This is a genomic window from Cryobacterium aureum (assembly GCF_002954245.1).
Taxonomy (GTDB): Bacteria; Actinomycetota; Actinomycetes; order Actinomycetales; family Microbacteriaceae; genus Cryobacterium; species Cryobacterium aureum.
Window position 1 is genome coordinate 56320 of record NZ_PPTG01000029.1, and the last position, 55873, is coordinate 112192.

Sequence of the window (55873 nt, forward strand, 5' to 3'; positions counted from 1 at the left end):
GCATCTATGAGCACGCCTCCGGCTTCGAGCTTGATCTAACCCTTTAACCAGCGGATGCCCGCCCACACAGTGTGGCCGAGCATCCGCTTGAACGGGGTTACGCGGTGGGGATGACCAGGCCGCCCCAGGTGTCGGTCATGTACTGCTGGGTCTCGGCCGAGAGCAGCAGCTCGAGCAGCTTCAGCACGCGCGGGTCGTTCTCCAGCTCCGGCGTTGTGGCGAGCACGTTCGAGTAGGGGCTGTCGGTGCCCTCGATCAGAATCGCGTCGTCGGCGCTGAGCCCGGCCGGCAGAGCGAAGGAGATCGTGACGAAGGCGGCATCCACATCGGCGACGGCCTGCGGCAGGGTGGCATTCTCGATTTCGACGAAGTCGAAGTCGCGCGGGTTGGCGGTCACGTCAGCGAGCGTGGTCGGCTTCTCGGCGACCTCGATCAGTCCCTCGGCGGCGAGCATCTCGAGCGCGCGCCCTTCGTTCGACGGGTCGTTCGGAATGGCTATGCGAGCACCGTCTTCGAGGTCGTCGACGCTCGTCACCTTGTCGCTGTAGAACGCGGCGCTCGGCAGGTAGATCGCACCGAGGCTCACCAGGTCGCCGCCGGTGGAGGTATTGAAGGTGTCGAGGAACGTGGCGTGCTGAAACAGGTTCGCATCGATCGAGCCGTCGGTCAGGGCGATATTGGGCGTGGTGTAGTCGGTGAAGTCCTTGTAGACGATCTCGAGTCCGGCTTCGGCGGCGAGGTTGTCCTGCACGAACTTGATGATGTCACCGGCCGGCGTCGCGAGCGCGCCGACGTTGATCGTGCCGAGGCTCGCGGTATCGGTGTCGGTGGCGGCTGGCACGTCGGCGGCGCAGGCCGACAGGCTTAGCAGAGCGGATGCTGCGAGGGCGACGCTGGCGAGACGGCCGGCGCGGGTGGTGAATTTCAAGGTGTCTCTTTTCGTGTCGGGACGAACTAGATGGCTGTGGGGACGGTGGCGCGGCTGCGGGTCGGCCTGCCCCGGTGGGAGAAACGACGGGCCAGCCACGTTGCGAGCCCCTGCAGAATCATGACGATGATGAAGATGAGAATGATGACGGCGACCATGTGAATGGTGCTGTAACGCTGGTAGCCGTACTGGATGGCGACCTGGCCGAGCCCGCCGCCGGCGACCGTTCCGACCATGGCCGAGAAGTTGATGATCGAGGTCACCGTGGTGGACAGACCGAGGATCAGCGTGGAGAGCGACTCCGGCACGAGCACCTTGGCGACGATCTGCCAGCGCGTCGCACCGAGGGACTCAGCGGCTTCAACGAGGCCGGAATCGACCTCCTTGATGGCTATCTCGACCATGCGGGCGAAGAAGGGGATAGCCACGACGGCGAGCGGCACGATCGCGGCGGTCGATCCGATGAAGGTTCCGACGACCAGCCTGGTGAACGGGATCAGCGCAACCATCAGGATGATGAACGGCACCGACCGGCCGAGGTTGACGACGAATTCGAGTACCCGGTTGATGACCCGGCCGAGCGGCCTATATCCGAACGGGGCCTCGAACAGTCCGCCGCGTTCGGTGCCGACCAGCAGGATGCCGAGCGGCAGTCCCACCAGAACGGTGAACAGCACGGCGACACCGACCATATAGAGGGTCTCGCCGGTGCCGACGAGGAGCACCTGAAACAGTCCGGACCAGAAGCCGGGAGCGGTGGGGTCGATCATGCGCGCGCTCCTTCCATGGCTGCGCCGTCGCCGACGATCTCGACGAGCAGTCCCTGCCCGCGTAGGTCGGCGATCGGGGCGGCGTTGGCGAGCGGTGTGCCTGGCAGCTCGAGGCGGGTGCGCCCGGCCTGGTTGCCGCCGATGGTCTCGACGACGGCGCCGAGGATGCTCACGTCGAGGCCGTAGCTGCGAGCCAGTTGGGCGATCACCGGCCGGTCGGCCGAGCCGCCACTGAAGGTGATCTCGATCACGGTGTTGCCAGGGTGCGGCGCAATTTCGCCGAGCGGAAACAGTTCGTGAGCCAGCCGGGAGCCGGGGGTAGAGATGAGCGACACGATCGATCCCTGCTCGAGGATGCGACCATGTTCGAGCATGGCGGCCGAGTCGCAGACCCGCTTGACGACATCCATTTCATGCGTGATCAGCAGCACGGTCAGACCGACCTGAACGTTGATCGTTTTCACGAGGTCGAGGATGGACCGCGTGGTCTCGGGGTCGAGGGCACTCGTGGCCTCGTCGGAGAGTAGAATCTTGGGATTGCCGGCTAGCGAGCGAGCAATGCCGACGCGTTGTTTCTGCCCGCCGGAGAGTTCTGCCGGGTAGGCGCCGGCCTTGTCGGCGAGCCCGACCAGGTCGAGGATCTCGAGCGAGCGCCTTCGGCGCTCGGTGCCGCCGACGCCGGCGATTTCCAGGCCCAACTCGACGTTGCCCTGCGCCGTGCGCCCGGCGAGCAGGTTGAAGTGTTGAAAAACCATGCCGATCTTGCGGCGGGCCAGGCGTAGCTGGTCGGGCGAGAGTCGCGTGAGCTCCTCACCGTCGACGGTGACCGTGCCGCTGCTCGGACGTTCTAGCAGGTTGATCGCGCGAATGAGGGTGCTTTTACCTGCACCGCTCTGGCCGATCACGCCGAAGATCTCGCCGCGGGCCACCTCAAGGCTGACATCATCGAGGGCGGTCGTGGCGGCCGCGGCCGCCCCAAAGGTTTTGAAGACATGTTTGACGGAGATCACTGGGCACCCGGGCCTGGTCGAGGCGCGGTACCCATTTACCGCAACGGTTCCAGTCTGTCGACCGGCCGACGGCCCACCAAATCCCCGGCAGCTCTGTTGCGCCCTATTACCCGCCCGAGATCACGGTCTGCGACCCGTTTCGATGGCTCCGGCGCCTGCGGGGAGGTAGCGTTAGAGGGCTATGCAAAACAAATTGATTCCGCACCCCGACCTTCCGATCGACCTGCCGACCGAGGAACGCATTCGCGCCGCCGTCGCGCACTACGGCGAGAACGTCGTCATCGACAATGCCGTGGCCCTGCTGCGTGCCAAGAACGCCGGCAAAGACTTTCTGCTCTATGCCGGCGGACGCCACGCGCTGGGCATTCTCGAGGGTGCTCCCGCGCTGTACTGGCCCGAGCTGTGGGGCGCCCGCGCTCTGCTGCACGTCTGGGGCGAGCAGGCCGCTCCGTACATCGTCGTCGGCCTGAACAACCAGGCCTGGCGCGTACGCGAAATGTGCGCCAAGGTCGTGCTGTTGCGCGGTCTGCAGGTCGTGCCAAAGCTCGTGCGCCTCACCACTGACGAGCACCCGCGCGTGCGTTCCGCCGCACTGCACGCCCTCGCCGATCAGGGCACCGAAGCCAATATCGCCACGATCGAGGTGCGCCTGCGCGACTCCGACAAGGAGGTGCGCCGCGCGGCCCAGCAGGCTCGCGACGCCATCCGTTCGCGCCTGAAGCTGACCGACGCGGCAGCCGAGCCCGAGGCCTGACCCGCCGCGCGCATCCGCTCGCTACGGTCGGCGGAGCAGCGCACCCTCGTGCCGGCAGGTGGCGGCGGCGGTCAGCATGGCGTCGGCCAGCAGGGTCTGCCAGGCGGCAGTATCCAGGGGCAACCCGCCGTTCACAATCGTGCACACGGATGCCGCGAGCGTCGCGTCCCCGGCACCCATCGTGTCGATGACCGGGCTGTCGAGCTCGGCGATGGGCACGCGGATCAGCCCATTGTTCGCGGATGAGACCGAGGCACCTAGTCGTCCGGCTGTCGCCAACACGGTGCGGGCCCCGGCCTCGACGAGCCGTTCCCGCAGCTCATCGAGCGTGCTGTCGTAGAGCAGATCGGCGTCTTCATCGCCGACCTTGACGAGCAGGCTGCGCACGGCGAGCGCTTCGAAGTTGCGCACGAACCGCGGCCCGTCATGCAACATGCCGGCCCGGGGGTTCGGGTCGATCACGAGGCGGTGCTCCGGGTCGGAGACGCCGGCGGCGAAGGCTTCGGTCTGCGCGGTGTCGTCGAACGGAAAACAGCTCACGACGACGAGCTCGGCCGCCTCGAGCGCGGCGCGCTCGGAAGCACCGAACTCGATGCGGCGCGCTTTCGCAGCGTCGTTGAAGAAGTAGCGGGGCTCGCCGTCGGTACGGTCGGACACCGCCCGCGACGACCCGAGCGGGCCGGAGGTCGCGATGAGCTGCACGCCGTACTGGTCGAGGAATGCCCGAAGCACCGCGCCGTCGGCGTCGTCGCCGACCATCGCGATCAGGGCCGTCGGCACCCCGAGCACGGCCAGTCCGACCGCCACATTCAGGGCGGCGCCACCGGGGAATTCCCGGCTCGTCTCCGAGTCACGCAGTACGTCGATCAGGGCGTCGCCGACGACGACGACACGGGCGGGGGTATTGAGTTCCGGCATGGTCCACTCTCTTCGAAGCCGCGAGGCGGTCGGCACTCACAAGGCTAGACCCGGCTCGTGGCCGGTGCGGCGACAACCGCGCCCGACCAGAACAGAAAGCAGCCGGCCCGAGGAATCCATTCTCCTCGTGCCGGCTGTTCTGGAGCCATGGCGCGCTAGACGCTCTTTCGTCCTGACATCGACCGCATCAGGAACATGATCACCGCGATGATCGCGAGCACGATGCCGACCCAGATCAGGAATTGAAGCGACTGCACCAGACCTCCGGTAATGAGCAGCACCACCGCAACAATGGCCACAATGATGAGTAACGGGTTCATAGTCCGACCTTTCATTTCATGCGCGGGGAGATCCCGATTGCAGCGATACTACCCCCTTGTGGGGGCCGGAAGTAGATGCCGCGTGCGGCATCTACTTCCGTGTCATCACTGCGCGGTTTAGTACGTCGAAAGCGTGGGCTCGATCTCCTTCACCCACGCCAGAATGCCGCCCGCCACCTGATGCACGTGCTCGTAACCGCGACGTTGCAGCTCGGCGAGCACGGCCGCCGAGCGCGGGCCCGCCTTACAGTGCACGACAATGTCACGGTCGCAGGCGAGAACGACCTCCCCCGAGAGGATGCCGCCTTGCGGCACGAGCTGCGCGCCATTGATGTGCACGATGTCGTACTCCTCGGGTTCGCGAACATCGACGAGGTCGAAATCGAGCTCGCCCCGCGCCCGCGCCTCGAGCAGGGCGGCTAGCTGTTGCACGGAAATCGCATCCGTGATCGATGTGCCGCAAAACAGGTCGTAGTCGATCAGCTCGGTGACCGCTGGTGCGGCGGGGTCGCGCGCGATGCTGAATTCGCGCCAGGTCGCGTCGAGCGCGTTGAACAGCACGACCCGGCCGAGCAACGTGCGGCCCACCCCGGTGATCAGTTTCACGGCTTCGGCCACCATCGTGGCGCCGATCGTTCCGCACAACATTCCGAACACGCCACCCTCGTTGCAGCTCGGCACCGAGCCGGCCGGCGGGGCCTCCGGATACAGGTCGCGGTAGGTGGGACCGTGCCGGTTCCAGAACACGCTGACCTGACCGTCGAAGCGCAGAATGGATCCCCAGACACACGGTTTGCCCAGCAGCGCGGCGGCATCACTCACCAGATAGCGTGTGGCAAAGGTATCGGCGCCGTCAACGATCAGGTCATACTGCGCGAACAGGTCGAGAGCATTCTCGGCCGACAGCCAGACATCGTGTTGGTGCACCGAGACGAGCGGATTCAGCTCGACGACCGCCGCCGCCGCGGATTCCAGTTTTGATCGTCCGATTCCCGAGGTTCCATGGATGATTTGGCGCTGCAGGTTGCTGAGATCCACCGTGTCGTGGTCGACGATGCCGAGCGTGCCCACCCCGGCGGCCGCGAGGTAGAGCAGCACCGGCGAGCCGAGACCGCCGGCGCCGATCACGAGCACGCGTGCATTTTTCAGCCTGCGCTGGTTGAGCGCGCCGATTTCAGGAAGGAGAATGTGCCGCGAGTACCGTTCGCGTTCGGCCGCAGTGAGCTCCGCGCCGGGTTGGACGAGCGGCGCGAGCATCCGCTTCACAGGTCGGGCCGCCCGGCCATAGTCGATGACGCCAGAGCGAGCTCACGCCGCGGGATGCGGCCGGCCTGGGCGGCACGGCGGCCCGCGATCACGGCGTGCTTGAAGGCGTCGGCCATGAGTACCGGGTTCTGTGCGCGCGTCACCGCGGTGGCCAGCAGCACGGCATCGCAGCCCAGCTCCATCGCGAGGGCGGCATCAGAGGCGGTGCCGATTCCGGCGTCCAGCACCACAGGAACCCCGGCCCGGGCCACGATCAGCTCGATATTGTGCGGATTGAGAATGCCGAGACCCGTGCCGATCGGTGCCCCGAGCGGCATCACGACCGCAGCGCCCAGGTGTTCGAGCCGCAGTGCAAGCACGGGGTCGTCATTCGTATACGCGAATACCGTGAAGCCCCGCGCGACGAGCTGTTCGGTGGCCTCGACCAGTTCGACCGCGTCGGGCAGCAGGGTCTGCTCGTCGGCGATGACCTCGAGCTTGATCCAGTCGGTTTCGAGGGCCTCCCGAGCGAGCTCGGCGGTCAGTACGGCGTCACGAGCGGTGAAACAGCCGGCCGTGTTCGGCAGCACGCGGATGGAATTCTGCAGCAGCAGCTCGAAGAGCGAGCCGGTGGTCGCCACGCTGTGGCGCCGCATCGCGACGGTGGTCAGCTCGGTTCCGGAGGCACGCAGGGCAGCCCAGAGGCCATCGAGGCTCGGGGCTCCCCCGGTGCCCATGATCAGGCGGGAGGTTAGTTCGACGCCGTCGATCACGAGGCTATCCGGGGTCGTAGGCACGGTCATCCTCCCTGCACGGCGGTCACAATTTCAATCTCATCGCCCGGCGCCAGCCCGGTCGACCACCACAGGCTGCGGGGAACGACCGCGGCGTTGCGGGCCACGGCTACTCCGACGCGGCTTCCGTCGGCTGCACGGCCATCGGTCGCGATCGCCCGGCCGGTGATCTCGGCTACGAGGTCGGTCACAGTGCTGCCCGGTTGAACAGGTCGTTCCTGGCCGTTCACGGCGATGGTTACGGTCACGAGTGACCTCCTTTCAACAAAGCGGATGCGGGAGCGCGGCTGGAAAATCGGTCCGGCCGAAAGGCCCTCCACCGATCGTCGGCGATTCCCTCGATGAGCTGGAGACAGTGCTCGGCGGCGACCGGGGTGAGCAGTACGCCGTGGCGAAAGAATCCGGTGGCGATGATGAGGCCTGGAATGTCGCCGTCCGTGCCCGAATCGACGCGACCGAGGAGCGGCGCGTTGTCGGGAGTTCCCGGCCTGGCGCGGGCGGTCGTTTCGATCAGTTCGAGCTCGCTCACCGCCGGCACCAGCACCTGGGCGTCCCGCAAGAGCTGATAAACGCCGCCGGCCGACACCACGCCCGAGCCGTCTTCGCGCTGCGTGGCTCCGATCACGAGCGTTCCGTCGGTGCGCGGAACCAGATACACCGGCACACCGTGCACCAGTCCGCGAACCGTGCAGGTGAGCAGTGGCTGCAGGGGCTCGGGCACCCGCAGCCGCAGAATATCCCCGTAAACCGGGCGAAGCGGAAGCTTCAGATGCTCTGGCAACCCGTCCAGCGCGGCCGCTCCGAGCCCATTGGCCACGACCACGTCGGTGGCTGTGACCGTGGAACCATCGAAAAGGGCGACGCCAGTGACGCGGGAGGAGGCATCCGCTGAATGCAGCAACCCGCTGGCCTGCACGCGAATGACGGCGTCGTGGCCGTGGTGCGCGAGCTCCAACAGGATGCGCGCGGTGAGCCGGCGCGGGTCGACCTGGTGGTCTTGCTCCACCACAAAGGCGCTCGAGATCTGGGGGCTGAGCAGCGGTTCGAGCACCCGGGCTTCGCGAATGGTGATTGGCTCGACGGCCAGTCCGTTGGCTAGCTGCACGCCGCGCAGGTCGGCGAGCGCCTGCCGGTCGGCCTCGTCGGCACCGACGTTCAGGGTTCTCGTGCGCTGGTATCCGGTCGCGTCGCTATCGGGTCCGAGCGAGTCGATGAAGGCGGGGTACAGCGTCGAGGAGGCGAGCATGAGCTCGAGCAGCGCCTCTTCCTGGTAGTGCAGTTCGCTGACCGCGGCGAGCATTCCGGCCGCAGCAAAGGTGGCACCACCAGCCGGATCCGGGTCGATGACGACCACCGTGCGTCCGGACTGCGCTACCGCCCAGGCGATGCCGAGCCCGATCACGCCGCCGCCGATGACGGCTACGTCGACCGACCGGTGTGAGCGCCGCTCACTCATCGCGTGCACCGAGGCTGGGCCGAAGCCCTTTAGGGTTGGTCGCATGGACCCGATCACCGCCCGGCTGTATCTCTGCACCGATGCCCGCAAGAGCCGCGGCGATTTCGCCGACTTCGTGACGGCGGCGTACTCCGGCGGTGTCGACATCATCCAACTGCGCGACAAGAGCATCGATGCCGCCGAGGAGCTCGACTATCTCAAGATTCTGCGTTCGGTCGCCGACAAGCAAGCACGGCTCTGGGCGGTCAACGACCGCGCGGATATCGCCGTTCTCGCTGGCGCGCCGGTTTTTCACGTCGGCCAGACGGATCTGCCGTTGCCCGCAGCACGCAGTCTGCTCGGCGACGCCGCCCGCATCGGGTTGTCCACCCACACCACCGAACAAGTGGATGCCGCCCTCGTCGCCGACCGTCTCGACTATTTTTGCGTCGGCCCGGTCTGGGCAACGCCCACGAAACCCGGTCGGGCAGCGGTTGGAACCGGCCTGCTGCGCTATGCGGCCGAGCAGAGCGCAGCAGCTGGCAGCGTGCGCCCGTGGTTTGCGATCGGAGGCATCGACCTTCACACCATCGATCAGGTGGTCGACGCCGGAGCTACCCGGGTAGTGGTGGTGCGCGCGATCACCGACGCCGACGACCCGACGGATGCCGCGAGGCGGCTGCTCGCCAGCCTCCCGCCGCTCGGCTAGTCGCACCCAGGTGGTCACCGCGTTCATCTCACGCCCGCACTAACTGCCGAGGGGCATCGAAGAAGTCGAGTTCAAACCGAGCCGAGGTCGCAAACGCCTGACGCATCGCCGCGCGTTCCGCGTTCGACGCCGTCGCTGCCACGTCGTCGGTGAGGGCGATAGCTTGCTTCGTGGCCGCGGCGAATTCCTCATCGGAATACGTCTCCAGCCAAGCGGCATAGGGATGCGCAGTCGTTTCGGTGCGCGACAAATACTCGGCATGCAGGCGGTCACCGACGTCGGCATACAGCCAGAAACAGGGCAACAGGGCGGCGAGAAGCACCGCATAGTTTCCGGCCGCGCCGGCTGCGAGCAGGTGCTCCAGATAGCCTGTCGTCACCGGGCCGGCTTCGCTGGGCTCCGGTTGCTGCCCAAGCCAACTTCGATGCAATTCCAGCTCGACATCGCGGCATCGCGCTGCCGAATCGGCGAGAAAACATTGCGCGCTTGGGGTCGGCGCGAGCTCACTGGCCCGCGCAAGCACGCTCGCGTAGGTGCCGAGATAGAGCGCATCCTGGGCCAGGTAATAGGAGAAATCTTCCTCGGCGAGTGTGCCGCTACCGAGGTCGGTGATGAACGGGAGGTCGAAGATTTGCAGGCGAGTCAGCTCGACGTCTCGCCACAGTGTCGAGCTGAAGGTCGGTGTCGAGCTGAACGCCGCCGAACCGGCGGGAATCGGTGACGCGCCTGCCGAACCGGCGAACAGTCGATGAAAGTGGTGGATCGGGCCGTTTCCCTGGCCGACCTCAAGCTCATCGGCGTGTGCCAGGGCATCGTGTAGCCAGTCTTTCACTTCGGCCAGGGACTGCGCCCAATCACCAGTTCTAGCCAGCACCGTGGCCATCGCCGAGGAGAGGGAGCATCCGGTGCCGTGGGTGTTTGTGGTGCGGATACGTGGCAAGGCGACCTCGACCACGCTCTGCGCAAGCCGCCCGTGGGTGTTGACCAGGGCATCCGGGCAGCTGGTTTCGTTGAGATGGCCGCCCTTGACCAGAACGGTAGCGCCGGTGCTGTCCGACAATCTTTTGCCCTGCTCGAGGGCCTCCGCCCAGTTGGCCGCCGGCGGCTCACCGAGCAAAACGGCCAGCTCGGGAACGTTGGGCGTGACCAGGTCGACCTGCAAAATCAGGTCACGCAGCGCCTGCTCGGCTGCCGGGTCGAGCAGGCGGTCGCCGCTCGTGGCCACCATGACCGGGTCGAGTACGACCAGCGGCGGACGGCACCGGGAGAGCCAGTCGCGCACCTCGGTGATCACATCGAGCTGCGCCAGCATACCGATCTTGACGGCGTCGATGGTCACATCGTCACTCACGGCGTTCAATTGCTCGCGCAGAAAAGCGATCGGCGGGATGTGAACCGAGCGCACCCCGCGCGTATTCTGCGCCACCAACGCACTCACCACAGCCATGCCGTACCCGCCGTTGGCCGCAATGCTCTTGAGGTCGGCCTGAATGCCGGCACCGCCGGTCGGATCCGTCCCCGCGATACTGAGGATTCGGGGAATCTGCCGCAGGGCAAGCTGGGTTCGATCGATCATCCGTGACATTCCTTCGCTAGTACTAACTAGACAGGTTCAACGGGTAGTGATCTCAGCACGCACAGTATGTGCGGCACCCCGTGTCAAGACTCCAGCCTATACGCGGACACGGATCCAGCACGCGACACCGCGGGCGGCCGCGACCGAATCGCGCCCGTCGCGCCCGCCCGCCATTTGCGTGCTGGCTCTAGTCCACCGACTTGCGCTCGCAGAGCGCCCGCGACCAGACGTAACTGGCGGCCACGACGACAATGCACCACTCGACAGCGAACACGGGATTCCACCCGAGCGGGTACCGAGCAGTAGCCCGCGAATTGTCTCGATGTACGGAGTGAAGGGCTGGTACTCCGCGAACCCTTGCAGCCAACCCGACACTGAGTCCGTCGGCACGAAGCCGCTGCCGAGGAGCGGCAGCACCGTGAGCACGAGTGGCATATTGCTCGCGGTCTCGACGTTCTTCGCCTGGATGGCGTTGCCAAGCACATGACCGGTCAGTACCGCAGTGCGGCGACGACGTGCGATGCCGGCGGATGCCCGGGGTCGGCTGGCGCGGCATCGCGGTGGTGGTCATGATGTCATTACGCGTCCCCTCCATTTTCGCGCAATTTGCAGCCTGCGTGCCGGCCATCGCAGGTTCTCCCCCCAAAGCAGGGCCCCGGGAGGCCGTGTCGCGATCGCTCCGGGGGTCAGTCTGATTCTCCCGACAGCTCGCGGAGCGCGGCCAGATGGCCGTCGATGGCAGCGCGGCCGCGCCGGGTGAGGGCCACACTGGTGGTGCGGCGCGCATCCGCCCGTGCGGGCGATGCCTCCTTCACGGTCGCCACGTACTCAAGCTCGATCAAATTGCGAATGGTCTTCGACAGCGTTGCCTCGCTCAGCTCCAATGTGGCGGCGATGGTGGTGAATTCCGCGGTTCCGGTCGCCCGAAGCAGCGCGCACAGCCGCAGTCGGGTTGGCGCATGGATTGCCTCATCGAATCGGGGGTCAGCAGCCACGGAGCAGTTCCCGGGCGTTCGCGAGGTCATAGAGCGCCGAACTGATGAGGGCCACGACGAAGACGACCGCCGTAGTCAGGACAATCCATGCTCGCTGGTCAGTGACCTCGAACACGATCGAGAGCACGAACGCTCCGAGCATCACGACGCACAGCACGATGATTATCATCAGGCTCACCGGGCCGGCCGGGCCCGGGAGCTTCAGGAGCCGCATCTGCTTGCGCACGAGGTGATCAATGCCGAACAGCGCCAGGGAAGCGGCGCCCGCCACCATTGTCATTCCGACGGTGATCCCCGCTGCCGGCGAGGCGATGAAGGCCGCGATGGCGAGAGCCTGCGCCGGAGCGGTCCACCAGGTCTGCGACTTCAGGCGGAGTCCGAGCCGCTGCCGATCCGTCGCTATTGCGGCGAGCGCGGCCCTCGCCGAGGTCGCCGTGTTCGCATTTTCAGATTCCATACTGGCAAGTAAATCACTTGCTGCTGCGTTAAGCCACCACTAGGAAGTCGGGGCGCGTTCTTGTCGTTCGCATCGCCGGGCGGTGTATCGCCTCGCGACTTCTTAGCGGCGGAGACCCCCTGGGAAAAGAACACAAGACCGAGTACCAGAAACGGAATCCCCATGGCCGCGCTCTCCATCGTCAGCAGGAACACCAACCCGACGCTGGAAAAGACCACGCCGAGGGCGGTGTACCGGCGGCCCCGGCCGCTGGCGCTTTCACCGGCACTGTCAGACTTCTGCGATTCCATCATGCCCTCACGCTATCCCGCCCCATCTGAGTGCACCTCCACCGCGCGGCTAAAAATTCGATGCGGCGGCGCGCTCATGTGAAAGGCTCGAGAAATGGAATTTAGTGAGTTGGTGAACCGCGCTAATCAGATCTCGACACAGTTCGACGAAAGCAATTGGGAACGCTACGGCAGGCATGGGAATTCAGGACCTGATGCTTGGTTTCGTCGGCGACGTCGGGGATCTGTCCAAACTCGTTCAGGCTCGAACCGGGATTCGGGGCACCGATGACTTAGAGGCGAAGCTCACCCATGAGCTTGCCGATTGATTGTCTCTGGTCCGTCATCAGCCTCGCGGAACGGTGCAATGTCGATTTGGAGAGAGCCTTCCTCGACACGATGATCGATGTCGAAGCGCGTATTGCAGACCGCCGAGACTCTCGTGCAGAATTTGACTAGAGCCGGGTTTCGGTTTTATCGCTGGGCGAGCCAGGCGGCGACGCGGCCGTTGAACCACTCGGGGCGCTGCAGCGGGATTCCGTGGCCGCAACCGTCGATAACCTCCAAAACACTCTCTGGCAGGGCAGCGTGAATGACTGCCGCGGAATCACGCATCAACGCGCGCTCGCGTCGGCCTGCCATCACGACGGCGTGACCCCGAAAGTGCGACCACGCTTCCGGCACCTGAAAACGCATGTTGTCTCCGACAGCGGCCAGCAGCGTCGATTTGGACACTCGCACGCTGGTATCGATGTACGTCTCCATCAATTCCGGGGGCACGAACAATTCCCGAGCCTGTAGCCGCGCGAACCGACGATTTCGCGCCAAGGGTGCCGCAGCGCCGAGCGCTCGAAGGGTTAGTCTCGTGAACGGCATCGCCTTTGCCTGTGCGCTGACAATCATGGCCCGGTCAACGAGGTCCGGGCGTGTGGCCGCGAGCTCTAGGGCGAGCTGGGCGCCCAGGGAAAACCCAACGACCGCAACGGGGGCTGAAGTATCGCGCAGTAGCACCCGGCCCAGAGCATCCACTGTTTCGGCGTGTGAACGGTATGGTTCACCGGCACTCTGGCCGTGCCCGGGAAGATCCGGCACGAGTACACGATATTTCGCTTCAAGGCTTCGGCGCAGTGAGGTCCACATCCATCCCGCGACCCCACCGCCGTGTACGAGAAGCACCGGGGAGCCGCCGTCGGGCCCGAACGTGCTTAGGTGCACGAGAGTCAGACTCTCCCGTGGATCGCCTGCGTCATGACGTGACTTCCTTTGAGTCTCCTGGCGCTGCGGAGTTACCGTCTCGAAGAGTGGCCAGGAGGGCTGCCGGCGTTTCGGGATCATCGAGAGTGATCGCAAACTGCTTCTGATTCGTTGTGGTCACGATCAGCCCCGGCCCCTTCCTCAGAATGACAGCGGATCGTCCGGGCATGATTCGATACCCCCACCCGCCCCACTCGGTGGGGCGGAGTTCCGCCGCCTCGATCATGTCAATGGCTTCTAAACGGATGCGTTTCAACGGAATTCGAAATATCGCCGAGACCACCCGCAGACCGCGCCAATCGGCGGTCACTCGGAGGCGGATGAACGATGCAACCAGCAGAATCGCTGCACCCATCACCGCTATGCCGAAGAACTGGTCGGACACTCGCCCGTCGATGACCGCCGGTCCATAGATCACGGAGCCGAGAACGATCAGTCCAATCGCCACCCAAGCGAACATGTTTCCCGTGATCGTTTGGGACCACGCGCCCGTCTCACTGGGCGCGAATTCGAATCGTCTCGCGACGTCCGTCGCCTCGAAGCGGGGCTTGGGCGAGATTGCAAACGGGATGAGCCCATAGCCTGCAGCGACAATCGATACGATGACCCACGGCCCCAGTACGACCTCATACGGGTCGCCCACCTGCATCGTCAGACCCGCCGAAAGTAGCCACGTGACGGCGCCCATCCCGCCAAACACACCCAGAAAGAAGTAGGTTCCGCGCCTGGCCCGCGCGCTGATTCCTGGCCAAAAACTTACCGCGACGCCGGCAACGGCGGGCACACCGCTCAATGCGAGGTTCAGGGCGAGCAACGTTCCAACAGCCATCGCGTCGTCGGCTGGTCCCGAACCTGACCAATGCGAGGCGAGCTCGGCCGGAAGCGCGTCCCGCCAAGCCAACCACGAGATGATCACCACCAGCACCGGCACGCACAAGGATGCCCCGGCCAGGCTTCTCCGGGTTATCTCGGCCCTCATATTCTTGTCACTCATGTAGCCCCACCCCTCTGGATCAATCGCAAAATATCTGGCTGCGTCAGCCCCAACTTGCGCGCCTCATTCATCAATTCGGCCACCAACTCGGTCACGCGAATAAGTCCGGCGCCAGCGTCTTGGCGCACGAACGCCCCGCGCCCCTGACGCATTTCAATCACACCGTCGTCCCGCAGTTGCGCGTATGCCCGCAAGACCGTGTGCATGTTCACTCGCAAAGACTTTGCCAGATCACGTGCAGGAGGCAGCCGGTCGCCAGGTTTTAGTTCACCGTTCACGACCCCGGAACGCACCTGCACGGCGATCTGCACGGCCAGCGACACCGTCAAAGCCGCATCCACCACGAACAACATGTTTGTAACACTACTAGAACAATCCACTCTGACAGACGGCACCGACCTTGAAGCGCATCGAGCCGACGTCGGTAGCGGTTGCCTCAGAGGCCTCGGTAGACCTCATAGCGCCAGGGGCTGTGGCACATCTGGCTCGGAGCCCCAGACACTCCCGACGGTTAGCAGGTCGTGCGCGTTACGCGTCCTTCGCCTCGATCTGCCGGGCCCAGTCGATGATCAGGCGCATACCGTCGGTAAAACTCGGCTCGTGCGGACGGTTGAGAAACGCGTGGAAGGTTCCGGGCAGCACGTGGTAATCCACTGCGACCCCGGCCGCTGAAAGTTCCTGGGCGAACTGGCCGCCGGAGGAACGCATCGAGTCCCGATCGGCGTCGACCATGAGCGTCGGTGGAAAGTTTTGGAGGGCGTGGCCGCCAGCAAATGCGTGTGGTTCCGCCAATGCGGTTCGCGTACCGGCGTAGTAGAGATTTGTCAGGTTCAGGAGCATCGGCGTGTGCACAAAACGGCGCGGACCGCGGAGGCGGCCGCGCAACCGACGCGACCGCTTCGGCAGTGCCGCATGGAACAGCCCGTACGCGAAGAACGCACCGACGAGAGCGTCAGCACCGCCGTCCGCCAGCCGAAGGACGGCGCCGGCCGACAAACAAGCACCGGCGCTGGCTCCGCCCAGAATGACCCCGTTGGGTGAATCGCTCTGCACCTCCCTGACGACGGCCACGACATCGTCAACGGGGACGGGATAGTGGACGCCTGGGCTCCGACCGAACCCGTTCGGTGACCGACGAATCGTTGAGATTCTTGCTAGTCGATAGGCAACGGTGACGACGGTGAATCCCGCTGCGGCCAGTGTTCGCGCGACCTCATGCGACTCGGGCTGGTCGAGGCTGCCCTTGAAGAATCCTCCCCCGTGAATCCACACGATCGTTGCAGATTCGACTGACGCCGTGCCGACGGGCGGCGAGTACCAACGCACCGGTATCGAGCCGTGCGGGCCCTCGATTATTCTGTCCACGGAATCGACAGCCTGATCGAGCGACTTCACGCTGTCGACGCCCGGAAAATGGGCCCGGGCAGCAACAACAGACGATTCCCCATTCCTGAACCCTAGCGCGCCCGGCCTGCGGCGCTTGTTCGTGTGAGTGGCGGCATCCGCTTCGAGCCGTGAGTTACGTGCATCGAGCCGTGAGTTCCAGGCCATTCTGCCGCCGGAAATCGCTTGTGAAGTCTCACTGTGAGTTACGCATTTGTGTCTCAGGTCATCGTGGGCAGTTCTCGATAACGTCACAGTTCATGAATGGCGGGGGTCTACCCGACCGAACGCTAAATTCAGGCCACTTTTCACCCGAAATCACCGCGATTTCAATCTGCACGGGTCAACCGGCAGGAGGCAAAGAAAATCACCCCGGACTTCCGCAGAAGTCCGGGCGATTTTAGTGAATACCGTGTAGCGGGAGCGGGAATTGAACCCGCGACACCACGATTATGAGCCGTGTGCTCTAACCAACTGAGCTACCCCGCCGCGACTTGTCGGCTGTTCGCTTCCAAGCCTGAGCCCCCTGTGGGAATCGGACCCACTACCTCTTCCTTACCAAGGAAGTGCTCTACCAATGAGCTAAGGGGGCAGAGCAACCAAAAAACAGTAGCAATGCCGCGTTTTTGGCAACCTAGAAACTTTATCACCCCGACAGAGCGATCGGGACCACATCGACGACAACAGGCATCCACAGGTGATGCCGTAGCATTTAAGCATGACTGGCACCGAACTGACTTCTGGCACCGAATGGTGGCGCACAGCCGTTATCTATCAGATCTACCCGCGATCGTTCGCCGATGCAAACGGTGACGGCATGGGTGACCTCGCTGGCATCAGCGCACGGCTGCCCCAGCTGAAAGACCTCGGCATCGACGCCATCTGGCTTTCTCCTTTCTATACGTCGCCGCAACGTGACGCCGGCTACGACGTCTCCGACTACTGCAACGTCGACCCCCTGTTCGGCACCCTCGACGACTTCGAGGTGCTGCAGCGCACCGCGCACGACCTCGGCATCCGCGTCATCGTTGATATCGTGCCGAACCACTCCTCGAGCGACCACGGTTGGTTCCAGGCCGCCCTCGCCGCCGGCCCGGGCAGCGACGAACGCGCCCGCTACACCTTCCGCGACGGCAAGGGCAAGAACGGCGAGCTGCCGCCGAACAACTGGGAGTCCGTTTTCGGCGGCCTCGCCTGGACCCGCACGACCGATCCAGACGGCACGCCCGGCCAGTGGTACCTGCACCTGTTCGACAGCAGCCAGCCCGACTTCGACTGGGACAGCGAGTGGGTACGTGAGCAGTTCCGCGCGGTGCTGCGATTCTGGCTCGACCGCGGCGTCGACGGCTTTCGAGTGGATGTTGCGCACGGCATGATCAAGGCTCCCGGCCTCCCCGATTACACGCCTCCCGCCGAGGGCGGCAGTATGGGCGGGGCGCCGGCATCCGCTTTGGAACCGGGCATCACCGCCGAGACGCCCCTGACCGCCCCGTACTGGGCGCAGGACGGCGTGCACGAGATCTATCGGGACTGGCACAGAGTGCTCGCCGCCTACCCCGGCGACCGTGTTCTCGCCGCCGAAGCCTGGGTCGACCCGCTCAGCCAGATGGCCAAGTGGGTGCGCCCAGACGAGATGCACCAGGCCTTCAACTTCGCCTACCTCGAGACCCCGTGGAACGCCGCGAAGCTGAAGAGCGTCATCGACGAGTCCCTCGAAGCCTTCGGCAACGTGGGAGCGCCGAGCACCTGGGTGCTCTCCAACCACGACGTCGTGCGCCACGCCTCCCGGCTTGCCCTCACCGGCGAGAACTTGCAGGGGCACGGCATCGGCCCGAAAACGGTCGGGCTGCCCGACACTGCGCTGGGCCTCCGACGCGCCAGGGCGGCATCCGCCTTGATGCTGTCGCTGCCCGGCTCGAGTTATCTGTATCAGGGCGAGGAACTCGGCCTGCCCGAAGCCGTCGACCTGCCAGACCACGCCCGCGAAGACCCCACCTGGTTTCGCACCAACGGTGAGCGTTACGGGCGAGACGGATGCCGCGTGCCGATTCCGTGGGAAGCCGCCGGCGAGTCGTTCGGCTTCGGCACCGGCGCGAAGAGCTGGCTGCCACAACCGGCAGAGTGGGCCGGACTGGCCCGCGACCAGCAGGACGGCGTGGCCGGATCAACCCTCGAGCTGTATAAGCTCGCGCTGCGGCTGCGGCGGGAGCACTCCCTCGCCTCCGGCACCGTTGAGTGGCAGGGCGGCTTCGGGCCCGAGGTTGTGGCGTACCGCAACGGCGAGGTGATTGTCGTGGCCAACACGGGCGCGGCATCCGTTCAGCTGCCCGCCGGCGATGTCCTACTGGCCAGTGAGAACCTGGTCGATCGCACCCTACCGGGCGACGCGACGGCCTGGTTGCGTACCGTCCAGTCATGACCGCGCTCGACGACGCCCTCGTCGGCAGCGCGGCCGACGCGGGCAGTGTCGTCTCCCCCGACGCGGGTAACGTCGCGCCCAGTACCTCGGCGAGCATCGCCGCCATGCGGGAGCTGAAGCTCGAACTGACCCGGTTCATGATGTCGTACAAGTTCGCGACTGACGAGGTACTGACCAAAATCAATATTTTGAAGGAAGAATTTAGCGCTATTCACGACTACAGCCCGATCGAGCACGTCAGCTCCCGGCTCAAGTCACCGGAAGGTATTCTCAAGAAGGCAATCCGCAAGGGACATCCGCTCGAACTCGACGGTATTCGCGACAACATTCAGGACATCGCCGGAATTCGCATCACCTGCAGCTTCATCTCCGACACCTATCGCGTTCGTGACATGCTCGCCGGGCAGCGCGACATGACGGTGCTCCAGGTCAAGGATTACATCCGGGAGCCGAAGGCCAACGGATACCAGAGCCTGCACCTGATCGTTGCGATCCCGGTATTCATGTCCGACCGTGTGCAGCCAGTCACTGTTGAGATTCAGATCCGCACGATCGCGATGGACTTTTGGGCGAGCCTGGAGCACAAGATCTACTACAAGTACAACGGCGCCGTGCCAGACACTCTGGTAGAAGACTTGCGGCAGGCAGCGGATGCCGCCAACCGGCTCGACGTGAAGATGGAACTGCTGCACGACCAGGTCGTGGCGCTCGAATCGGTCGATGCTAGCGAGGCCGACCTATTCAGCTTCGACGGCATGCCGCCGTTCCCGCTCCCGAAGGGCCTGCTCGAGTCCTTCATGCGCGGCCGCACCGAGCCGAGCTAAACCGGCGGCGTCTAGAGCTGGCCGCCCAACCCGCATAACTCCTGCATTTTGCGGGTGTTCCAAAAAACTCCCGCGACTTCCCGCAGGAATTTGCAAGAGTTGTGCGCCTGCCGACGATCGGGACTGACCCGAGGCGCGCTAGTTGGTATTGGCGTAGAGCCAGGCGAGCGGGTCGACCTTGGTGCCGGCGATTCCGCCCTCGCGAATTTCGAAGTGCAGGTGCGGCCCGGTCGACATTCCGGTGCTTCCGGTCTTCCCGATGACCTGGCCGACCTTGACCACGTCGCCCTCCGCGAAGAGCATCGATCCGTGAATCATGTGCGCGTAGACGCTCGTCACGAGCTCGCCATTGATCATGTGGTCGATCATCATGTGCACGCCGAGGCTGGCTTCGCCGTCTTCGGCGTAGCTCACCACACCGTCGGCGATGGCCTGAATCGGTGCGCCGACACCGGGGTTGAAGTCCTGTCCGCCGTGGTTCACGGAGCAGCCGGCGCAGTTCCGATAGCCGATCTGGTCACCGATGTGCACCCCGACGGCGAACGGCCACTGAATGGTGCCATTGGGATTGTTGGTGAAGGTGTCTTCCATGCGAATACCGCTGGCCGCGGCAACCTCGGCGATCGTGCTCGACTCGTAGCCGTCGCGCTCCACGGTGACGGTGTCGCCACTGGCCATGTCCATGCTCTGCACGTCTTCTGCGGGTAGAACTCGCTGAGCCTCCAAAGCGGATGCCTGCACGTCCTGCGAGGACAGCAGCGCCTCAGCCGGGATCGACGTCGCTACGGCCATCAGGGCCACGAAGGACATGGCGAGAATGGAGGCACCCTTGGCCGCACGCTTACGCATGCTGCTGCCGAGCGGCCGAGCACGCGGCGTACGACGGGGCAGCGACCCGGCCGGAACGAAATCGCGCGCCGGCGCGAAGGCCTCCCCGGGCTTCTGCTCGATGCGGCGTCGGCGGGGCAGGTCACCGGCGGCGGGAATCACCGTCGGGATCGACTGGGTGACGCCGGGAGCCAGTAACTTCTCATAGTCGGTGGGCTCCGCGTCGGCGACCGGCACGGCCGCGACGATACGGTCAGTCGCGGTCACGACGGCCGGCTCAAGGTCTGGTTCACTCAGATCGGCGGCTACGATCAGGTCAGCGGCGGGGCTGAGTCGCACGACGTCGACAACGTCCTCGTCGGCGCGTGCTGCAGCCGATTCCGCGCCTCGAGAGAATGCCACTCGCTCGCGCTCGCGCAGTTCGCGACGTGTCAGAGCTGCCGGTTCGGCCGGGGGAAATACGGTGCCGTCACTCTCGCCGGACACGGAGGTGTCCATGGATGGAGTGTGACGTGACAAAGTGCGGCTTTCGGCGTAGCGGACGGGATCTTGTGCTCGTTCTGAATAACGCCAAATGACGACATGCCAATATAACGAATTGATTAAGGGTAACGCGCAACACTGAGAATACCAGAGGAAAGTGACCAATCACACCCAAACGGGGGTAAGTGGGCGTATCGTCAATGGTTTTTCACGTCAATCGGGAAGCGTTCGAAGAGCTCGGAGAGTACCGGTTCGAACTGACCGTAGAGGTCAGGGGCGGCTGCGATGAGCAGGTCGCGGCTCTCGGCATCCGCGTGCAAAGCGCCAACCTTGGCCCCCGCTTCGCGGGCGATCAGGGCGCCGGCGGCGTGATCCCAGGGGTTGAGCCCGCGTTCGAAATAGAGGTCGAGTCGCCCGCAGGCGACCGCGCAGAGGTCGAGTGCGGCCGAACCGATACGACGGATGTCCCGCACCTGGCCGATCAGACCGCCCACGACGTTCGCCTGCCACACCCGGCGGCTGGCCTCGTAGCCAAACCCCGTGCCGGCCAGCGCCAGCGACAGCGGCACGGCGTGGTTGACGTGCAGGCGTTGGTCGCCCAGCCAGGCGCCGGAGCCGTCGGATGCGGTGAAGACCTCGCCGAGCGCGGGGTTGACGACCGCGCCAGCGAGGGCGTTCCAGCTGGCCGGGTCGGGGTCGCCCTGCACGACCGCAATGCTGACGGCGTAGAACGGGATGCCGTAGAGGTAATTGACAGTGCCGTCGATGGGGTCGACCACCCAGGTGAGCCCGCTGGTGCCCTCGGACGCGTCGGATTCTTCGCCGTAAAACCCGTCGTTCGGCCGGGCGTCTGCGAGCAGGCCGCGAATGAGCAACTCGACCTCGCGGTCGGCCGCGGTCACGATGTCTTCGGGTGACGACTTCGAGGCGGCGATCTCGACTCCCTCGACGCGGCGACGATGCGCCAGCGCGCCGGCGGTGAGGGCAATAGTACGCGCGAGGTCGAGCAACTCGGTCGGGGCAGGGTGCGTCATGCCTTCACGCTACAGGCAGCTCGCTTAACCAGAACAGGCAGGCCCGGAGGCCTGCCTGTTCTGGTGCTGGTGGCGAGTGCGAGGTTCGAACTCACGAAGGCTACGCCGTCTGATTTACAGTCAGATCCCTTTGGCCGCTTGGGTAACTCGCCAGGCGCTCCCGACCAGGTGTAATCACTTGACCGGAGACGCGGGGTTAACAATACAAGACGAAGCGCCTCACCGAGAAATCAGCGGGTGCCGGGTTCTCCAACAATGTGTGCAACACGCGGCGGCGTTGCACTGGCATACTCCTAACTACTCACCTGTCGAGGGCGCGACGTGGGTGATCGGATCCATCCAGGATCGGGTCAATTGAAAAGTCACGATGTCGGCTCGCGACATCTCATCTGGGGAGCATTGTGAAATCTCGCAAAATCGTTGGCGGCATTCTTGCCGTTGCGCTCATCGGTCTGACGGCCGGCTGCACGAATGCGGCCAAGGACGAGGCGGCCGCGCAGGACAGCAGCGTACCCGCGCCTTTCGACGCGTCGTCCATCACCGCCGACGACACGATCGCGGCGCTTGTACCGTCCTCCATCCGCGATAAGGGCGTGCTCGCAATCGGCTCGGACACAACCTACGCGCCGGCAGAGTTCCTCGGCGGTGACGACGGGCAGACCCCAATCGGCTTCGACGTCGACCTGGCCGAGGCCATCGGAGCGGTACTCGACCTTGACGTCGAGTTCAATACCTCCGAGTTCTCCGCGATTCTGCCCGCTCTGGGAACGAAGTACGACCTGGGAGTGTCGACCTTCGGCATCACGACGGAACGCATGAAGACCGTCAACTTCGTGAGCTATTTCATCGGCGGTACGTCGTGGGCGGTTGAAACCGGCAACCCGAAGAATATCGACATGGACGACCTCTGCGGTAAGAAGGTCGGCGTCCAGACCGGCACCCAGCAGGAAGACCCCGACCTCATCGATCGCAACGCGGCGTGTCTTTCGGCCGGCAAGGATGCCATTGAAGTGGTGCCGCTGAAGAATCTCTCCGACGTCACCACACGACTGATTGCAGGCGGTCTGGATGCCATGGCCGCTGGCACGACGTCCATGAGCTACGCGGTGTCGAAGTCGAGCGACCAGATGGAGCTCCTCGGCGATGCCTACGATGTCGGACTCGGTGGGATCGCAGTGGCGAAAGGTGATCTGGCGCTCTCCGAAGCGACAGCTCAGGCCATCAACAAGCTCATCGCCGACGGAACGTACCAGGACATCCTCGACGCCTGGGGCGTGTCTGTGATCGGAATCGACAACGCTGAGGTCAACCCCACCGTCGGCTATTGAGCGAGGGCGGCGTCACCGCTGTGCCGGTCGTCTCGGAGTTCACCGCATCGAGTCAGAAGATCGAACTGATCTCCGCGACTCCGGTTCGACATCCCGGGCGATGGGTCGGTGTCGCCGTCATCGTGCTGGCATGCATTCTTCTCATCCAGAGCCTCGCGACCAATCCCAATTACCACTGGGACACCGTTGCGACCTACATCCTCGACGTTCATGTCGTACAGGCCGTCGGCTGGACTCTTCTGCTCACCGTGGCATCGATGATTCTGGCGACGGCACTCGCAGTCGCTCTCGCGCTGATGCGGGTCTCCGAAAATCCGGTGTTCCAGTGGACGAGCTGGGCCTGGGTCTGGTTCTTTCGCGGTACACCGGTCTACACCCAGTTGGTGTTCTGGGGGCTCGTGGCGGTGTTGTACCCGAAGATCACCCTGGGCGTACCGTTCGGTCCCGAACTGCTGCAATTCGACACACAAGACCTCATCACGGCCGGTGTTGCCGCGCTGCTGGGACTGGGACTGAACGAATCCGCCTATCTGGCTGAGATCTTCCGAGCCGGGTTGAAGTCGGTCGGAGCGGGGCAAATGGAGGCCGCCGAAGCCCTTGGGCTGCGCAAGAGCAAGATCATGTGGCGCATTGTGCTGCCCCAGGCGATGCGGGTGATCATTCCGCCAACCGGGAATGAGGCCATCGGCATGCTCAAGACAACGTCGCTGGTCTTGGCCATCCCCTTCACCATGGACCTCACCTTCGTCACGAACAGTGCGGCGAATCGCCTGTACCTCCCTATTCCCCTGCTCATCGTGGCGGCGTCATGGTACTTGCTGATCACGAGCATCCTCATGGTCGGACAGCATTTCATCGAGCGGCACTATGGCAAAGGCTTCGACGGCCGGATCCTGGCCCCAACGGACAGTGCACTGGAAGGACGACGATGACCGGGTCGCAGCCCGACGCATCCGCTTTGGTGCGCATCGAAAACGTGCACAAATTCTTCGGCAGCGCGCACGTGCTGCGCGGAATCGACCTGACGGTACGGCTGGGCGAAGTCGCCGTGGTGATCGGGCCGTCCGGCTCAGGCAAGTCGACGCTGCTGCGCTGTGTCAACCACCTCGAGACCATCAGCGCTGGTCGCATCCACGTCGGCGACGATCTCATTGGGTATCGCGAGATCGACGGCAAATTGCACGACCTTCCGCACGGTTCCATCGCCCTGCAACGTCGCAAGATCGGAATGGTCTTTCAGCAATTCAACCTGTTTCCCCATAAGACAGCCCTGGACAATATTGCCGAAGCACCGGTGCACGCGAAGGGCATAGCCAAAAAAGATGCCCGCCGCCGGGCACTGGAACTGCTCGACCGGGTCGGCCTGGCCAGCCACGCCACACACTATCCGGCGCAGCTGTCCGGCGGGCAACAGCAACGTGTTGCGATCGCCCGCGCGCTCGCGATGGACCCGGCGCTCATGTTGTTCGACGAGCCGACCAGCGCCCTCGACCCGGAGCTGGTCGGAGATGTACTCGACGTCATGAAAGACCTCGCCCGGTCGGGCATGACCATGATCGTCGTGACCCACGAGATTGGCTTCGCTCGCGAGGTGGGCGACAGCCTCGTCTTCATGGACGAGGGAGTAGTCGTTGAGCGCGGCGCACCACGAGATGTGCTGGGCAATCCGCAACACGCGCGCACGCGCGAGTTCCTCTCCAAGGTGCTCTAGGCCACCAGCTCACCGCAGCGCCGCGTAGATCCGCTGCACTACGGGCACCAGGTCGGCAATCGCAAAGTCTGCTCCGGCAAACCCGTTGGGCGGCCGCACCACGGGTGAGTGACGAAAATTGCTGAGAATGGCGATGGAGAGGTTGTAGTGCGGGTCGATGACCGTGAGTGTTCCGGTCCATCCCTGATGCCCGAAGCTGCTGCGACTCGGACCACAATCGAAGTAGTAGTAGCCATCGCCCACTCGGGAATGCACCCGCCATCCCAGGGCGATTGTCGACGCATCCGCGTCACTGCCCGTCAGGGATCGGGGAGTCGTGAACTCATCGACGACCTCGCGGCTGAACAGCTCAGTGCCGTTGTAGAGGCCACCGTTTAGCATGACCTGCGTCAGGACCGACAGATCGCCAACCGTCGAGAATAGCCCGGCGTGGCCGGAAACTCCGCCCATTGAGTAGAACGCTTTCTCGTCGTGCACCTCGCCCTGGATCACGCCGGTGCGCACCGGTACGGCCGTTCCGTCGGGAAACACCCCGAAATCGACGTGCCCATCCCGAGTGTTGCCGTTCAGCTCGGTGGCAGCGATGTCCGTCGGGAGAAAACCGCGCATCAGCGGAGTGAAAACTGTATCGTGCAGCCCGAGCGGCGCCATGATCTCTCGCTCAACGAAGTCGTCCAGGGTCTCGCCGGCAATCTGCTCCACCAGCAGGCCCAGAATCATGAAGTCAACGTCACTGTAAGCGAATGCCGTGTGAGGCGGGTGCAGAAGCGGTGTACGGCAGATCGCATCGATGATGCCAGACCGGTCGAGGGTGTTCCCGCCCTGGTAAAACAACGCCCCCGCTTCGGTGCGATTGGCGTATTGCGGGTCGGGGAGAAGCCCGCCAACGTGTTGCAGAAGGTCGCGAATGGTGATGGTCGCTTTACCAGAATGGCGTGCCTCGACCCCGCCCCGACCGCCAACCGCCCATTTTCCCGACGTGTCATTTGCGGAGTCTGTAAAGTTCTCCCATCCGGGAAAGCTCCCCACGGCACGGTCCAGATCGAGTGTTCCCGCACTCAACAGGCGTTGGATAGCGAAGGTCGTGGCAAACATTTTCGTGTTAGACGCAAGGTCATAGAGGGTGGCCGTCGTCGCCGGCAGCCACTCGCTCTCGGGTAGCAGCTGTGCCGGCAGTTCTGCCGCCGGGTTCGAACCAAAGCGACAGGCGTACCCGAATGCCCGGCTGCGAACGACCCGTCCGTCTTTGACGATACTAACGGCGAGCGACGAGGCACCGTCGCGGATCTGCCCCGCGATATAGTCGTCCACCTGGTCGAGCGCTCCCGTGCAGAACCCCACGTCTTCGGCCCATCGCACCGGGTGGAGCTGATCGTATGCGATTGCGTGGCGGGGCAGAAAGAAGTCTTGCCCATTCCGAGTAAGGAATCCCACCTGGAACAGTCGCACGATGACTTCCACGGACAAAAAATAGGTGTCGCCGGCGCTAAAGCCGTCGACCGCCCGGAAACCGGCACCGCCGTGGTCGCCGCTCGTCCGGGCCGTGATGTTACAGCCGAGTCGGTTCGTTTCCGTCGCGATCGTGAAGCATTCTCTACCTTGCTGCAGGGTCACAGTGGCGATGTGTCCCGGCGCTGCCCCCTCGAACGGCAACTCATTGCGCCGAGACTGCACGGTCACTCCCAGAAAATTCGGCAGGTCGCCTACGGCCAAGTACCGCGTTCCGTTTCGGGCCACAGCACAACTCACGGGCACCGGGCGAGCATACCCGCGCGAATCACCTTCCAGGATCCAAACTTCCGCCGAACCAGCCGGCACTCGAATCCAGCGCAGGGACTCCTCCGGAACTGCCGCGTCGGCGAACCCGAGACAGTATGGTGACATCGCCCCTGCAAAGACGAATCGGCTGGTCTGCCAGCCGTCACGACCGTCACCGCTGGCGTCGCGGTTTCCTCCCAGAGCGGATGCGGATGGCCGGGTCAACCGCCCCACCACGCCGTCAAGAGTGCGTGCCCATAAGCGCGCTGTCCCGAGGTGATGAACGCTGAGTGTGACGACAGGCTGAACCACGTCAGACCTCGGTCAGAAAACTCTCCAGGATCGCGGCGCCGATCTGCAAGGCCACGACGGGCACCCGTTCGTTGATGCCGTGCATTCCCGAACCGGTGCGGCCATCCGGGTCCTGCCCGAGCGGCGAGAATCCATAACAGACGATGCCCAGCTTGGCAAAAGCTTTGGCGTCGGTACCGCCCCCCAGGCAGTACGGCAGAACAATCGCGGTGTCATCATGCGCCACGATCGCCGCCGCGATGGCGGAAAACCAGACAGAATCCAGGGGTGCGGAGATACCGGGCTGGTTGGAGATGAATTCGCGAGTCACGCGCGACCCCAGAAGCAGGTCGATTTGGGCCAGCAAGGCGTCCTCCGTGCCGGGTACGGTGCGCACATCGATCTCAGCCTCGGCGATTCCCGGAATGACGTTGACCTTGTAGCCGGCCCGCAGCACGGTCGGATTGGCTGAACACCGGGACGACGGCCGCACATCTCCGCGCAAATCCTCCCCGATGTCCCGCAGTGCCGCCTCGATGCCGGCATCAGTGGAAAGGTCCGCGGCAATGCCGAGCGCCCGGGTCGTGCCTTCCAGAAAGGCACGACTGGCCGGTATCAGCGCAATCGGCCAGGCATGGTGAGCGATCCGGCCGAGTGCATCGATCAGGTGGGTGACCGCGTTGTCGGCGTCGGGCCTGGACCCGTGGCCAGACGCGCCGGTAGCGCGCAGAGTCATGTGTGCGATACCGCGCTCGGCGGCTGAGACTGGGTAGAAGCGCCGCACGCTTCCGTCGACGTGTCGGGCCTCGACCGGAACCCCGCCGCCCTCGCTGATGGCGGCGACGACGCCGGTGAACCACTCAGGATGATTGGCCACCAACCACCCCGAACCGAAGATGCCGTCGGCTTCCTCATCGGCGACGAAAGCGAACACCATGGTGCGCCGCGGGCCAGTCCCGTGTTCCTTCCAGCGGAGCAGAGTGGACAGAGTACTGGCCACCATGTCCTTCATGTCGGTGGCGCCCCGTCCCCAGAGGTACCCGTCGCTGATATCGCCGCAAAACGGATCGACCGACCACTGGTCGGCCTCGGCCGGCACGACATCCATGTGCCCGTGCACGAGAAATCCGTCCAGCGTCGGGTCTGTGCCTGGCACCCGCAGCAACACATTGGCCCGCCCCGGCGCGGACTCGAGAACCGTCGGTTCGTAACCGACCGAACGGAGCAGGGCCATGATATATTCGGCGACCTTGCTTTCATCGCCGCCTCCGGCCGAACCGTAGTTGCTGGAGTCGATCCGAAGCAGCTGAGAGCAGATTCCCACTGCCGATGTCGCGGAGTAAACCACCGGGCTCGAGACCGGAATAGACGTTTCAGTGGGCATGTGACGACCTCTTCTATCGACGAGCGATGACCCGGCACTGCTGTCGTGAAAGTTTACGTGACGTAAATCAGTGTCCAGGAGATATGATTCCCTAATCTATCAACGTTTTAGGGTTAGATGCGGGAAAGATTTGATCCGCATCAAAAACGATCAGGACCGTCAGTCCTCCAGGTAGAGATTGAACTGGCTGCTGAGGTCGTCGCGTGCGGCGAGGCGACGCTTGGCGCCCTTGGCGCTCGCGGTGCACAGGGTGGTAACGAGGTGAACAACGGCCGCAACGGCCGTGGGCGAGTCCGTGGACGACACGCTGTCGGTGGGCACACAAATGGATGCCGTCGCGAGTGCGGTAATCGGCGAGTCGCTCTCGTCGGTGATGGCGACGACGATCCCCCCGGCGGCAATGAACTGGCGGCAGAGTTCGAGCGTGTCCCGACGATAGCGGCGAAAAGACAACGCGATCAGCACATCCGTTGATTTGGTCTCACTGAGAATGTCGATAGACCGATTGACTGTTTCGTCGATGAGGTAAACCTGAGCGAGCCCGCCCGACAGGTCTCGGGCGAGCAGCGTTGCGTAGGCGAAGGATTTTCCCGTTCCAATGACAAATCGGCGCCGCGCTGCCACGATGATTCCGGCGACCGCAATCGCGGAGCCGTCACTCTGCACGTGCGTGAGAGCGACCTCCAGCATCCGCTTTTCATTGTCGATGACCCGCTGTTGCAGGATTCCCGACAGGGAACGTTCCTGCAGTCGCGCACCGTAGCGCTTTCCCGGCGAGCTGAGCTGCTTATGTTCCGCATGGCTGTCTGAAACCGGGTATTCCGTCGTCATTCGTCCCTTTTTCCCATCTTGTTGGGCGAGATAGCTGTGTCGAATCTTCTCATGCACTGCGGGCTAATGCGCGTTCTAGGCCTCCACTGCGACGAGCAGTTCCACAGGGCGCAATCGGCGAATCCTCAGGGCCAATGCGAGGGCCAGTCGGTCCTCAGGAGAATCCAGATCCAGGCCGGTCAGCTCCTGAATGCGCTGGAGGCGGTAGATCAACGAATGCCGGTTGAGGTAGAGATTGCGGGCCGCGAGGCTGATATTGCCGTTGACTTCAAGGTAAGCCGCCAGGGTGTAGACCAACTGCGATTTTTTCGAGCGGTCCGCTGATTCCAGGGCGGCCAGGGTGGTGTCGACGAGCCGCCGCACGCCCGAGTCTCCGGCTAACAGCTTTATCAGCTCGGAAAACGAATCGATGCCGGGCGTCACCCGCGCCGGAACCGACCCGGGCTGCCGCAATCGACCACCATGAGCTTGCGACGTCTGGCCGGATTCCGCCGCATCAAATCCGGTAGCGCGCGTATCCCCCATCGTTCCAACGGTACTACTGTGGGCCGGATTCCTGCCCGGCACGAGGCGCAGCGGGCCAAGGTACCCGGCGCTAGAGGGATGCAAGGAGTTCCGTCACAAGGTCGACCCGGCTGTTCAAACTAGAAACCACGACCTGCTCATCGAGAGCGTGAGCACCGCGTCCGAGCGGCCCTAGCCCGTCGACGCTCGGTATTCCCGATCGCCCGGTGAAATTGGTATCGGCCGCACCCTGGGCCGGCCGGCCAGTGATTTCCTGGCCACATTGACGTCCGGCGCGGGCGACGAGCTCCAACAGGTCATCGTGAGTGCCATCGGCAGACCAGGCTGGCCGATTCGAGAGAATCTGAACGAAAACCTCTGCCCCCGGACGTACCGGAACACAGTCGTGAACCCTGTGCAGCATTTCGAGTTCCACATCGGAGTCCTGAAAACGCAGTCCGATATCAGCGTGCGCGCGGTCGGACACGATATTCGTTCGGGTGCCGCCGCTGATAGTGCCGATATTGCACAGAACACCCGGCACCCCGGTCGTGAGCTCGCGCACCCGAATGAGCTGGTCGACGAGTTCATCGATCGCAGATGTTCCGGCAGTCGCGTCCAGTGCAGCGTGGGCGGCCCGTCCGACCACGCTCACACGTACCCGCGTACTCCCCCACCGTGCGGTCTTGAGTGCACCGTCGGGATGCGGCGGCTCAAATCCCAGCACGGCGCGAGCATTCCCCGTTGCCTGCTCGATGATGTCGCGGGCGCTCGGGGAACCGATCTCCTCGTCCGCGACGATCACGACGACGATGGGACGATGAGCCCGAGTGGCGAGTTGCCGCAGGGCCTCTTCAGCCACCACTATCCCGCCCTTCATATCGAAGCAGCCGGGTCCGTAAGCGACTTCGCCCTCCAGGCGCCACGGCATGGTTTCCAGCTGCCCGATCGGCCAGACCGTGTCAACGTGCAGCAGGAGCACCACTGATTGCTCGTGCTCCCGCCCCGTGCTCCCGGCCAGGCGACACACAACGTGCGCGCCGAATTCGTGTTCGTGCCAGGTCGCGACGGCTCCCAGGCCCTGCAGCCTCGCGGCGATGCGGTCGGTGAGACGCCGAAGGGCCACAGGGTCTCCGGTCGGCGTCTCTAACTCGACGTACTCCTGCACCCGTCCCACCAGCACCATTCCCGCCTCCGGATTAGTCGCAGTTTTCTTTTTGAAATTCATACATAGCAAACGTATCTTCTGTAGATTGAGAACACAAGCTTCATGAAAATAGGGGTATTCGTGGCAAACAGCTTTGAGATGCGTGTAACAAGTTCAGATTCTGATCTATCAATGGCGAGGCAGACCGACGAGATCGTTCCGCTCGACACTCTGCGTCTTCAAGAGCAGGCGGCAGCCCTGTACCGATTAGTGTTTGCCTACTCGGCGCCGTCCCATGCGATCAGCCCCCGATTGCTCAGAGGACTGCTCGCCAATGGCGGGTCAGCACACGGCGCGCTCGATGCAACCGGGCAGCTCGTTGGATTCTGCTACGGCTATACCGGGCTCGATCACGGAACGATCTATCACTACTCCCAGGCCACCGCCATCGCACCCTCCGCTCAGGGACACGGCCTCGGCCGCCGACTCAAACTGGCCCAGGCAACCGCCGCCCGGGCGACCGGTGCGACCACGATGCGATGGGCGTTCGATCCGGCCTTGGCCAGAAACGCTCATTTCAACCTCACGACACTTGCGGCGTGCGGTCGCTGGTTCTATCCCGACTATTACGGCGAACCCGAGTCAGACCGAATGATTGTGGAATGGCAGATTGATGACGATCCGGCGGCACTCCCGGCCGCGCGATCCGTCGCCCGGGCGCACCAGCTGAGATCACATGGACCGGCCATCGAACAGCTTCAGTACGGCCATCGCGAGGACTTCAGCTGGGTGCATCTGCCAGGCGCCGTTCCGACCGATCGGCCGGAACGACTGCGCGTGCGGGCCGTCATAGCGGATGTCTGCGCGCGAGCGCTCGCGCTCGGCCAGGTCGCGGTCGACTGCACGCGCCTTCCCGCTGGAATCGGCCCCGCCGTACTACTCTTCGAAACGGATTCCGAATGACCGCGATGCAGCGCGTCGTTGAGGCGCGCCTGCAGCGGGTGCGACTCCCGCTCGTGCACGAATTCGAAACCAGTTCCCACCGAAAAACGCAACTTGAGCATATTTTGATTCGGTTGCGCAGCGCCGACGGCAGCGTTGCCTGGGGTGAAATTGCCTCTCCCTCCGACCCCTTCTTCGCTGCGGAGACCGTCGACACCTGTTGGCTGGCCGCCGAACACTACCTCGTACCGGCACTACTCGCCTGCGAGTGGGAGACACCCGCGCAAGCCGCGTTCAGCTGGGCTGGTGTTCGCGGAAACAACTTCGCCAAGGCCGGAGTCGACGCCGCTGTCTGGGCGCTTCACGCGCAGATTTCGGGCAGTTCGCTCGCCTCTGCGCTGGGGGGTACCCGCACTGAATCATCCGCAGGGGTGTCGCTCGGAATTGAGCGCACCATTGAGACTCTGATCGGCCAAGTGGAGCATCACCTCGCCGCCGGATACTCGCGGATCAAACTCAAGATTCGCCCGGGGTGGGACACCGTTCCTGTCGCTGCCGTGCGCGCAGCATTTCCTACTCTCATCCTGCAGGTCGACGCAAACGGCGCCTATTCGGAGTCGGCGGAGAACATCACGGCGCTGTGCGCCCTGGACCGCTACGACCTCGCCATGATCGAGCAACCGTTCGCGCCCAGGGACTTTTTGGCCCATGCCCGGCTGCAGCGCCTGATTTCCACCGCCCTGTGCCTCGACGAATCCATCGAGACCGTCGACGATCTGCTGACGGCTGTTCAACTGGATGCCGCTCGAATTGTCAACATCAAGGTGTCTCGCATGGGAGGGCTCACGCCGGCCCGCGACGCGCACGACGCCGCAGTGCTAGCTGGTCTCCCCGTCTGGTGCGGGGGAATGCACGAATTCGGCGTGGGGCGCGCCGCGAACTTGGCTTTGTGCAGTCTGCCGGGATTTTCCCTACCCTCTGACGTCTCCGGTTCAGACAAGTACTACGCCCAGGACGTTCTGACGGTACCGATCATCGCTCGCCAGGGCGTCGTCGACGTACCGCAGGGCCTCGGCCTCGGCGTCCACGTCGACGAGGAGTTTGTGAGTGCCCACACGAGCAAGGAGGTCACCCTGCACTCCAGGGGCTGACCTCCGCCGGGCCGTTAGTCGAGCACGCCGGTCACGAGCAACGTTTGGATCCTCGCGGGGATCGTTGGGGTGACCAGAATCTCGCAGCGCAGCCGGCCCCTGGCCGCAGGCAGGAACCAGACACGATGGGCCGGCGTCTCTCCGGTGGCCGTGCTGGTCTGCGGACGCGCGTCGGCCTGAAGCCCCCCGACGCGGTCGATCTCAGATTGAATGCCGATGGCCCGCTCGTCGAGCGGCAGATCGAGAGCGGCATTTTCAGCGAAGATCTCGTTGGCCAGCGCGTTCCTCCACGAACGCACGAGCTCGGTCGCCTGTGCCTGCAATTTTCGGGTGTCCGGCCACGCCTCGTGCGCCACCATACGGCGGTCAGCACGCTCGACCGCGAGTTCCAGTGCGGCAGTGGCGGGTTTCTTGCTGCCGGAATAGGTTGCATTCTCAAACGAGACGATGCCCAGGGCTGCGGCCTGGTTCCAGCGCATGTGCGCGCTGAATCCTGGGTAGCCGCCGGAATGAAAAGCGGTGATGCCCCCGCTCGCATGTTCTTGCACGAACAGACCAAAACCATAGCCGTAGCTGCCCCCCTGCTCGCCTCCACCGGGGATTGCCCGCTGAATCTGCTGCATCTCACGTCGGCTCGAGGCGGCGAGGGGCCCCGGCTCAGCGCCGTCGGACCGCAACGCGCTGCCCAGCCAGCGGGCCCAGCGGGCCAGATCGGTGCCGGTCGAAAAAATGCCGCCGATCGGCGAGAAGGCACCCGGTCCGGAGAACGGCAATTCAACCCAGTTCTCGCCACGGCGACGATGACCCGAGGCCAACCGAGCGAGACTCACCACGGTCGACTCGAAACCGGTGGAGGCCAGCTGCAGCGGTTGAATCAATTCCGTCGTGACCACGTCGATGTACGTTCGGCCGGTGACTGTTTCGATGACTCGACCGAGCAGGGCATAGCCAAGATTCGAATATTCGAAACGTGTGCCCGGCACGCTGGCCAGGTGCACCGACGCCGCTAGCAGGTCCAGCTGTTTCCGGCTAATGGACTCCTGGCGGTCAGCCCAAGGGTCGTCCGTGGCTAATCCGCCCGACATCGTCATGAGCATGCGCACGGTCGGGGTGGCGGTTTCCTCGCCGTGAGACTGTGCGTGAAATGACGGAACGAAGTCGGTTATCGGTGCGTCCAGATGCAGGAGCCCCCGGTCGCGTAGCAACAGGAGCGTCGCAGCCGTGAAACTCTTGGTGCACGACGCGATTCGAAACGCGCTGTCGCACGTTGGCGCCGCGCCACCCGGGCGAACGTGCCCAAAACCACCGTCGCCCTCAATCCCGTCGACCCCGAACAGGGCGAAGTAGGCGCCCGGCGCATGCGCATCCCGGATCCGAGTGGAGTACAGGGTCGAAATCTCCTGAAGGAGCACATCGTCGCGCGGCCACAGCTGGGTCATAGGGCCTTTCCAAACCGTTCCCTCACCATTCCCAGGCGGGTTTGGCACGCATACGTATCGTATATTTCCAGCTTTCGGCACAAATCTGTGCCTCATGAAGCCGTAATGCCAAAGATACCCCCACTAGGCTCGTCCCGTGACCGATCTAAACGCGAATCCTGCCGCCCGCCTCCCCACCGCCGTCGACGCAATCGCTGAGGCGTGGGTTGACGTGCAACTCGAATTGTTCCCGGAATTCCAGGTGCATCTCGGCCGGGGCGGCCGGGGCGGGGAGTTCACCGACTATTCGCCCGACGGTGCCGAGCAGATCGTCGACGCAACAAAATCCGCGCTGGCCAGCATCCGCTCGGCCGCACCGGTCGATGACGTCGACTGGGTCACCCAGCTGGATCTCTCCCGGGAACTCCAACTGGCCATCGACGAACACGACGATGGCTTCGGAGAACGCAACCTGAATGTGATCGTCTCTCCTCCCCAGGAGATGCGCGAGGTCTTCGACCTGTCTCCGACCGACACCGAGGCGGACTGGGAGACAATTGCCCGGCGCCTGCACAATTTGCCCGCTGCCATGAACGGCTACATCCAGCGCCTACGGAGCGGCATCGCATCGGGCAATGTTCCCGCGCTCCGCCAGGTGCGGGAGCTGATCGGCCAGGCCGGAAGGCAGGCCTCACCCACCGGTTTCTTCGCCCGGTACGCCCAGCGTCCCGTGGCGGCAACCGCGGAGCTGGGCTCCGCCCTGCTTCGCGACATCGAAGCCGGCTCCCGAGAATGTGCCGGCGCGTATGCGAACCTCGCCACATTCTTAGCCGACGAACTCGCGCCACACGCCCCCCGGCGCGATGCGGTCGGCCGAGACCGTTACGCACTTGCCTCGCGCCATTTTCTCGGTGCCACTGTCGATCTCGACGAAACCTACGAATGGGGCCTCGACGAGTTGGCCCGCACAGTCGTCGAACAAGAGCGGGTCGCGCAGCAGATCAGTCCCGGCGCGACCATTAGCGAAGCCGTCGCGCTCCTCGACGGCGACGACGGGCGCAAGCTTCACGGCACCCAAGCCCTCAAAGAGTGGATGCAGCTCAACAGCGATCACGCCGTCACGGAGTTGTCGAAGAGTCATTTCGACATCCCCGACGAGGTCAAGCGCCTCGAATGCCTCATCGCACCCACCCAGGAGGGAGGAATGTACTATACCGGTCCGTCCGATGACTTCTCCCGACCCGGCCGGATGTGGTGGAGTGTGCCGGAAGGCATCACAGAATTCAGCACCTGGCGAGAGCTCACCACCGTTTTTCACGAGGGAATTCCCGGCCATCACCTGCAAATTGGCTTGGCGACCCACAACAAGGCCACGCTCAACACCTGGCGCCGGAACGCTGGCACCTCCGGTCACTGCGAGGGCTGGGGCCTGTACGCCGAACGTCTCATGGAGCAGCTCGGATTTCTCGAAGATCCGGCCGATCGTTTCGGCATGCTGGACGCCCAGCGGATGCGAGCCGCCCGGGTTGTGCTCGACATCGGGGTGCACCTGCAGAAACCGCGCCCGGATGGTGCGGGCCGGTGGGACTTCGACTATGCCCTCGAATTTCTGCGACAGAACGTCACCATGAGTGAACCTGCCCTGCGCTTCGAGGTGAATCGTTACTTCGGCTGGCCGGGGCAGGCGCCGTCATACAAAGTTGGGCAACGAATCTGGGAACAAGCGCGGGATGACCAGCAAAAGAGGCAGGGTGCAGACTTTAATATCAAGGCCTTTCACACCCGAGCGCTTAGCCTCGGAGGTGTCGGACTGGACACTCTCACCTCGGCATTGCGGCGCTGATCGTAGCGGTGGAAACTGCCTGATTTCCACCAACTTGTCTATACGCTCTGGCATCGTGTTTGCGTTAGCGTCGTGAGTACTGAGTTTACGTAACGTAAACAGAAACAAAGCGACACACACGTACTAGCGGTTCCCGGGGGGAGGACGACATGCAGGTTCAATCGACTCAGCACGACGTTCTGACGTACTACGCGCACTGGCTCGACTATCGTCGCTGGTACCTACGCGTTCCTGGCCTGCAGGCAGCCGTCTGGCACGCCGACGGCATTCACCTGAGCGTCGCGCTCGGCCTGGCCAGCACGGACCCGGCACGGCAGATGTCCGACACCGATGTCTTTAGGGTGGCCTCGCACTCGAAGACTTTCACCGCCACCGCCGTGCTGCAACTGGTCGAGTGCAAACTTCTGCGTCTGGATGACACGGCCGGCGGCTGGGTGCCTTACCTTGCCGGTGGCCCACTGGCTTCGGTCACGGTGCGCGAGCTGCTGTCCCATTCCAGCGGTCTTTTCCGCGACGGGTCCAACAACGACTGCTGGGATGCCCTGGGAAGCTTCCCGACGCTTGTCGAGCTGCAGGCCGTGCTCACCCATGCCGAGGCGCCGACCCTGCACCGCAACGAACGCTTCAAGTACTCCAACGTAGGGTTCGCCCTGCTCGGGCTCATCGTGGCAGCGGCATCCGCTGTTCCGTTCAACGACTACGTGCGCGATCACATTATCGCCGACCTCGGATTGGCGCATACCGGCCCAGAATTGGATCGCTCAGACCAACGCCCTCGAGTCACCGGGTACGGCAGTCTCAGCAGCTCCCAGCTGCGCACAGCGGTCGAGCCCCTGGATACCGACGCATTCTCCCCGGCCGCGGGGGTGTTCTCGACCGCGACAGATCTGGTCACGTACTTCAGTGCGCAGTTCATCGGCTCAGGCCGCCTGCTCACCGACGAGTCCAAACGGCTCATGCAACAGCCGAGCGGTCTCCCCCAGACCGACGGCGGTCAGTATGGGTTGGGAATGGGCAACTATCGGGTCGGAGGTCGAACCGTGCGCGGTCACGGAGGTGGCTTCCCTGGCCAGATAACCAGTTCCCTGTTCGACGACGAGGCCGGGATTGCCGTATCCGTGTTGACCAACACCATCGACGCTCCCGCATTCAGCCTCAGCTCCGGACTCTTCCGCCTTACGGACCTGCGCGAGACAACGGCATCCGCTCCACCGGTGGCGAACTTCCTGGACGGGCCCGGCCGATTTGCCAACCAGTGGGGCGTGACCGATGTCGTTCCGCTGGGAAACAGCATCTTCCTTCTCGACCCCACCGAGTCGAACCCGGCCGAGTGCGCCATTCGCCTGGAACCCACCGACCGGGCGACCGAAATGCGCATTGTCGAGGACGGTGGCAGCAGCAAAATCGGCGAATTGGTTCAGTTCAACCTGGATTCAACCGGCCAGACGGCATCCATCGTCATTGCCGGCAGCCAGAGTTTTCGACTCCGCCATGCGGCCAGCACGCCCGGTACCAGCGCACCATCGATCGAATCCTCGCCGCCGCCAAACAGTCAACCCTAAACGTGTCCGTCACCAGAGATTCCAGCTCCAGCTGAAAGGACCAGACAGTCAGCTTCACAGCGCACGCGCCTTAGCCCGTTACAACGATGGAGAAGTCATGCGGTACCTCAAACAGTTTGTCGCCATATCAGCGTCCCTCGTACTACTCGGTCAGGGAACGGTCGCCACTGCGGCCACCGTTTCCCCCGAAGCCGTTATGCGGGTGAACCTCTCGGGAACCATCGATTCCCTGAACCCGTTCACCGCGAGCAACCAGGCCGCACTGAATGTGCTCACCCTGCAGTATGAATCGCTGGCACGATCAGGGCCAGACGGCACCAACGTGCCCGACCTGGCCTCAGATTGGACCGTTGACGACACGGTCTGGACCTACCACCTCCAGCCAGATCTGAAATGGTCCGACGGAGAACCCCTCACCTCGAAAGACGTCATCTGGACCTTGAACGAGATTCTGACCAATCCCGCACTGGCCACCCAGAACGGCAGCTTCGTTGACAGCATCGACACGGTCTCGGCGCCAGACGCCGACACGGTCGAAATCGTCACGATGACCGCCCAGGCAACGAACCCCGCAGCCGGTCTCATGATCGTTCCGGAACATATCTGGAGCGACATTGCCGAGCCAGACACCTACGAGAACACCGATTCTCCCGTTGGGTCGGGACCGTATGTGCTTGAGTCGTACGAGCGCGGCGGCGCGGCCATCATGAAGGCCAACCCCGAGTTTTGGCGCGGCGCACCCGCCCTGGACGGCGTGCATTTCATCGTTTACAAGAACACGGATGCCGCCATTCAGGCTCTCCGCACCGGTGAACTCGACCTCGTCGGCGGCATGACAACCGCCCAGTACGATTCCCTGGAAGGCGTTGACGGCATCACCCAGAACGAAGCACTGTCAACCAACTATTCCAACCTATCCGTCAACTCGGGCGCAGCCGACAGCAGCGGCAACCCCATCGGTAACGGCTCGGTGACCCTTCAAGACCCCATTGTGCGCCAGGCCATGCGCCAGGCCATCGACCAGCAGATGCTCGTCGATCGGGTGCTGGGCGGACACGGCTCGATCGGTGCGGGAATCATCCCGCCCGGACGCCCCAACTGGTACTGGGACGACTCCTCGGTCGTCGATCCGTATTCGCCGGACGAAGCCAACGCCTCACTGGATGCGGCCGGCTACACCATGGGTGCAGACGGCATCCGCCTCGGAAAAGACGGAAACCCGATCCAGATCCGCATGTCCTACAACGCGGCCAGCACGGCGAACAGCCAAAGCGCTGAGTTTCTGCAGTCCTGGTTCAAGGGAATCGGAATCGGCATCATTCCGCAGCCCACCGACTGGGACCAGATGTCGAAGGACCTTGCCGAAGGCACCTACGACACTTTCATCAACGGTTGGGGCGTAGGAATCGACCCCGATTACATGCTGTCGATCAACCTCTGCTCGGCTCGACCGGCCACAGCGGGCGCGGACAGCCCCGCCGGCGAGAAATGGTGCGATCCGGAGTTCGACCGCCTCTACCTCGAGCAGCACTCCGAGACCGATGAGGAGAAGCGCAAGGTGCTCGTTGACCAGGCAATTGAACTGCAATACACCGCTGCAGTAGCCATCATCCTGTACTACCCGAATCCTCTGCAGGCGTATCGCTCCGATCACGTCACTAACCTCACCCCGTATGCCGGCGACATTGACTACTACTGGGCTTATGCCGATGCCGAACCCGTGGCCTCAGTCGACGATAAGGCGGACAGCCCGGCACGGCTGCTGCCGGTTGGAATCGGCGGTGGCGTCCTCGTCGCTGCACTGGCGATATTCCTGATCGTGCGCCGTCGAAAGACCGCTGCCGACCGCGAATAGTGGTGTGTACTGAGGTGGTCTGCTCGCTTCTTAGTCATTAAGAGCGAGCAGACCACCGATCGTTTTATCCGCGTAGTTGTATCCGCGTTCAACAGTCGAGGTGCGTCATGTCGTCGATCAAGCCCAGTGAATCAGCTGCCGAAACGGTGGTCAAGGAAGACTCCGAGGTTCGCCCCAGCAACAGCTTCTGGAGCTATCTTGGGCGCAAAACCGGTGGCGCATCGATCAGCCTCATCATGGTCGTCCTGCTCGGATTCTTCGCCTTTCGGGTACTGCCGGGGGATCCGGTCACCAGCCTGACCAAGGGCAAGCAGGTCACCGCAACGCAATTGGCCAACCTCAGGGAGATCTACGGACTCGACGAACCGCTCTGGACGCAGTTCGGCCTATACCTGTCGAATCTGGTGACCGGGAATCTGGGTACGTCATATACCTTTCGCGCCCCGGTAGCGACCCTGATCGCGGAGCACCTCTATCCGACTCTGCTGCTCACCTCGGTCGCGGCAGCCCTGTCAATATCGCTCGGGCTGTGGGTCGGTCAACGATCAATCGCGAAGCGCGGCGGCTGGTTCGATCGCGCGAGCACGGCCGTGGCCCTGACCCTTTGGTCTGTGCCGACATTTTGGCTTGGTCTGCTTCTGCTGATGCTCCTCGGCGGTGGCTTGCAGTTGTTTCCGGTCGGCGGGATGGTGACAGCCGGCGCAAACTACACCGGCCTCGCCTATGTCTGGGACGTAACCCGACACCTTGCCCTCCCCGTCACGACCATGGTCGCGGTCACGTACGCCCAATACATGCTCGTACTTCGCGCGTCGTTGATCGACGAGATGTCGGCCGACTATCTCGTGACCGCTCGGGCGAAGGGGCTGCGCGACGATCTCGTGCGTCGGCGCCATGCCGTTCCCAATGCGCTGCTGCCCACGGTCACCCTCGTTTTCATGCACATCGGCGGCCTGATCGGCGGGGCCGTCACCGTCGAGACCGTTTTCTCCTGGCCGGGGTTGGGCTATCTCACTTTTCAAGCCCTCACCGGCCCTGACCTGCCGCTGCTGCAGGGAACGTTTGTGGTCTTCTCGGTGATCGTCATCATCATGAACCTCGCGGCCGACCTCATCTACCGCGCACTGGACCCTCGGGTGCGTCTGTCATGACAACAGTGGAAAGCGACACCGTGACGCAGTTATCTGCCCCCCGCCCGCCGAGTCTTCGAACCACCACCCGGGCGCGCAGGAGTGAACGCTTCGTCGACGGCTGGCATTCTTTTCGCCAGAGTAAGAGCGGCGTGGCCGGTCTCGCCTTTCTCCTGCTCGTGGTTCTCGGTGCGTGTTTCGCTCCCTGGCTCGCCCACGAATCTCTCCTCGATGTGACCCTGGTCGACAACGACCTGAACGAGCCGCCCAGCTGGGAGAACCCGTTGGGAACCGATCCCCTCGGTCGATCCGTCCTGGTCATGCTGCTGTGGGGTTCACGAATCTCGCTGCTGGTCGGCGTCGCGGCGACCATCATGTGCATGTTCCTCGGCACCCTCATCGGTATTTTGGCCGGCCACTTCACCGGCTGGCGCTCCGCAATCGTCATGCGTTTTATCGACTTCTTTCTGGTGTTGCCGTCGTTGGTTCTGGCCATCGTGCTCTCCACCGTGCTGCAGCGCGGCATGTGGACCATCATCATCGCCCTCGGGGTGACCTCCTGGGCCGGCACTGCTCGCCTCGTTCGCGCGCAGACGCTCACCATCGAGGCCCGGTCGTACATCGAACGTTCGATCGCGCTCGGCGCCAGCCATCGCCATATCATCAGCCGTCACGTCCTGCCGGGAGTCATGCCCTTCATCATGGCCAGTACCACTCTCACGGTGGGCTCGGCGATCATTGCGGAGTCAACCCTGTCTTTTCTGGGGCTCGGTGATCCCAGTCAGGTGTCCTGGGGATCGATGCTCAAACTCTCCCTGGACTCGGGTGCGGCCACCGCCGGATACTGGTGGTTTGTGCTTCCGCCCGGACTAGCAATCGTGGCCGTCGTTCTGGCGTTCACTCTCGTCGGCCGCACCATCGAGACCATGATCAACCCGACATTGCGAGCCCGCTGATGCCTTCCGTGACCTTTGACGACGTCAGCGTCGTCTATTCCTCTCAGACCGATACCGGCCGCGGAAAAATTGCGGCTGTTCGCGGCGTTTCCTTCACTCTTCCGGAGCGCGGAACCCTCGGCATCGCCGGGGAATCCGGATCGGGAAAGTCGACCCTGGCTATGTCAGTACTGCGGCTGCTTCCCCGTAATGCCACGGTCAGCGGTCGAATCCTGCTGGATGACCGCAACGTTCTCGAGCTGAGTTGGGGCGCTTTGCGCACGGTGCGCTGGGGTGAGGCCTCGGTGGTCTTTCAAGGTGCGATGCATTCCCTGAATCCTGTTCAGCGAGTCGGAAAACAGATCCTCGAGGCTCTCGAACTGCACGCGAAGAATGGATACGCTACCGCGACCGCGCGGCAGGCACGAATGCTCGAGCTGTTGGGCCTGGTCGACCTCCCCGGAGCTAAAGCGGAACAGTACCCGCACCAGCTTTCGGGTGGGCAACGCCAGCGTGTAATGATCGCGATGGCGTTAGCCTGCGACCCCGAACTGATCATCGCTGACGAACCGACAACGGCACTCGACGTCATTGTTCAAGCTCAGGTTCTCGAGGTGCTGGCCAATCTGGTTCGCGAGCGGGGTCTTTCACTCCTCATGATCAGTCACGACCTGTCAGTTCTGGGCAGCGTTTGCGACCAGATCGGGGTGATGTACCACGGTGAGCTGGTCGAAATCGGGCCGAGCGCCGACATCATCGCGAACCCCAAACACCCGCACACCCAGGCCCTGGCTGCCGCGTTTCCCACGATCGGCGATCCGGCCAGCAGGTTTCTGCCGGTCTCGAGCAAGGGCACCGGTGCCATGCCGATCGTGGACACTGCCGGCAGCGGAGGCACCGACGCTCCTGCCGGTGCGGTCATGCTGGCCGCACGCCAGGTGTCCGTGGCCTTCCACACCAGTTCCGGTGTTCTGAAAGCCGTCGATGATGTCGATCTGGAGTGTCGCGAAGGCGAGATTGTGGCACTGGTCGGCCAATCCGGTTCCGGCAAGACCACACTCGTGCGCACCCTCCTTGGATTGCAGCAACCGAGTCGTGGGGAGGTGCTGTTTCGTGGGCAGCCGTTGGTGCGAACGACGAAGGGTTTGAAGGCCTACCGGCGCCTCGTTCAGCTGATTCCCCAGGATCCATCCGGTGCCCTGAACCCGAAACATTCGGTCTACGATTCGGTGGCGGAAGGCATCCGCATTCACCGTTTGCCTGGCGATGAGCGTGAACGGGTCGCGCGGGCTCTCACCGCCGCTGAGCTGACTCCACCGGAGGAATTCTTTCGCGCCATTCCGCAGGAACTTTCGGGTGGCCAGTGCCAACGCGTGGTGATTGCCGGTGCCCTTGCGCTGGGACCGAGCTTTCTCGTGGCCGACGAGCCCGTGGCCTCGCTGGACGCGTCGGTACGGGGAGAGATTCTCGCGCTGCTTCTGCGGCTGCGGCGCGAACTGGGGCTCGGCGCCTTGATCATCACCCATGATCTGGGCCTCGCCTGGAACATCGCCGACCGCGTGATGGTCATGCACGAGGGGCGAATCGTGGAATCCGGCGCAGTCGAAGACGTGCTGCTGAACCCACAACACGCCTATACCCGCAGGCTGCTGGAGGCCGTGCCGTCCACTGCCGGCAACGCCCGGAAGACTCCAGGGGAGGCACGCCTGAGCCCACCAGGCTGGGGCTAATTCCCGTTGGCTACGCGGACGGTATCCCCCGTGCCGCGAATGTGCCCGTTTATCCACTCCAATCGGACACTTTTTGCGCTCTCGCGGGTCGGATACCATAGGAGAATGGCAGATTCAACGTTCGACATCGTCAGCAAGGTCGACCCGATGGAGGTCGACAACGCCCTCAACCAGGCGCATAAAGAAGTCGCGCAGCGCTACGACTTCAAGAACGTGGGGGCCTCGATCGCGATGAGTGGCGAGAAGGTGCTCATGAAGGCGAACACCGAGGAGCGTGTCAAGGCGATCCTCGAGGTGTTCGAGGCCAAGCTGATCAAGCGCGGCATCTCGCTGCGCAGCCTCGACGCCGGCGAGCCGTTCGCCTCCGGCAAGGAGTATCGCATCGAGACGACCATGAAGGCCGGCATCGACCAGGAAAACGCGAAGAAGATCAGCAAGATCATTCGCGACGAGGGCCCCAAGGGCGTCAAGAGCCAGATTCAGGGCGACGAGCTACGGGTCAGTTCGAAGAGCCGCGATGACCTACAGGCCGTCATGACCCTGCTCAAGGGCAAAGACCTCGACGTGGCCCTGCAGTTCACGAACTTCCGTTAGCCGCCCGCCCGATCCGCCAAGGGCACTTCCTCGGGCCACCGGCCCACCTTATGAACCGGGGCCCGGTCTATAGACTGGGCCCACGTTCGGGGCCCGGGCCCCGACCGCAAGTGACGACACGCGCGAACGCCCGTTGGGACTACTCGGCTCGGGAGACGGTCACCATCTCGTCGCGGTCGACGACCTTGATGCGGGTGCGGCCGACGGCCTCGCCGAGGGCGAGCTCGTGCTGGTCGAGGTTGTGCCAGCCGTCGAGGCCGGTGTAGCGAACGCCGCGCGCATCGAGCAGCTCCACGATGGTCTCCTCCGACGGTGACTCCGGGCGCCACCAGTTGCCGAGGTCGTTGATCAGGTGCTTGATGGTTTCCATTGCGTCGCTCTTGGTGTGGCCGATCAATCCCACCGGGCCGCGCTTGATCCAGCCGGTCGCGTAGACGCCGTACATCTGCTGGTTGAACAATCCGCCGGTGCCCGCTGACGGATCGCGGCGCAGCACCTGGCCTTCACGGTTCGGAATGACGCCGCGCTTCTTGTCGAACGGCACGTCGGGCAGTTCCGACCCGAAGTAACCGACCGCCCGGTACACGGCCTGAACCGGGATCTCACGAATCTCGCCGGTGCCGACGACGCCGCCGGCGGCGTCCGTTGTGGTGCGTTCCCAACGAAAAGCGCCGACCCGGCCGGTACCGTCGTCGACGATCTCGACCGGCTTGGCGAAGAAATGCAGGTGCAAGCGACGGCTGGCGGTTCCGGTCTCGCGGGCGCGCCAGGTGTTCAGTGTCTTGTCGATCACGAAGACCTGCTTGTTGCTCGCGACGGCGGCCTGAGCGGCCTCATCGTACTCGAAGTCTTCGTCGTAGACGATCATGTCCACGTCGTTCAGCTCGCCCACTTCGCGCAATTCCAAGGGCGTGAATTTGACGGATGTCGGCCCGCGGCGTCCAAAAATGTGCACGTCGGTCACCGGTGACGCTTTCAACCCGTCATACACGTTTCCGGGAATCTCGGTTGAAAGCAGGTCGTCGGCATGCTTGATGAGCATGCGGGACACGTCGAGCGCCACGTTGCCGTTACCGATCACGGCGATCTCGCGCGCCTCGAGCGGCCAGGTGCGCGGCACGTCGGGGTGTCCGTCGAACCAGCTCACGAAGTCGGCGGCACCGTACGAGCCGTTCAGGGACGCGCCCGGAATGTTCAGGTCGGCGTCCTTGCCGGCGCCGGTCGCGAAGATGACCGCGTTGTAGTGCTTCTTGAGGTCATCGAGGGTGACGTCCACCCCGAACCGTACGTTGCCGAAGACGCGAATGTCGCCGCTGTCCAGCACGCCGCGAAGCGCGGTGATGATGCCCTTGATGCGGGGGTGGTCGGGGGCGACGCCGTAGCGCACCAGGCCGTACGGCGCCGGAAGGTGGTCGAACAGGTCGATTGAGACCTCAAAATTGCGCTCGGCCTTGAGCAGAATATCGGCGGCGTAAATGCCGGCCGGTCCGGCACCGACGATGGCCAGTCTCAATTTGGTCACGGAAGATTTCCTTACTGCGCGAGCAGTCGGGGCAAGCCCCAACACGCTCTAGCTGGAGCGCTCGACGATGGAATCGGCGAATCGGGTGAGGGCTTTCTTGACCGAACCTTTCGGCAGCGGTTCCAGGGCGGCGACCGCGTCGCGGGCCCAGCCGTGGGCTTCGGCGAGGGTTTCGGCGGTGACGGCGTTCTCCCGCAACGCGGTGATCGCCGTATCGGCGGCCTCCCCCTGCTCAGCATCGGCCGACATGACGTCCCGTTCCAATCGCAACAGCAGATCAGCGGATGCCCCATCGCTCACGGCGCGTTCCCGCAACCGAAGCAGCGGAAGCGTCACCACGCCGGCCCGGAGGTCCGTTCCCGGAACCTTGCCGGTCTCCTGGGGCTGCGGCGACAGGTCGAGCACGTCGTCGATCAGCTGGAACGCCACGCCGATCTTCTCGCCGAAGTCGACGACGGGCTGCTCGAACTCGGCCGGGGCGTTGGAAAACACCACACCGCCCTGGGCTGCCGCAGCAATGAGCGAACCGGTTTTGCCGGCCAGCACCTGAATATAGTGTTCGACCGGGTCTTCACCGGGGCGCGGGCCGACCGTCTCCTGAAACTGGCCAAGCACGAGGCGCTCGAAGGTGGTCGCCTGCAGCTTGATGGCTCGTTCGCCGAGGCGGGCCATCAGCTGGCTGGCGCGGGCGAACAGCAGATCGCCGGTCAGGATGGCAACCGAGTTACCCCAGACGGTTTGCGCGCTCGGCACACCGCGGCGCTTGTCGGCGTCGTCCATCACGTCGTCGTGATAGAGCGAGGCAAGGTGGGTCAGTTCGATGGCGGTAGCCGCCGTAATCACATCCGGCACGACCCCCTCGCCGAGGTGGGCGGTGAGCAGCGCGAGCATGGGACGCACCCGCTTGCCGCCGGCGTTGAGCAGGTAGCGGCTCGTGACGGTGGCGATTTCGTTGGCGTAGACCAGTTCGGCAAGCAGTGCCGCTTCGACCTTTTCGATGCCGGCATCGATGTTTGCGGCCAGGCCACGGTCGGCGGAAGTCGAGAAAATACGATCGCCAAGGCCCGCCTGGCTGGTCACCGACGCGCTGCGTCGAATCACGGGGGCTCTGGATTTCACGTAAGTCAGCCTATCGAGTTGATCGGCTTGGTTCCGCGGTGCAGCGCCACGATGCCGAGCGTGAGATTGCGGTACGCGACGGCGGAGTATCCGGCCGAGCGCAGCCATCCGCTGAGCACCGGCTGAGTCGGCCACGCCGCGATGGACTCGCCGAGATAGTCATAGGCTTCGGCATTCGACGAGGCGAGCCGCACGACCCGCGGCATGACGTGGTTGAGATAGGCGAAGTAGCTCTGGCGCACGAGCGAAAGCGGCGGGGTAGAAAACTCGCAGATGACGACGCGACCGCCGGGCTTGGTCACCCGGTAGAACTCGGCGAGGGCCTTTTTCGGTTCGACCACATTGCGTAGTCCGAACGAGATGGTGACGGCATCGAACTCGTTGTTATTAAAGGGCAACGCTGTGGCGTCGGCCTGTACGAACTCGATGTTCGGGTTGTGCGCGTGGCGATTTTTGCCAACCTCGATCATGCCGGCCGAGAAATCGGCGGCGACGACGTGGGCGCCGCTGTGGGCGAGGGCGGCGCTGGAAGTTCCGGTGCCGGCGGCGATGTCAAGAATGCGCTCGCCCGCCCGGGGGTTGACGGCCTTCGTCGTGGCGAGGCGCCAAAGCGGCGCGTTGCCGACCGACAGCAGCGCGTTCGTGCGGTCATAGTGGGCGGCGACCTCGTCGAACATGGCAGCCACCTGCGCGGGCCGTTTGTTCAGGTCTGCTCTATTCACCCCATCATTCTAGGATGCCAAAGCCCGCCGAAACTGCACGGTTGCCGGGGGCAGATTCGCGTAGGCCGAGTGGCGCGGGCGTAGGCTACAGAAGTGAATGTGCAGGCCTTGACGGTCGAAACCTCCCCGATAGCCGATATCCGCCAACTGATTCTGCTGCTCGACGGTCGTGCGCCCCTGCTCTGGATGCGCCGCAACCAGGGTCTGGCCGGCATCGGCTGCGCCCTGCGGCTCGAATTCTCCGGACCCACCCGCATGACGGATGCCGCGGCCGCGTGGAAACAGGTCGCCCGGTTGGCCACCGTGACCGACCCGCTCGGTCGCACCGGAACCGGGTTGCTCGCGTTCGGCGCCTTCGCCTTCGATGAGTCGTCGGCCCAGACCAGCGTGCTGATCGTGCCCGAGATCATCGTTGGCCGTGAAGATGGCCAGTGCTGGGTGACGCGCATCTGGGCGACCGGCGAAACCGCCCCGGAGCACGGGGTGGCGCAGAACCCGCTCACACTGCATCCGCTCGGCGACGAGTATCGCATCGCCTTGCTGCCGGGAGCGCTGCCTCCGGAGGGTTTTCGCGCCGCGGTCAGCTCGGGCATTGAGCGCATCCGGGCGCAGCAAATCAACAAGGTCGTGCTCGCCCGCGACCTGGTCGGGCGGGTACCGGCCGAATCCGACCTGCGCCGCGCCATCACCAAACTCGCCCTGGGCTACCCGGACTGCTGGACCTACGCCGTCGACGGCCTCATCGGCTCGAGCCCGGAGACCCTCATTCGCGCCGATCACGGTTCGGTCAACGCCCGCGTGCTGGCCGGCACGATCTCGCGCGGAGCAGATGCTGAAGACGACCGCGAGGCCGCGCTCAACCTCGCAACCTCCTCGAAAGACGGCGACGAGCACGAGTTCGCCGTGCAGAGCGTGCTTAAGTCGCTGCGCCCGCACACGTCGGTGCTCGCGACGAGCGAGATTCCGTTCACGGTGAAGTTGCCGAACCTGTGGCACCTTGCGACCGATCTCGAGGGCACCCTGAGCGATGGGTCAACGTCGCTCGACCTGATCGCGGCATTGCACCCGACTGCCGCAGTTGCCGGAACCCCCACCGACCAGGCGTTAGATCTCATTCGCGAGCTTGAGCCCTTCGACCGTGGCCGCTATGCCGGGCCGGTCGGCTGGGTCGGCGCCGACGGCGACGGTGAGTGGGCGATCGCCCTGCGCTGCGCCCAGGTCGCACCCGAAGGCGGCATCACCGCCTATGCAGGCTGCGGCATCGTGCTGGACTCCGATCCGGAGCGTGAGCTCGCCGAAACGAAGATGAAGTTTCGCCCCATCGTCGAAGCCTTCGGCTGAACTTCGCGGCTACTTCCAGCGCCAGGAATCGATGGCGGCAGCGATGATTTCCTCTCCGTTGTCTTCGGGAATGACGAAGGAGATCAAGAAGAACTGCACCGGCTCCCCAGCTGATTGGTAGATGTCCGGGGCGAAGACGGTGAGAAACGCCTTGGTGCGGGTGTTCTCGGCGGTGCTGATCATCCGAGTGAGGTTCGCGTCGACGCCGTCGAGGGTTACGGCCTCTTTCAGGCTCGTGACCTCGCCGGCCTGAGGAAAGTAGCTCTGGTTCAGAAACTCGACCATGTCGTTGAGGCTGCCGCCGGGAACCCATTCGTCAGTGCTGGCCACCGCCACCGGTTCCACCAGTACGCTGCCGAGGATGCTGCCCACGCCGGTCTTGTGGATGACACCGTCAGCGTCACGTTCACCCCAGAGTTCCAGGGTGGTGATGCAGCCATCCGTTTTCTCAGCGGATTGGTTATTGAGGTAATCGCCGGGCCCGTTGAAGGAATAGCAGGGCGTGATGACGGGCTGGGCATCGGTGAGCACAGCCGTGCCGATACCCGAATTCACCAGAGCGACCACGATCACAATGGTCACGAGCACGTTGGCCAGCACGGCCAAGGATGAGCCGATCAGACCCGCGAGCCCGAACGATTTGCCGCCCGGCCGGCGCATCGCCAGAATGCCGAGGATGATCCCGGCGACACCCAGCAACAGTCCCACAATCGGAATCCAGCCGATGACGAAGGCGCTGATGCCCACGATGAGGGCCGCGACAACGATGCCGCCGCGACGTGTCGGCGGGTTCGACACGGGTGCCGGTCCCGGGGCGTATTCGGGGAGGCCGCCCGTCTGCGGTGGTCCCTGGGGCGAATCGGTCATCTGAGCCTCCCGGCATCCGTGTGACTTAAACGGTACCAATCCGCCCGCCCAAGCATCTGCTCCCCACATATCTGTGGATAACTCACGCCCACGACTCGCGAGAGCGGAGAAATTGTTACTTCACGGGTGCTGAAGCAACCGTTTACCCGCTCTCGCGAGCTGGGACCGGGGGTCGGCTAGCGGACTAGCGGAACCTCGAGGATCGTGGGACGAGTAGGGGCACCGGTCAGGGCGCGCTCTAGGTCGGCTCGGGTCGCGGCGATCTCGTAGTCCCAGCCGTACGCGGCGGCAAGCGCCTTTAAGTCCACTCTGCGCGGGGTGTAGAGCACGCGCTCCATCGCCTCGGCCGGAGCCGTCGCGGCCACTTCGAGGCCGTCGAAGATGCTGCCACCACCATCGACGCCGACGATGACCTGCAGCCGGGGCTCAGCTTCGCCCGGGGCGAGCAGCAGCGATCCGACGTCGTGCAGAAAGGTGAGGTCGCCCATCAGAACCCGAGTCACGCCGACCGAGCGCGGCTCCGGTTCGGCCTGACTGGCCAAGGCCACACCGAGCGCGGTGGCAATGGTGCCATCGATGCCGGCCAGCCCGCGGTTTGCCAGCACGGTGATCTTCTTGCCTGGCACGCGCTTATCGGCCTCACGAATGAGCCGGGAAGCGCCGAACACGAGCCGGTCGTGCGGCCAGGATGCCCGCCACACCGCGTCCACGAGCCGCGCCCGGGTGAGCGGCGCGCGCAACACGGCCAGTTCGGCCCGGGTGATCCCCCGCTTGTCGATCGGCGCTCGTTCTGCGCCGGCCGCCGCTTCAGCGAGGGCGCGGCTGGTCATGACCCACCGGCCCAGCCACGCCCGGCCGGCCGGCGTGCGCGCGGCCGCAGCGCACGCGGCATCCGCTCCGACCGAGCGGGTGAAGGCGCGTGCAGCGCAGCCCGGGTTGTACCATTCGAGGCCGGTCGGGGCTACGACGATGGTCTCGACGCCGTCGCGGGAGATCAGGGCCGGAATCTCCCGGCTGAGGGTGGGGTGCCCGAAGACGATCACCCGTTCCACCTCGCCGCCGAGATCGACAGCGGCCAGCAGCTCGCGGTAGTGCACGATGAGGTTCGGCCCGAACCGGGCGCCACTGGAGACTTCGGCCAGCAGCGGCCAGCCGCCGGCGTGCGCCAGCTCTTCGGCCGCGGGACCGGCGCCGTCGCCGGCCACAACGACCGTGCGTGGCCCAGCGGCGAGCAGCATGGCCGGCCCGTCCGGCAGCGCGGCGGGCCCAGCGGCCGGCCCCGCGGGAATCACCGACAGGTCGGCCGGCAGAGCCGCCGACAGCGGCTCGCGAAAGGCGAGGTTGAGTTGGGCGGGGCCGGGAGCGGTGCTGAGAACGCCGGTGGAGGCATCCATTGCCTGCCGTGCGAGGGCCACGGCGATGCCAGCCTCATCGGGCTCGCCCACCGGGGCCGGAACGTCGAGGCACAACCGGGTGGCAACCCCGAACAGGCCAGACTGCACGGTGGTCTGGTTTGAGCGGATGCCGCGCAGCTCGGCCGGGCGGTCGGCTGTCAGCAAAATCATCGGCATTCCGGCATGGTGCGCTTCGAGTACGGCCGGGTGCAGGTTGGCGACGGCGGTTCCCGAGGTCACCACGACGAGGGCGGGCAGACCGGTTTCGAGGGCGAGGCCGACGCTGAGAAATCCAGCGCTGCGTTCGTCGGTACGCACGTGCAAACGGATGCTGCCAGCCCGTTCTAGCCCGGCCGCAGCCAGGGCGAGGGCCTGCGAGCGGGCGCCGGGGCACAGCACGAGATCGCGCACGCCGAGCCGAACGAATTCGTTCAGAAGGGCGATGCTGAAATCGGTCGCCGGGCTGCTGGGGTTGCGGGTAGCCCGCTCAGGCATCCCGACGGCCAGGCTGTTCGCCCTCGCCCGGTTCGTTCTTCTTCGTTGGGTCAACGCCTGCCGTACCAGCGGTGCCACCCTTGCCCGGTGTGGGGTCGTTTTTGTCGAGGTCGGCGAGGTCCTGCTCCATGCGGCGGATGCGTTCCTGCTGGTCTCTCTCGTTGAACGGGCGGTTCTCGCCGCTGTCCGTCTTCAGCCCACCACCATTAAGACCACGCAAAAAATCCAAGTCGTCATCCGGGGCAACAGAACGAAAGGACCGCGTGGTCGGGGTGGCGCGGCCGTGGCCGACGAGCAGCCAGAGCAGTGGGCCGATCAGCGGCACCAACACGATGACGAAAATCCACACCCAGCGCGGCAATCCGCGAATGCGTTTACGGTCGAACACGGCACAGTCCACAAGGGTGTAGACGGTGAGGATGACGAGGGCCAGTCCTAGTCCGATCAAGAGCTTGGGCATAACTTCATTGTAAGCCGTTTGGCCGTGAGAGACATGTGCGCCTACTCAGCCGCGGCATTCTAAGCTGGATCTATGAAATCCGTGGCTCCCTGGCTGTACTTCTCCGTATTGCGCGTCTTAATGTTTGCCGTTCCACTGGCTATTCTGCTGTCGCTGGGATTCTGGCCGTGGGCATCCGCTGTGATCGCCGCCTTGGTCGGGCTGTGCCTGTCGTATCTGCTGCTGGGCAAGTCCCGCGAGAGCGTTGCGCGCGACCTCTACCAGGCGCGGCACCCCGACAAGGAACCGGTGAACCCGGATTCCGAGATCGAGGACTCGGCACTGAACGCCGCTGAGCAGCAGGCCGACACCATGCAGGCCCCCTCAGAACGCGAAAGCAAGTCCCAGTAGCAGCCCGTAGGCCAGCGCCGCGAGGCTCGTCAGCTTAAGGGCGAGGATGAGTTCTTTTGCCGAGGTCGCGGTGATCGTGATGAGGCAGGCCGGCAGTGCCAGCAACAACACGAAGAACGTGAAAATTCCGAGCGGGTAGACCAGGCTAAACAGACCGGCGATCACGAACGGCAGCAGCAGAAAGATGCAAAACACGACCCGGGAGGCCGTGCTGCCGATGCGGACCGCGAGGGTGCGCTTGCCGGCGGCCTTGTCGGGCACAATGTCGCGCAGGTTGTTGACCATCAATACGGCGCAGGCGATCAGCCCCATTGCCACGCCGCCGAGCACGCTCTCGGTGGTGAAATCCCCAACCTGCACGTAGGTCGTACCGGCGGTCGCCACCAGGCCGAAGAACACGAACACGAACAGTTCGCCAAGGCCGAGATAGCCATAGGGCTTTTTGCCACCGGTGTAGAACCACGCAGCGGCGAGGGCGACAACGCCCACCAGTAGCAGCCACCAGTACTGGGTCAGAATGACGAGGGTCAGGCCGCCCACGGCCGCGAGGCCGAAGAAGACGAGCGCAACGCGCAGCACGGTGCGCGGGTTGGCGACACCGCCGCCGGTGAGCCGGGCGGGCCCAACGCGAAAGGCATCCGTGCCGCGAATACCGTCGGAGTAGTCGTTGGCGTAGTTGACGCCGATCTGCAGAAAGAGTGCCACGGCGAGCGCGAGGAGCGCACGCACGGGGTGATAGACGCCCGGGCCGCTCGCGACGATGGCGGCGCCGGTGCCCAGAAGCACGGGAGCGATGGCGAGCGGCAGGGTGCGCAGGCGGGCGCCGGAGATCCAGTCGGATGCCGTGGCCGGCTTGACCCTGGCCGGCCCCTTGCGGGGCGGGCCGTTTTTATAGGCCGGGTGGCCGGATTTGCCGCTGCCCTGGACCTCACCGGCCTTTTTAGCGCCAATTTCAGCGCCGGCCAGCGTCGCTTGGGGGTTCAATCGTTGTTGTTTGGGCCTGACCGGCCGAGCTCCTTGTGCCACGCCCCCATGCTACTGGCCAGTAAGACGTCACGCTGGCAGCTGCGCGGCCAGCGCCCTGCGGTCAGGCTTGCCCGAGGCCAGCAGCGGAATCTCCGCCACCCGCACGATGCGCGCTGGCCTGGCCGCACGCCCCAGCGCCGCCACAACGGATGCCGCCACAACGGCATCACCCGCAGCCTCGCCCACCACCACCACCACCACCGGAACCTGGCCCCACACCTCGTCGTCGCCACCGATGACGACGGCCTGCTCGAACCCCGAACACGACCGCACGATGCGTTCGACGGCATCCAGGGACACCTTCTCCCCGCCGGAAACGATCACGTTGTCGGCTCGGCCGAGCACCCTGACGCGTCCGTCGACGATGTCGCCGAGGTCGCCGGTGCGATACCAGCGCACGCCGTGCTCCACCACAAAGCGCTCACTGGTGCGCACGTCGTCATCGAGGTAACCGTCGGCGAGCACCGAGCCCGACAGCTCGAGCTGCCCACCCACGACCCGCACGAGGGTGTCGCCGATCGGCACACCGTTGTAGATACAACCGCCGGCAGTCTCCGACGATCCGTAGGTGCGCACGACCCGCACGTCAAGCTCGGCCGCCCGCGCAATGAGATCGGGACGAATCGCCTGCCCGCCAACCAGAATCGCCGTGAAGCGACGCAGCACGGCCAACAGGGCCGGGTCATCCGCTGCGTCGAGCAGGCGCGCCAGCTGCACCGGAACCAGCGCGGTGTAGCGCAGCGGCTCGGTCATGGTCTCGGCCAGCCGCCGAAATTGCTGCGGATCGAAGTGGCCAGGGGGCAGCACGAGCGGGCTGGTTTCGGCCGCGATCGAACGCACGAGCACCTGAACCCCGGCGATGTAGTGCACGGGCAGGGCGAGCAGCCATTGACCGGCTCCGCCGAGGACGACGGCAGAGGCCGCGGCGCCGGCGAGCAGGGCATTGGTGGCGAGCATGACACGTTTGGGCGCGCCGGTCGATCCTGAGGTCTCGATGACGACGGCGACTCGCCTCGGCACGTCGCTGAGAATCGCTGCGGCGCTGCCCACCGGCACCGGCAGCACGGCTGGCCCGTTGCCAGCGAGCGCAGCACGCAACACGGCCAGGAAGTCGAGCGGATGCTCCGGCGCCAGCGCCCGCAGCGCCCTCACGACTGCGCTGTCACGGCCCGGAAGCCCGCTGAGATGGGTTCGGACACCTGTTCGCTCATGCTGTCAGCCTACGCGGCAGGAGCGTCGACTTTTCGAATTATCCAACTCGTAAGATTAGGGGTTGAAAAGGCGAAAAAACCTCAGGTACTGTGGACCGAGCAAGATGTCAACCCCTTGTCATGCACCCCGTTCGGGGGTGTACTAATGACTTGGAAAGTACGGGGAGGTCGCCATGAATAGCACGCACGAAAGCACGAGCAAATGCGGGGGGACAGAACCATGACAACCACCGTTCAGGAATCGCGCACCACCGCGTCACCCCGTCGCACCACGTCCCCGGGTAATTACAACGCCGCCTCGACGGATGCCTTCGGTGATTACCTGCGCCGCATCGGCAAGGGCAGCCTGCTCAACGCTGAGCAGGAAGTCGACCTGGCTCGCCGCATAGAGGTTGGACTGTTCGCCGAGGCGCGGCTACTGCAGGGTGCCGGCACGCGCGACTCGGCCGACGAGCGCGAACTCACCTGGCTGGTGCACGACGGGCGCCGCGCTAAAAACCAGTTCATCGAGGCCAACCTGCGTTTGGTGGTGAGCATTGCCAAGCACTACTCCGGTCGCGGCGTGCCCATCATGGACCTCGTGCAGGACGGCAATATGGGGCTGGTTCGCGCCGTCGAGAAGTACGACTTCATGACCGGGTACAAGTTCTCCACCTACGCCACCTGGTGGATCCGCCAAGCCATCCACCGGGGCATGGCCGACAAGTCGCGCATGATCCGCATTCCGGTGCACACCGCCGAGAAGCTCAACAAGATCAAGCGCATCCGGCGCGACCTGACCAGCGTGCTCGACCGCGACCCTACTGCGCGCGAAATCGGCGAAGCCGCCCAGCTTCCCGTGCGCGACGTGCTCCGGCTGCTGCAATACGACAACGAACCGATCTCCCTGCACACCCCGGTCGGCGATGGCGCCGGCGACATGGCCGAGCTCATCATCGACGATGACCTCCCCCAGCCCGACGAACACGCCACTCTGACCCTGAGGGCCGCTGACATCCGCTATTTTCTCGATACCCTGCCGCCCAGAGAGCGCTCCATTCTGCGAGCACGGTTCGGCCTCGACGGCAACGAACCGCGCACCCTCGACCAGATCGCCCACATTGAGGGAGTCACCCGTGAGCGGGTGCGCCAGATTGAGAAACGCGCGCTGGCGCTGCTGCACGTACCACGGTTGGAGCACTACCTGCGGGACTAGGGCGCCGACCACATCGATTGCACGCGAGCAGGAGCGAGACATGGGAAAGCTGACCTACAACTCGACCCTGACCGCGGACTTCAACGATCGGGTGCTGGCCCACATTCAGGTTGTCATCGGTGCCAAGCTGCGCCGCGGAGAATCGTTCTATTTTAGCTGGAGCAACGATCCGCAGTCCGGGGACGCACGCAGCACGATCTGGCTGCACCCCGGCATCCCGATCGCTTACAAATACTTTGGGAGTCGGTCGCCCACGCTGAATCGCGAGTGGATCGAAGCGCTCATGGCCACGGCCAATTCCTCCAGCGGATTGCAGATCGTTCCGGAACCCCGTTCTCTGCCCGAACAATCGAATCTCGTGAAGGATGAACCATGAACCGCATCGACATCGTTTACGGCGGCAAACCGTATTCGCTTGGCGGCCGTTCCATTGAATTAATCCAGGTCGAAATCGACGGCTCCCTGGCCGCAGGACTTCCCTACTGGTTGCGGGTGAACAGTGGTGAAGGCCGCTTTGAAGACGCCTATTTGCTCATCGCGCCCGGCATCGCAGTGGCGATGGTCAACGTGAAGCCGAACGGAGTCGACCATGATCACAACGGCGATGAGCTGTACGAA

The 55873-nt window shown here is 64.2% G+C and carries 57 protein-coding genes, 3 tRNA genes and 1 riboswitch (2 of these 61 running past the window's edge); of the genes, 25 read left to right on the forward strand and 35 right to left on the reverse strand.

What is annotated here, in order from left to right:
- A protein-coding gene (locus CJ028_RS11400; RefSeq protein ID WP_161498964.1) for a GNAT family N-acetyltransferase crosses the window boundary here: on the forward strand, nucleotides 1-47 show its final stretch. Its footprint begins 403 nt before the window's first position; 47 of the gene's 450 nt are visible here — the last part of the coding sequence; its start codon lies beyond the left edge, outside the window; it ends in the stop codon at nucleotides 45-47.
- A 50-nt stretch (nucleotides 48-97) separates the two neighbouring features.
- On the opposite strand, the gene CJ028_RS11405 is transcribed toward CJ028_RS11400, so the two are convergent.
- From CJ028_RS11405 to CJ028_RS11415, 3 genes are read right to left on the reverse strand one after another with little or no spacing between them, the layout of a single operon-like run.
- Nucleotides 98-928 carry a MetQ/NlpA family ABC transporter substrate-binding protein gene (locus CJ028_RS11405; RefSeq protein ID WP_105035369.1) on the reverse strand — a complete coding sequence of 277 codons (831 nt, stop codon included), beginning with the start codon at nucleotides 926-928 and terminating at the stop codon, nucleotides 98-100.
- Between the two features lie 26 nt (nucleotides 929-954).
- Nucleotides 955-1698, reverse strand: a complete 744-nt coding sequence (locus CJ028_RS11410) for a methionine ABC transporter permease (RefSeq protein ID WP_105035370.1) — start codon at nucleotides 1696-1698, stop codon at nucleotides 955-957.
- A complete protein-coding gene (locus CJ028_RS11415; RefSeq protein ID WP_105035371.1) occupies nucleotides 1695-2708 on the reverse strand; it encodes a methionine ABC transporter ATP-binding protein in 1014 nt (337 codons plus the stop codon). The genes CJ028_RS11410 and CJ028_RS11415 overlap by 4 nt, the downstream gene beginning before the upstream one ends.
- A 181-nt stretch (nucleotides 2709-2889) precedes the next feature.
- Between CJ028_RS11415 and CJ028_RS11420 the strand changes: the two genes are divergently transcribed.
- Entirely contained in the window at nucleotides 2890-3462 is a 573-nt protein-coding gene (locus tag CJ028_RS11420) for a HEAT repeat domain-containing protein (RefSeq protein ID WP_105035372.1), read from the forward strand.
- 21 nt (nucleotides 3463-3483) lie between these two features.
- Here CJ028_RS11420 and CJ028_RS11425 read toward each other — a convergent pair whose 3' ends face one another.
- The 6 genes from CJ028_RS11425 to thiO form a co-directional block, all read right to left on the reverse strand.
- The gene (locus CJ028_RS11425) at nucleotides 3484-4380 is read right to left on the reverse strand and encodes a PfkB family carbohydrate kinase (protein WP_105035373.1); all 897 of its coding nucleotides are present in this window, start codon (nucleotides 4378-4380) and stop codon (nucleotides 3484-3486) included.
- A 155-nt stretch (nucleotides 4381-4535) separates the two neighbouring features.
- Entirely contained in the window at nucleotides 4536-4700 is a 165-nt protein-coding gene (locus tag CJ028_RS21085) for a hypothetical protein (RefSeq protein ID WP_167395138.1), read from the reverse strand.
- Between the two features lie 117 nt (nucleotides 4701-4817).
- Nucleotides 4818-5957 (reverse strand): molybdopterin-synthase adenylyltransferase MoeB, encoded by a 1140-nt coding sequence (gene moeB, locus CJ028_RS11430; RefSeq protein WP_105035374.1) that lies wholly within the window; start codon nucleotides 5955-5957, stop codon nucleotides 4818-4820.
- A gap of 5 nt (nucleotides 5958-5962) precedes the next feature.
- Nucleotides 5963-6748 carry a thiazole synthase gene (locus CJ028_RS11435; RefSeq protein WP_105035375.1) on the reverse strand — a complete coding sequence of 262 codons (786 nt, stop codon included), beginning with the start codon at nucleotides 6746-6748 and terminating at the stop codon, nucleotides 5963-5965.
- The gene (gene thiS / locus CJ028_RS11440) at nucleotides 6745-6987 is read right to left on the reverse strand and encodes a sulfur carrier protein ThiS (RefSeq protein WP_240607216.1); all 243 of its coding nucleotides are present in this window, start codon (nucleotides 6985-6987) and stop codon (nucleotides 6745-6747) included. The genes CJ028_RS11435 and thiS overlap by 4 nt, the downstream gene beginning before the upstream one ends.
- Complete coding sequence (gene thiO / locus CJ028_RS11445; RefSeq protein WP_105035646.1) at nucleotides 6984-8195, reverse strand: glycine oxidase ThiO; 1212 nt, start codon at nucleotides 8193-8195, stop codon at nucleotides 6984-6986. Before thiO ends, thiS begins: the two co-directional genes overlap by 4 nt.
- A gap of 43 nt (nucleotides 8196-8238) precedes the next feature.
- Between thiO and thiE the strand changes: the two genes are divergently transcribed.
- Nucleotides 8239-8883, forward strand: a complete 645-nt coding sequence (gene thiE, locus CJ028_RS11450) for a thiamine phosphate synthase (RefSeq protein ID WP_105035376.1) — start codon at nucleotides 8239-8241, stop codon at nucleotides 8881-8883.
- 28 nt (nucleotides 8884-8911) lie between these two features.
- Here thiE and CJ028_RS11455 read toward each other — a convergent pair whose 3' ends face one another.
- The 3 genes from CJ028_RS11455 to CJ028_RS11465 all read right to left on the reverse strand — a co-directional run bounded on the left by CJ028_RS11455 (nucleotide 8912) and on the right by CJ028_RS11465 (nucleotide 11911).
- Nucleotides 8912-10468 (reverse strand): bifunctional hydroxymethylpyrimidine kinase/phosphomethylpyrimidine kinase, encoded by a 1557-nt coding sequence (locus CJ028_RS11455; RefSeq protein ID WP_148666440.1) that lies wholly within the window; start codon nucleotides 10466-10468, stop codon nucleotides 8912-8914.
- Nucleotides 10451-10550: riboswitch (TPP riboswitch) on the reverse strand. It overlaps the preceding gene by 18 nt.
- Before the next feature lie 595 nt (nucleotides 10551-11145).
- A complete protein-coding gene (locus CJ028_RS11460; protein WP_105035378.1) occupies nucleotides 11146-11454 on the reverse strand; it encodes a transcriptional regulator in 309 nt (102 codons plus the stop codon).
- Nucleotides 11444-11911, reverse strand: a complete 468-nt coding sequence (locus CJ028_RS11465; RefSeq protein WP_105035379.1) for a hypothetical protein — start codon at nucleotides 11909-11911, stop codon at nucleotides 11444-11446. Before CJ028_RS11465 ends, CJ028_RS11460 begins: the two co-directional genes overlap by 11 nt.
- Before the next feature lie 162 nt (nucleotides 11912-12073).
- Between CJ028_RS11465 and CJ028_RS20685 the strand changes: the two genes are divergently transcribed.
- Complete coding sequence (locus tag CJ028_RS20685) at nucleotides 12074-12283, forward strand: hypothetical protein (RefSeq protein ID WP_129590471.1); 210 nt, start codon at nucleotides 12074-12076, stop codon at nucleotides 12281-12283.
- Between the two features lie 94 nt (nucleotides 12284-12377).
- On the forward strand, nucleotides 12378-12509 hold the full coding sequence (locus CJ028_RS21735; protein WP_276309383.1) for a nucleoside triphosphate pyrophosphohydrolase family protein: 132 nt from the start codon (nucleotides 12378-12380) through the stop codon (nucleotides 12507-12509).
- 145 nt (nucleotides 12510-12654) lie between these two features.
- Here the strand turns inward: CJ028_RS21735 and CJ028_RS11475 are convergent, their stop codons facing one another.
- From CJ028_RS11475 to CJ028_RS11500, 6 genes are all read right to left on the reverse strand, one after another.
- Nucleotides 12655-13395: an alpha/beta fold hydrolase gene (locus tag CJ028_RS11475; protein ID WP_205684007.1), complete on the reverse strand. Its 741-nt coding sequence runs from the start codon at nucleotides 13393-13395 to the stop codon at nucleotides 12655-12657.
- A gap of 31 nt (nucleotides 13396-13426) precedes the next feature.
- On the reverse strand, nucleotides 13427-14428 hold the full coding sequence (locus CJ028_RS11480) for a hypothetical protein (RefSeq protein WP_129590472.1): 1002 nt from the start codon (nucleotides 14426-14428) through the stop codon (nucleotides 13427-13429).
- The gene (locus CJ028_RS11485) at nucleotides 14425-14781 is read right to left on the reverse strand and encodes a GntR family transcriptional regulator (protein WP_105035382.1); all 357 of its coding nucleotides are present in this window, start codon (nucleotides 14779-14781) and stop codon (nucleotides 14425-14427) included. The genes CJ028_RS11480 and CJ028_RS11485 overlap by 4 nt, the downstream gene beginning before the upstream one ends.
- Nucleotides 14782-14956: 175 nt before the next feature.
- Complete coding sequence (locus CJ028_RS11490; protein ID WP_205684008.1) at nucleotides 14957-15793, reverse strand: alpha/beta hydrolase; 837 nt, start codon at nucleotides 15791-15793, stop codon at nucleotides 14957-14959.
- A gap of 433 nt (nucleotides 15794-16226) precedes the next feature.
- Nucleotides 16227-16300, reverse strand: a tRNA-Met gene (locus CJ028_RS11495).
- 31 nt (nucleotides 16301-16331) lie between these two features.
- Nucleotides 16332-16403: transfer RNA gene (locus tag CJ028_RS11500), tRNA-Thr, on the reverse strand.
- A 126-nt stretch (nucleotides 16404-16529) separates the two neighbouring features.
- On the opposite strand from CJ028_RS11500, the gene CJ028_RS11505 reads away from it, so the two are divergent.
- Both CJ028_RS11505 and CJ028_RS11510 read left to right on the forward strand, forming a co-directional pair.
- Nucleotides 16530-18230, forward strand: coding sequence for a glycoside hydrolase family 13 protein (locus CJ028_RS11505; protein ID WP_105035384.1), 1701 nt, complete (start codon nucleotides 16530-16532; stop codon nucleotides 18228-18230).
- Nucleotides 18227-19054, forward strand: coding sequence for a RelA/SpoT-related domain-containing protein (locus CJ028_RS11510; protein ID WP_205684009.1), 828 nt, complete (start codon nucleotides 18227-18229; stop codon nucleotides 19052-19054). Before CJ028_RS11505 ends, CJ028_RS11510 begins: the two co-directional genes overlap by 4 nt.
- A 138-nt stretch (nucleotides 19055-19192) precedes the next feature.
- On the opposite strand, the gene CJ028_RS21740 is transcribed toward CJ028_RS11510, so the two are convergent.
- From CJ028_RS21740 to CJ028_RS11525, 3 genes are all read right to left on the reverse strand, one after another.
- Complete coding sequence (locus CJ028_RS21740; protein ID WP_105035385.1) at nucleotides 19193-20380, reverse strand: M23 family metallopeptidase; 1188 nt, start codon at nucleotides 20378-20380, stop codon at nucleotides 19193-19195.
- A gap of 182 nt (nucleotides 20381-20562) precedes the next feature.
- On the reverse strand, nucleotides 20563-21399 hold the full coding sequence (locus CJ028_RS11520; RefSeq protein WP_105035386.1) for an inositol monophosphatase family protein: 837 nt from the start codon (nucleotides 21397-21399) through the stop codon (nucleotides 20563-20565).
- 67 nt (nucleotides 21400-21466) lie between these two features.
- A tRNA-Tyr gene (locus CJ028_RS11525) sits at nucleotides 21467-21551 on the reverse strand.
- Nucleotides 21552-21800: 249 nt separating this feature from the next.
- Here CJ028_RS11525 and CJ028_RS11530 point away from each other — a divergent pair.
- The 3 genes from CJ028_RS11530 to CJ028_RS11540 are packed head-to-tail and all read left to right on the forward strand — an operon-like array spanning nucleotide 21801 to nucleotide 24438.
- Nucleotides 21801-22727, forward strand: coding sequence for an ABC transporter substrate-binding protein (locus tag CJ028_RS11530; RefSeq protein ID WP_240607217.1), 927 nt, complete (start codon nucleotides 21801-21803; stop codon nucleotides 22725-22727).
- Between the two features lie 59 nt (nucleotides 22728-22786).
- On the forward strand, nucleotides 22787-23659 hold the full coding sequence (locus CJ028_RS11535) for an amino acid ABC transporter permease (protein ID WP_240607249.1): 873 nt from the start codon (nucleotides 22787-22789) through the stop codon (nucleotides 23657-23659).
- On the forward strand, nucleotides 23656-24438 hold the full coding sequence (locus tag CJ028_RS11540; protein WP_105035389.1) for an amino acid ABC transporter ATP-binding protein: 783 nt from the start codon (nucleotides 23656-23658) through the stop codon (nucleotides 24436-24438). Before CJ028_RS11535 ends, CJ028_RS11540 begins: the two co-directional genes overlap by 4 nt.
- A gap of 9 nt (nucleotides 24439-24447) precedes the next feature.
- Here CJ028_RS11540 and pbp4b read toward each other — a convergent pair whose 3' ends face one another.
- The 5 genes from pbp4b to CJ028_RS11565 all read right to left on the reverse strand — a co-directional run bounded on the left by pbp4b (nucleotide 24448) and on the right by CJ028_RS11565 (nucleotide 30392).
- Nucleotides 24448-26421, reverse strand: coding sequence for a penicillin binding protein PBP4B (gene pbp4b, locus CJ028_RS11545; protein ID WP_129590473.1), 1974 nt, complete (start codon nucleotides 26419-26421; stop codon nucleotides 24448-24450).
- Nucleotides 26422-26509: 88 nt separating this feature from the next.
- Nucleotides 26510-27871: a M20/M25/M40 family metallo-hydrolase gene (locus tag CJ028_RS11550; RefSeq protein WP_105035391.1), complete on the reverse strand. Its 1362-nt coding sequence runs from the start codon at nucleotides 27869-27871 to the stop codon at nucleotides 26510-26512.
- A 159-nt stretch (nucleotides 27872-28030) separates the two neighbouring features.
- A complete protein-coding gene (locus tag CJ028_RS11555; RefSeq protein WP_105035392.1) occupies nucleotides 28031-28702 on the reverse strand; it encodes a MurR/RpiR family transcriptional regulator in 672 nt (223 codons plus the stop codon).
- A gap of 75 nt (nucleotides 28703-28777) precedes the next feature.
- The gene (locus CJ028_RS11560) at nucleotides 28778-29227 is read right to left on the reverse strand and encodes a PucR family transcriptional regulator (protein WP_105035393.1); all 450 of its coding nucleotides are present in this window, start codon (nucleotides 29225-29227) and stop codon (nucleotides 28778-28780) included.
- Nucleotides 29228-29297: 70 nt separating this feature from the next.
- Nucleotides 29298-30392 carry a M20/M25/M40 family metallo-hydrolase gene (locus CJ028_RS11565; protein WP_105035394.1) on the reverse strand — a complete coding sequence of 365 codons (1095 nt, stop codon included), beginning with the start codon at nucleotides 30390-30392 and terminating at the stop codon, nucleotides 29298-29300.
- A 153-nt stretch (nucleotides 30393-30545) separates the two neighbouring features.
- Between CJ028_RS11565 and CJ028_RS11570 the strand changes: the two genes are divergently transcribed.
- Together CJ028_RS11570 and menC are read left to right on the forward strand one after the other, a co-directional pair.
- A complete protein-coding gene (locus CJ028_RS11570; protein ID WP_105035395.1) occupies nucleotides 30546-31316 on the forward strand; it encodes a GNAT family N-acetyltransferase in 771 nt (256 codons plus the stop codon).
- Nucleotides 31313-32446, forward strand: coding sequence for an o-succinylbenzoate synthase (gene menC, locus CJ028_RS11575; RefSeq protein WP_240607218.1), 1134 nt, complete (start codon nucleotides 31313-31315; stop codon nucleotides 32444-32446). The genes CJ028_RS11570 and menC overlap by 4 nt, the downstream gene beginning before the upstream one ends.
- Before the next feature lie 14 nt (nucleotides 32447-32460).
- Here menC and CJ028_RS11580 read toward each other — a convergent pair whose 3' ends face one another.
- On the reverse strand, nucleotides 32461-33885 hold the full coding sequence (locus CJ028_RS11580; RefSeq protein ID WP_161498965.1) for a serine hydrolase domain-containing protein: 1425 nt from the start codon (nucleotides 33883-33885) through the stop codon (nucleotides 32461-32463).
- 136 nt (nucleotides 33886-34021) lie between these two features.
- Here CJ028_RS11580 and CJ028_RS11585 point away from each other — a divergent pair, with 136 nt between their 5' ends.
- The 8 genes from CJ028_RS11585 (at nucleotide 34022) to CJ028_RS11615 (ending at nucleotide 43513) form a co-directional block, all read left to right on the forward strand.
- Nucleotides 34022-35707: a DUF885 domain-containing protein gene (locus CJ028_RS11585; RefSeq protein WP_105035397.1), complete on the forward strand. Its 1686-nt coding sequence runs from the start codon at nucleotides 34022-34024 to the stop codon at nucleotides 35705-35707.
- A gap of 149 nt (nucleotides 35708-35856) precedes the next feature.
- Nucleotides 35857-37269 (forward strand): serine hydrolase domain-containing protein, encoded by a 1413-nt coding sequence (locus tag CJ028_RS11590; protein WP_105035398.1) that lies wholly within the window; start codon nucleotides 35857-35859, stop codon nucleotides 37267-37269.
- A 97-nt stretch (nucleotides 37270-37366) separates the two neighbouring features.
- The gene (locus tag CJ028_RS11595; protein WP_161498966.1) at nucleotides 37367-39124 is read left to right on the forward strand and encodes an ABC transporter substrate-binding protein; all 1758 of its coding nucleotides are present in this window, start codon (nucleotides 37367-37369) and stop codon (nucleotides 39122-39124) included.
- 107 nt (nucleotides 39125-39231) lie between these two features.
- Nucleotides 39232-40275 carry an ABC transporter permease gene (locus CJ028_RS11600; RefSeq protein ID WP_105035400.1) on the forward strand — a complete coding sequence of 348 codons (1044 nt, stop codon included), beginning with the start codon at nucleotides 39232-39234 and terminating at the stop codon, nucleotides 40273-40275.
- Nucleotides 40272-41210, forward strand: a complete 939-nt coding sequence (locus tag CJ028_RS11605; protein WP_105035401.1) for an ABC transporter permease — start codon at nucleotides 40272-40274, stop codon at nucleotides 41208-41210. The genes CJ028_RS11600 and CJ028_RS11605 overlap by 4 nt, the downstream gene beginning before the upstream one ends.
- Nucleotides 41210-42919 (forward strand): dipeptide ABC transporter ATP-binding protein, encoded by a 1710-nt coding sequence (locus CJ028_RS11610; protein ID WP_105035402.1) that lies wholly within the window; start codon nucleotides 41210-41212, stop codon nucleotides 42917-42919. Before CJ028_RS11605 ends, CJ028_RS11610 begins: the two co-directional genes overlap by 1 nt.
- Before the next feature lie 23 nt (nucleotides 42920-42942).
- Entirely contained in the window at nucleotides 42943-43020 is a 78-nt protein-coding gene (locus tag CJ028_RS21415; RefSeq protein WP_240607250.1) for a hypothetical protein, read from the forward strand.
- A 4-nt stretch (nucleotides 43021-43024) separates the two neighbouring features.
- Nucleotides 43025-43513, forward strand: a complete 489-nt coding sequence (locus CJ028_RS11615) for a YajQ family cyclic di-GMP-binding protein (RefSeq protein WP_105035403.1) — start codon at nucleotides 43025-43027, stop codon at nucleotides 43511-43513.
- Nucleotides 43514-43652: 139 nt separating this feature from the next.
- Here the strand turns inward: CJ028_RS11615 and CJ028_RS11620 are convergent, their stop codons facing one another.
- The 3 genes from CJ028_RS11620 to ubiE are packed head-to-tail and all read right to left on the reverse strand — an operon-like array spanning nucleotide 43653 to nucleotide 46876.
- Entirely contained in the window at nucleotides 43653-45035 is a 1383-nt protein-coding gene (locus CJ028_RS11620; protein WP_105035404.1) for an FAD-dependent oxidoreductase, read from the reverse strand.
- Between the two features lie 48 nt (nucleotides 45036-45083).
- A complete protein-coding gene (locus CJ028_RS11625; RefSeq protein ID WP_240607219.1) occupies nucleotides 45084-46154 on the reverse strand; it encodes a polyprenyl synthetase family protein in 1071 nt (356 codons plus the stop codon).
- A 5-nt stretch (nucleotides 46155-46159) separates the two neighbouring features.
- The gene (gene ubiE / locus CJ028_RS11630) at nucleotides 46160-46876 is read right to left on the reverse strand and encodes a bifunctional demethylmenaquinone methyltransferase/2-methoxy-6-polyprenyl-1,4-benzoquinol methylase UbiE (RefSeq protein ID WP_105035406.1); all 717 of its coding nucleotides are present in this window, start codon (nucleotides 46874-46876) and stop codon (nucleotides 46160-46162) included.
- Nucleotides 46877-46975: 99 nt separating this feature from the next.
- Between ubiE and CJ028_RS11635 the strand changes: the two genes are divergently transcribed.
- The gene (locus tag CJ028_RS11635) at nucleotides 46976-48217 is read left to right on the forward strand and encodes an isochorismate synthase (protein WP_439099043.1); all 1242 of its coding nucleotides are present in this window, start codon (nucleotides 46976-46978) and stop codon (nucleotides 48215-48217) included.
- A 9-nt stretch (nucleotides 48218-48226) separates the two neighbouring features.
- Here the strand turns inward: CJ028_RS11635 and CJ028_RS11640 are convergent, their stop codons facing one another.
- The 3 genes from CJ028_RS11640 to CJ028_RS11650 form a co-directional block, all read right to left on the reverse strand.
- On the reverse strand, nucleotides 48227-49084 hold the full coding sequence (locus tag CJ028_RS11640; protein WP_105035407.1) for a DUF4190 domain-containing protein: 858 nt from the start codon (nucleotides 49082-49084) through the stop codon (nucleotides 48227-48229).
- Between the two features lie 176 nt (nucleotides 49085-49260).
- On the reverse strand, nucleotides 49261-50973 hold the full coding sequence (gene menD / locus CJ028_RS11645) for a 2-succinyl-5-enolpyruvyl-6-hydroxy-3-cyclohexene-1-carboxylic-acid synthase (protein WP_105035408.1): 1713 nt from the start codon (nucleotides 50971-50973) through the stop codon (nucleotides 49261-49263).
- A complete protein-coding gene (locus CJ028_RS11650) occupies nucleotides 50966-51433 on the reverse strand; it encodes a PLD nuclease N-terminal domain-containing protein (RefSeq protein WP_105035409.1) in 468 nt (155 codons plus the stop codon). The genes menD and CJ028_RS11650 overlap by 8 nt, the downstream gene beginning before the upstream one ends.
- Before the next feature lie 72 nt (nucleotides 51434-51505).
- Between CJ028_RS11650 and CJ028_RS11655 the strand changes: the two genes are divergently transcribed.
- Nucleotides 51506-51823 (forward strand): DUF4229 domain-containing protein, encoded by a 318-nt coding sequence (locus CJ028_RS11655; RefSeq protein WP_105035410.1) that lies wholly within the window; start codon nucleotides 51506-51508, stop codon nucleotides 51821-51823.
- Here CJ028_RS11655 and CJ028_RS11660 read toward each other — a convergent pair.
- Together CJ028_RS11660 and CJ028_RS11665 are read right to left on the reverse strand one after the other, a co-directional pair.
- Nucleotides 51797-52849, reverse strand: coding sequence for a 1,4-dihydroxy-2-naphthoate polyprenyltransferase (locus tag CJ028_RS11660; RefSeq protein ID WP_240607221.1), 1053 nt, complete (start codon nucleotides 52847-52849; stop codon nucleotides 51797-51799). The genes CJ028_RS11655 and CJ028_RS11660 overlap by 27 nt on opposite strands.
- Before the next feature lie 27 nt (nucleotides 52850-52876).
- Complete coding sequence (locus CJ028_RS11665; protein WP_240607222.1) at nucleotides 52877-54001, reverse strand: AMP-binding protein; 1125 nt, start codon at nucleotides 53999-54001, stop codon at nucleotides 52877-52879.
- A 279-nt stretch (nucleotides 54002-54280) separates the two neighbouring features.
- Here CJ028_RS11665 and CJ028_RS11670 point away from each other — a divergent pair, with 279 nt between their 5' ends.
- The 3 genes in view from CJ028_RS11670 to CJ028_RS11680 are tightly spaced (at most 40 nt apart) and all read left to right on the forward strand, a layout consistent with a single transcriptional unit that may run on beyond the window.
- Entirely contained in the window at nucleotides 54281-55255 is a 975-nt protein-coding gene (locus CJ028_RS11670) for a sigma-70 family RNA polymerase sigma factor (RefSeq protein WP_161498967.1), read from the forward strand.
- Between the two features lie 40 nt (nucleotides 55256-55295).
- Nucleotides 55296-55631: a DUF7882 family protein gene (locus CJ028_RS11675; protein WP_105035412.1), complete on the forward strand. Its 336-nt coding sequence runs from the start codon at nucleotides 55296-55298 to the stop codon at nucleotides 55629-55631.
- Nucleotides 55628-55873: the 5' portion of a hypothetical protein gene (locus CJ028_RS11680; protein WP_105035413.1), read on the forward strand. Its footprint extends 9 nt past the window's final position; 246 of the gene's 255 nt are visible here — the first part of the coding sequence; the start codon lies at nucleotides 55628-55630; its stop codon lies beyond the right edge, outside the window. The genes CJ028_RS11675 and CJ028_RS11680 overlap by 4 nt, the downstream gene beginning before the upstream one ends.

Coding starts and splice junctions, on each gene's coding strand:
- CJ028_RS11410 (WP_105035370.1), bottom strand. CDS start 1,698: ATGATCGACCCCACCGCTCCCGGCTTCTGGTCCGGACTGTTTCAGGTG.
- CJ028_RS11420 (WP_105035372.1), top strand. CDS start 2,890: ATGCAAAACAAATTGATTCCGCACCCCGACCTTCCGATCGACCTGCCG.
- CJ028_RS11425 (WP_105035373.1), bottom strand. CDS start 4,380: ATGCCGGAACTCAATACCCCCGCCCGTGTCGTCGTCGTCGGCGACGCC.
- CJ028_RS21085 (WP_167395138.1), bottom strand. CDS start 4,700: ATGAACCCGTTACTCATCATTGTGGCCATTGTTGCGGTGGTGCTGCTC.
- moeB (WP_105035374.1), bottom strand. CDS start 5,957: ATGCTCGCGCCGCTCGTCCAACCCGGCGCGGAGCTCACTGCGGCCGAA.
- CJ028_RS11435 (WP_105035375.1), bottom strand. CDS start 6,748: ATGACCGTGCCTACGACCCCGGATAGCCTCGTGATCGACGGCGTCGAA.
- thiO (WP_105035646.1), bottom strand. CDS start 8,195: ATGAGTGAGCGGCGCTCACACCGGTCGGTCGACGTAGCCGTCATCGGC.
- thiE (WP_105035376.1), top strand. CDS start 8,239: ATGGACCCGATCACCGCCCGGCTGTATCTCTGCACCGATGCCCGCAAG.
- CJ028_RS11455 (WP_148666440.1), bottom strand. CDS start 10,468: ATGTCACGGATGATCGATCGAACCCAGCTTGCCCTGCGGCAGATTCCC.
- CJ028_RS11465 (WP_105035379.1), bottom strand. CDS start 11,911: ATGGAATCTGAAAATGCGAACACGGCGACCTCGGCGAGGGCCGCGCTC.
- CJ028_RS20685 (WP_129590471.1), top strand. CDS start 12,074: ATGGCCGCGCTCTCCATCGTCAGCAGGAACACCAACCCGACGCTGGAA.
- CJ028_RS21735 (WP_276309383.1), top strand. CDS start 12,378: ATGGGAATTCAGGACCTGATGCTTGGTTTCGTCGGCGACGTCGGGGAT.
- CJ028_RS11480 (WP_129590472.1), bottom strand. CDS start 14,428: ATGAGTGACAAGAATATGAGGGCCGAGATAACCCGGAGAAGCCTGGCC.
- CJ028_RS11485 (WP_105035382.1), bottom strand. CDS start 14,781: ATGTTGTTCGTGGTGGATGCGGCTTTGACGGTGTCGCTGGCCGTGCAG.
- CJ028_RS11505 (WP_105035384.1), top strand. CDS start 16,530: ATGACTGGCACCGAACTGACTTCTGGCACCGAATGGTGGCGCACAGCC.
- CJ028_RS11510 (WP_205684009.1), top strand. CDS start 18,227: ATGACCGCGCTCGACGACGCCCTCGTCGGCAGCGCGGCCGACGCGGGC.
- CJ028_RS21740 (WP_105035385.1), bottom strand. CDS start 20,380: ATGGACACCTCCGTGTCCGGCGAGAGTGACGGCACCGTATTTCCCCCG.
- CJ028_RS11520 (WP_105035386.1), bottom strand. CDS start 21,399: ATGACGCACCCTGCCCCGACCGAGTTGCTCGACCTCGCGCGTACTATT.
- CJ028_RS11540 (WP_105035389.1), top strand. CDS start 23,656: ATGACCGGGTCGCAGCCCGACGCATCCGCTTTGGTGCGCATCGAAAAC.
- CJ028_RS11550 (WP_105035391.1), bottom strand. CDS start 27,871: ATGCCCACTGAAACGTCTATTCCGGTCTCGAGCCCGGTGGTTTACTCC.
- CJ028_RS11555 (WP_105035392.1), bottom strand. CDS start 28,702: ATGACGACGGAATACCCGGTTTCAGACAGCCATGCGGAACATAAGCAG.
- CJ028_RS11560 (WP_105035393.1), bottom strand. CDS start 29,227: ATGGGGGATACGCGCGCTACCGGATTTGATGCGGCGGAATCCGGCCAG.
- CJ028_RS11565 (WP_105035394.1), bottom strand. CDS start 30,392: ATGGTGCTGGTGGGACGGGTGCAGGAGTACGTCGAGTTAGAGACGCCG.
- CJ028_RS11570 (WP_105035395.1), top strand. CDS start 30,546: ATGGCGAGGCAGACCGACGAGATCGTTCCGCTCGACACTCTGCGTCTT.
- menC (WP_240607218.1), top strand. CDS start 31,313: ATGACCGCGATGCAGCGCGTCGTTGAGGCGCGCCTGCAGCGGGTGCGA.
- CJ028_RS11580 (WP_161498965.1), bottom strand. CDS start 33,885: ATGACCCAGCTGTGGCCGCGCGACGATGTGCTCCTTCAGGAGATTTCG.
- CJ028_RS11590 (WP_105035398.1), top strand. CDS start 35,857: ATGCAGGTTCAATCGACTCAGCACGACGTTCTGACGTACTACGCGCAC.
- CJ028_RS11595 (WP_161498966.1), top strand. CDS start 37,367: ATGCGGTACCTCAAACAGTTTGTCGCCATATCAGCGTCCCTCGTACTA.
- CJ028_RS11600 (WP_105035400.1), top strand. CDS start 39,232: ATGTCGTCGATCAAGCCCAGTGAATCAGCTGCCGAAACGGTGGTCAAG.
- CJ028_RS11605 (WP_105035401.1), top strand. CDS start 40,272: ATGACAACAGTGGAAAGCGACACCGTGACGCAGTTATCTGCCCCCCGC.
- CJ028_RS11610 (WP_105035402.1), top strand. CDS start 41,210: ATGCCTTCCGTGACCTTTGACGACGTCAGCGTCGTCTATTCCTCTCAG.
- CJ028_RS11615 (WP_105035403.1), top strand. CDS start 43,025: ATGGCAGATTCAACGTTCGACATCGTCAGCAAGGTCGACCCGATGGAG.
- CJ028_RS11640 (WP_105035407.1), bottom strand. CDS start 49,084: ATGACCGATTCGCCCCAGGGACCACCGCAGACGGGCGGCCTCCCCGAA.
- menD (WP_105035408.1), bottom strand. CDS start 50,973: ATGCCTGAGCGGGCTACCCGCAACCCCAGCAGCCCGGCGACCGATTTC.
- CJ028_RS11650 (WP_105035409.1), bottom strand. CDS start 51,433: ATGCCCAAGCTCTTGATCGGACTAGGACTGGCCCTCGTCATCCTCACC.
- CJ028_RS11655 (WP_105035410.1), top strand. CDS start 51,506: ATGAAATCCGTGGCTCCCTGGCTGTACTTCTCCGTATTGCGCGTCTTA.
- CJ028_RS11670 (WP_161498967.1), top strand. CDS start 54,281: ATGACAACCACCGTTCAGGAATCGCGCACCACCGCGTCACCCCGTCGC.
- CJ028_RS11675 (WP_105035412.1), top strand. CDS start 55,296: ATGGGAAAGCTGACCTACAACTCGACCCTGACCGCGGACTTCAACGAT.